Annotated in this window: 56 protein-coding genes (2 of these 56 running past the window's edge); 31 read left to right on the forward strand and 25 right to left on the reverse strand. The window is 65.6% G+C overall.

What is annotated here, in order from left to right; genetic code table 11:
* From B2585_RS15200 to B2585_RS15220, 5 genes are all read left to right on the forward strand, one after another.
* On the forward strand, window positions 1-493 hold the 3' portion of the coding sequence (locus B2585_RS15200) for a ChaN family lipoprotein (RefSeq protein ID WP_292024788.1). 287 nt of this gene lie to the left of the window's left edge; 493 of the gene's 780 nt are visible here — the last part of the coding sequence; its start codon lies beyond the left edge, outside the window; its stop codon occupies window positions 491-493.
* 48 nt (window positions 494-541) lie between these two features.
* Window positions 542-1,738, forward strand: coding sequence for a bifunctional phosphopantothenoylcysteine decarboxylase/phosphopantothenate--cysteine ligase CoaBC (gene coaBC / locus B2585_RS15205; RefSeq protein ID WP_292024789.1), 1,197 nt, complete (start codon window positions 542-544; stop codon window positions 1,736-1,738).
* The gene (gene dut / locus B2585_RS15210; RefSeq protein WP_292024791.1) at window positions 1,735-2,205 is read left to right on the forward strand and encodes a dUTP diphosphatase; all 471 of its coding nucleotides are present in this window, start codon (window positions 1,735-1,737) and stop codon (window positions 2,203-2,205) included. The genes coaBC and dut overlap by 4 nt, the downstream gene beginning before the upstream one ends.
* Window positions 2,202-3,260 carry a HesA/MoeB/ThiF family protein gene (locus B2585_RS15215; protein WP_292024792.1) on the forward strand — a complete coding sequence of 353 codons (1,059 nt, stop codon included), beginning with the start codon at window positions 2,202-2,204 and terminating at the stop codon, window positions 3,258-3,260. The genes dut and B2585_RS15215 overlap by 4 nt, the downstream gene beginning before the upstream one ends.
* A 296-nt stretch (window positions 3,261-3,556) precedes the next feature.
* Window positions 3,557-5,584: a M3 family metallopeptidase gene (locus B2585_RS15220; protein WP_292024793.1), complete on the forward strand. Its 2,028-nt coding sequence runs from the start codon at window positions 3,557-3,559 to the stop codon at window positions 5,582-5,584.
* 7 nt (window positions 5,585-5,591) lie between these two features.
* Here the strand turns inward: B2585_RS15220 and B2585_RS15225 are convergent, their stop codons facing one another.
* The 3 genes from B2585_RS15225 to B2585_RS15235 all read right to left on the reverse strand — a co-directional run bounded on the left by B2585_RS15225 (window position 5,592) and on the right by B2585_RS15235 (window position 8,066).
* Window positions 5,592-6,482: a cation diffusion facilitator family transporter gene (locus B2585_RS15225; protein ID WP_414674061.1), complete on the reverse strand. Its 891-nt coding sequence runs from the start codon at window positions 6,480-6,482 to the stop codon at window positions 5,592-5,594.
* 64 nt (window positions 6,483-6,546) lie between these two features.
* The gene (locus B2585_RS15230; RefSeq protein ID WP_292024795.1) at window positions 6,547-7,509 is read right to left on the reverse strand and encodes a hypothetical protein; all 963 of its coding nucleotides are present in this window, start codon (window positions 7,507-7,509) and stop codon (window positions 6,547-6,549) included.
* A gap of 35 nt (window positions 7,510-7,544) precedes the next feature.
* Window positions 7,545-8,066: an SH3 domain-containing protein gene (locus B2585_RS15235; RefSeq protein ID WP_292024796.1), complete on the reverse strand. Its 522-nt coding sequence runs from the start codon at window positions 8,064-8,066 to the stop codon at window positions 7,545-7,547.
* Between the two features lie 129 nt (window positions 8,067-8,195).
* Here B2585_RS15235 and B2585_RS15240 point away from each other — a divergent pair, with 129 nt between their 5' ends.
* The gene (locus B2585_RS15240) at window positions 8,196-9,182 is read left to right on the forward strand and encodes a 2-hydroxyacid dehydrogenase (protein ID WP_292024797.1); all 987 of its coding nucleotides are present in this window, start codon (window positions 8,196-8,198) and stop codon (window positions 9,180-9,182) included.
* Here the strand turns inward: B2585_RS15240 and B2585_RS15245 are convergent.
* Complete coding sequence (locus B2585_RS15245; RefSeq protein ID WP_292024798.1) at window positions 9,179-10,090, reverse strand: DMT family transporter; 912 nt, start codon at window positions 10,088-10,090, stop codon at window positions 9,179-9,181. The genes B2585_RS15240 and B2585_RS15245 overlap by 4 nt on opposite strands.
* Before the next feature lie 152 nt (window positions 10,091-10,242).
* Between B2585_RS15245 and B2585_RS15250 the strand changes: the two genes are divergently transcribed.
* From B2585_RS15250 to B2585_RS15260, 3 genes are read left to right on the forward strand one after another with little or no spacing between them, the layout of a single operon-like run.
* Window positions 10,243-10,410: a hypothetical protein gene (locus tag B2585_RS15250; protein ID WP_292024799.1), complete on the forward strand. Its 168-nt coding sequence runs from the start codon at window positions 10,243-10,245 to the stop codon at window positions 10,408-10,410.
* A complete protein-coding gene (hemP, locus tag B2585_RS15255) occupies window positions 10,407-10,568 on the forward strand; it encodes a hemin uptake protein HemP (protein WP_292024800.1) in 162 nt (53 codons plus the stop codon). Before B2585_RS15250 ends, hemP begins: the two co-directional genes overlap by 4 nt.
* Window positions 10,569-10,575: 7 nt before the next feature.
* Window positions 10,576-11,034, forward strand: a complete 459-nt coding sequence (locus tag B2585_RS15260; RefSeq protein WP_292024801.1) for a hypothetical protein — start codon at window positions 10,576-10,578, stop codon at window positions 11,032-11,034.
* Between the two features lie 7 nt (window positions 11,035-11,041).
* Here B2585_RS15260 and B2585_RS15265 read toward each other — a convergent pair whose 3' ends face one another.
* Complete coding sequence (locus B2585_RS15265; RefSeq protein ID WP_292024802.1) at window positions 11,042-11,782, reverse strand: YebC/PmpR family DNA-binding transcriptional regulator; 741 nt, start codon at window positions 11,780-11,782, stop codon at window positions 11,042-11,044.
* A gap of 236 nt (window positions 11,783-12,018) precedes the next feature.
* On the reverse strand, window positions 12,019-12,462 hold the full coding sequence (locus tag B2585_RS15270; protein WP_292024803.1) for an Lrp/AsnC family transcriptional regulator: 444 nt from the start codon (window positions 12,460-12,462) through the stop codon (window positions 12,019-12,021).
* Between the two features lie 82 nt (window positions 12,463-12,544).
* On the opposite strand from B2585_RS15270, the gene B2585_RS15275 reads away from it, so the two are divergent.
* From B2585_RS15275 to B2585_RS15290, 4 genes are read left to right on the forward strand one after another with little or no spacing between them, the layout of a single operon-like run.
* Window positions 12,545-13,138 carry a LysE family translocator gene (locus B2585_RS15275; protein ID WP_292024804.1) on the forward strand — a complete coding sequence of 198 codons (594 nt, stop codon included), beginning with the start codon at window positions 12,545-12,547 and terminating at the stop codon, window positions 13,136-13,138.
* A gap of 31 nt (window positions 13,139-13,169) precedes the next feature.
* On the forward strand, window positions 13,170-14,951 hold the full coding sequence (locus B2585_RS15280; protein ID WP_292024805.1) for an SLC13 family permease: 1,782 nt from the start codon (window positions 13,170-13,172) through the stop codon (window positions 14,949-14,951).
* A 9-nt stretch (window positions 14,952-14,960) separates the two neighbouring features.
* Complete coding sequence (locus tag B2585_RS15285; RefSeq protein ID WP_292024806.1) at window positions 14,961-16,133, forward strand: hypothetical protein; 1,173 nt, start codon at window positions 14,961-14,963, stop codon at window positions 16,131-16,133.
* A 51-nt stretch (window positions 16,134-16,184) separates the two neighbouring features.
* Entirely contained in the window at window positions 16,185-16,985 is an 801-nt protein-coding gene (locus B2585_RS15290; protein ID WP_292024807.1) for a DUF1194 domain-containing protein, read from the forward strand.
* Between the two features lie 54 nt (window positions 16,986-17,039).
* Here the strand turns inward: B2585_RS15290 and scpA are convergent, their stop codons facing one another.
* Window positions 17,040-19,166 (reverse strand): methylmalonyl-CoA mutase, encoded by a 2,127-nt coding sequence (scpA, locus tag B2585_RS15295; protein WP_292024808.1) that lies wholly within the window; start codon window positions 19,164-19,166, stop codon window positions 17,040-17,042.
* Window positions 19,167-19,250: 84 nt separating this feature from the next.
* On the opposite strand from scpA, the gene B2585_RS15300 reads away from it, so the two are divergent.
* Window positions 19,251-19,691 carry a DUF4174 domain-containing protein gene (locus B2585_RS15300; RefSeq protein ID WP_292024809.1) on the forward strand — a complete coding sequence of 147 codons (441 nt, stop codon included), beginning with the start codon at window positions 19,251-19,253 and terminating at the stop codon, window positions 19,689-19,691.
* 13 nt (window positions 19,692-19,704) lie between these two features.
* Here B2585_RS15300 and B2585_RS15305 read toward each other — a convergent pair whose 3' ends face one another.
* The 5 genes from B2585_RS15305 to B2585_RS15325 form a co-directional block, all read right to left on the reverse strand.
* A complete protein-coding gene (locus B2585_RS15305) occupies window positions 19,705-21,309 on the reverse strand; it encodes a hypothetical protein (RefSeq protein WP_292024810.1) in 1,605 nt (534 codons plus the stop codon).
* Between the two features lie 66 nt (window positions 21,310-21,375).
* On the reverse strand, window positions 21,376-23,421 hold the full coding sequence (locus tag B2585_RS15310; RefSeq protein ID WP_292024811.1) for an acetyl-CoA carboxylase biotin carboxylase subunit: 2,046 nt from the start codon (window positions 23,419-23,421) through the stop codon (window positions 21,376-21,378).
* Window positions 23,422-23,715: 294 nt separating this feature from the next.
* Window positions 23,716-24,114, reverse strand: a complete 399-nt coding sequence (locus B2585_RS15315; protein WP_292024997.1) for a hypothetical protein — start codon at window positions 24,112-24,114, stop codon at window positions 23,716-23,718.
* A 14-nt stretch (window positions 24,115-24,128) separates the two neighbouring features.
* Window positions 24,129-24,542, reverse strand: a complete 414-nt coding sequence (locus B2585_RS15320) for a DUF6497 family protein (protein ID WP_292024812.1) — start codon at window positions 24,540-24,542, stop codon at window positions 24,129-24,131.
* A 22-nt stretch (window positions 24,543-24,564) separates the two neighbouring features.
* Window positions 24,565-26,097 (reverse strand): acyl-CoA carboxylase subunit beta, encoded by a 1,533-nt coding sequence (locus tag B2585_RS15325; protein WP_292024813.1) that lies wholly within the window; start codon window positions 26,095-26,097, stop codon window positions 24,565-24,567.
* A 249-nt stretch (window positions 26,098-26,346) separates the two neighbouring features.
* On the opposite strand from B2585_RS15325, the gene B2585_RS15330 reads away from it, so the two are divergent.
* The 7 genes from B2585_RS15330 (at window position 26,347) to B2585_RS15360 (ending at window position 34,374) form a co-directional block, all read left to right on the forward strand.
* Entirely contained in the window at window positions 26,347-27,732 is a 1,386-nt protein-coding gene (locus B2585_RS15330) for a M10 family metallopeptidase C-terminal domain-containing protein (protein WP_292024814.1), read from the forward strand.
* Between the two features lie 148 nt (window positions 27,733-27,880).
* Window positions 27,881-29,323 (forward strand): M10 family metallopeptidase, encoded by a 1,443-nt coding sequence (locus B2585_RS15335; protein ID WP_292024815.1) that lies wholly within the window; start codon window positions 27,881-27,883, stop codon window positions 29,321-29,323.
* 138 nt (window positions 29,324-29,461) lie between these two features.
* Window positions 29,462-30,700 (forward strand): M10 family metallopeptidase, encoded by a 1,239-nt coding sequence (locus B2585_RS15340; RefSeq protein WP_292024816.1) that lies wholly within the window; start codon window positions 29,462-29,464, stop codon window positions 30,698-30,700.
* Between the two features lie 101 nt (window positions 30,701-30,801).
* Complete coding sequence (locus B2585_RS15345; protein WP_292024817.1) at window positions 30,802-32,022, forward strand: multidrug effflux MFS transporter; 1,221 nt, start codon at window positions 30,802-30,804, stop codon at window positions 32,020-32,022.
* A gap of 56 nt (window positions 32,023-32,078) precedes the next feature.
* Window positions 32,079-33,470, forward strand: coding sequence for a helix-turn-helix domain-containing protein (locus B2585_RS15350; protein WP_292024818.1), 1,392 nt, complete (start codon window positions 32,079-32,081; stop codon window positions 33,468-33,470).
* A 64-nt stretch (window positions 33,471-33,534) separates the two neighbouring features.
* On the forward strand, window positions 33,535-34,014 hold the full coding sequence (locus B2585_RS15355) for a CoxG family protein (protein ID WP_292024819.1): 480 nt from the start codon (window positions 33,535-33,537) through the stop codon (window positions 34,012-34,014).
* A gap of 126 nt (window positions 34,015-34,140) precedes the next feature.
* Complete coding sequence (locus B2585_RS15360) at window positions 34,141-34,374, forward strand: hypothetical protein (protein WP_292024820.1); 234 nt, start codon at window positions 34,141-34,143, stop codon at window positions 34,372-34,374.
* Window positions 34,375-34,377: 3 nt separating this feature from the next.
* On the opposite strand, the gene B2585_RS15365 is transcribed toward B2585_RS15360, so the two are convergent.
* The 6 genes from B2585_RS15365 to betI form a co-directional block, all read right to left on the reverse strand.
* Window positions 34,378-34,620: a YdcH family protein gene (locus B2585_RS15365; protein ID WP_292024821.1), complete on the reverse strand. Its 243-nt coding sequence runs from the start codon at window positions 34,618-34,620 to the stop codon at window positions 34,378-34,380.
* Between the two features lie 70 nt (window positions 34,621-34,690).
* On the reverse strand, window positions 34,691-35,260 hold the full coding sequence (locus B2585_RS15370) for a hemerythrin domain-containing protein (protein ID WP_292024822.1): 570 nt from the start codon (window positions 35,258-35,260) through the stop codon (window positions 34,691-34,693).
* A 14-nt stretch (window positions 35,261-35,274) separates the two neighbouring features.
* Window positions 35,275-36,918, reverse strand: a complete 1,644-nt coding sequence (betA, locus tag B2585_RS15375) for a choline dehydrogenase (protein WP_292024823.1) — start codon at window positions 36,916-36,918, stop codon at window positions 35,275-35,277.
* 19 nt (window positions 36,919-36,937) lie between these two features.
* Window positions 36,938-38,395, reverse strand: a complete 1,458-nt coding sequence (gene betB / locus B2585_RS15380) for a betaine-aldehyde dehydrogenase (RefSeq protein ID WP_292024824.1) — start codon at window positions 38,393-38,395, stop codon at window positions 36,938-36,940.
* Window positions 38,396-38,397: 2 nt separating this feature from the next.
* Window positions 38,398-39,906 (reverse strand): choline-sulfatase, encoded by a 1,509-nt coding sequence (betC, locus tag B2585_RS15385; protein ID WP_292024825.1) that lies wholly within the window; start codon window positions 39,904-39,906, stop codon window positions 38,398-38,400.
* Window positions 39,903-40,478, reverse strand: a complete 576-nt coding sequence (gene betI / locus B2585_RS15390) for a choline-binding transcriptional repressor BetI (RefSeq protein ID WP_292024826.1) — start codon at window positions 40,476-40,478, stop codon at window positions 39,903-39,905. The genes betC and betI overlap by 4 nt, the downstream gene beginning before the upstream one ends.
* Before the next feature lie 79 nt (window positions 40,479-40,557).
* Between betI and choX the strand changes: the two genes are divergently transcribed.
* From choX to B2585_RS15430, 8 genes are all read left to right on the forward strand, one after another.
* The gene (gene choX, locus B2585_RS15395) at window positions 40,558-41,472 is read left to right on the forward strand and encodes a choline ABC transporter substrate-binding protein (RefSeq protein ID WP_292024827.1); all 915 of its coding nucleotides are present in this window, start codon (window positions 40,558-40,560) and stop codon (window positions 41,470-41,472) included.
* 41 nt (window positions 41,473-41,513) lie between these two features.
* Window positions 41,514-42,113, forward strand: coding sequence for a hypothetical protein (locus tag B2585_RS15400; protein WP_292024828.1), 600 nt, complete (start codon window positions 41,514-41,516; stop codon window positions 42,111-42,113).
* Window positions 42,110-42,709 (forward strand): hypothetical protein, encoded by a 600-nt coding sequence (locus B2585_RS15405; RefSeq protein ID WP_292024829.1) that lies wholly within the window; start codon window positions 42,110-42,112, stop codon window positions 42,707-42,709. The genes B2585_RS15400 and B2585_RS15405 overlap by 4 nt, the downstream gene beginning before the upstream one ends.
* Before the next feature lie 7 nt (window positions 42,710-42,716).
* Window positions 42,717-43,550: a choline ABC transporter permease subunit gene (gene choW / locus B2585_RS15410; protein ID WP_292024830.1), complete on the forward strand. Its 834-nt coding sequence runs from the start codon at window positions 42,717-42,719 to the stop codon at window positions 43,548-43,550.
* A complete protein-coding gene (gene choV / locus B2585_RS15415) occupies window positions 43,547-44,572 on the forward strand; it encodes a choline ABC transporter ATP-binding protein (RefSeq protein WP_292024831.1) in 1,026 nt (341 codons plus the stop codon). Before choW ends, choV begins: the two co-directional genes overlap by 4 nt.
* Window positions 44,573-44,642: 70 nt before the next feature.
* Window positions 44,643-45,320 carry a hypothetical protein gene (locus B2585_RS15420; protein WP_292024832.1) on the forward strand — a complete coding sequence of 226 codons (678 nt, stop codon included), beginning with the start codon at window positions 44,643-44,645 and terminating at the stop codon, window positions 45,318-45,320.
* Between the two features lie 90 nt (window positions 45,321-45,410).
* On the forward strand, window positions 45,411-47,912 hold the full coding sequence (locus B2585_RS15425; RefSeq protein WP_292024833.1) for a GcvT family protein: 2,502 nt from the start codon (window positions 45,411-45,413) through the stop codon (window positions 47,910-47,912).
* A gap of 42 nt (window positions 47,913-47,954) precedes the next feature.
* Window positions 47,955-48,314, forward strand: coding sequence for a GFA family protein (locus tag B2585_RS15430; protein WP_292024834.1), 360 nt, complete (start codon window positions 47,955-47,957; stop codon window positions 48,312-48,314).
* Window positions 48,315-48,317: 3 nt separating this feature from the next.
* On the opposite strand, the gene B2585_RS15435 is transcribed toward B2585_RS15430, so the two are convergent.
* Window positions 48,318-50,102, reverse strand: coding sequence for a patatin-like phospholipase family protein (locus B2585_RS15435; RefSeq protein WP_292024835.1), 1,785 nt, complete (start codon window positions 50,100-50,102; stop codon window positions 48,318-48,320).
* 141 nt (window positions 50,103-50,243) lie between these two features.
* Here B2585_RS15435 and B2585_RS15440 point away from each other — a divergent pair, with 141 nt between their 5' ends.
* The gene (locus B2585_RS15440) at window positions 50,244-51,164 is read left to right on the forward strand and encodes an oxygenase MpaB family protein (RefSeq protein WP_292024836.1); all 921 of its coding nucleotides are present in this window, start codon (window positions 50,244-50,246) and stop codon (window positions 51,162-51,164) included.
* Here the strand turns inward: B2585_RS15440 and dtd are convergent.
* From dtd to B2585_RS15465, 5 genes are read right to left on the reverse strand one after another with little or no spacing between them, the layout of a single operon-like run.
* Entirely contained in the window at window positions 51,142-51,579 is a 438-nt protein-coding gene (gene dtd / locus B2585_RS15445) for a D-aminoacyl-tRNA deacylase (protein ID WP_292024837.1), read from the reverse strand. The genes B2585_RS15440 and dtd overlap by 23 nt on opposite strands.
* Window positions 51,576-52,478: a carbohydrate kinase family protein gene (locus B2585_RS15450; RefSeq protein ID WP_292024838.1), complete on the reverse strand. Its 903-nt coding sequence runs from the start codon at window positions 52,476-52,478 to the stop codon at window positions 51,576-51,578. The genes dtd and B2585_RS15450 overlap by 4 nt, the downstream gene beginning before the upstream one ends.
* Before the next feature lie 57 nt (window positions 52,479-52,535).
* Window positions 52,536-53,204, reverse strand: coding sequence for a nitroreductase (locus B2585_RS15455; protein ID WP_292024839.1), 669 nt, complete (start codon window positions 53,202-53,204; stop codon window positions 52,536-52,538).
* Window positions 53,205-53,226: 22 nt separating this feature from the next.
* A complete protein-coding gene (locus B2585_RS15460; protein WP_292024840.1) occupies window positions 53,227-54,348 on the reverse strand; it encodes a primosomal protein N' (replication factor Y) - superfamily II helicase in 1,122 nt (373 codons plus the stop codon).
* The gene (locus B2585_RS15465) at window positions 54,338-54,703 is read right to left on the reverse strand and encodes a hypothetical protein (RefSeq protein ID WP_292024841.1); all 366 of its coding nucleotides are present in this window, start codon (window positions 54,701-54,703) and stop codon (window positions 54,338-54,340) included. The genes B2585_RS15460 and B2585_RS15465 overlap by 11 nt, the downstream gene beginning before the upstream one ends.
* A gap of 177 nt (window positions 54,704-54,880) precedes the next feature.
* Between B2585_RS15465 and B2585_RS15470 the strand changes: the two genes are divergently transcribed.
* A complete protein-coding gene (locus B2585_RS15470) occupies window positions 54,881-55,438 on the forward strand; it encodes a hypothetical protein (protein ID WP_292024842.1) in 558 nt (185 codons plus the stop codon).
* Window positions 55,439-55,458: 20 nt separating this feature from the next.
* On the opposite strand, the gene B2585_RS15475 is transcribed toward B2585_RS15470, so the two are convergent.
* Window positions 55,459-55,729: the 3' portion of an SPFH domain-containing protein gene (locus B2585_RS15475; protein ID WP_292024843.1), read on the reverse strand. The gene runs 848 nt beyond the window's last position; only the last 271 of its 1,119 coding nucleotides appear in the window; the start codon falls outside the window, past its right edge — the gene reads right to left on this strand; the stop codon is at window positions 55,459-55,461.

The following is a 55,729-nucleotide window of genomic DNA, read 5'->3' on the forward strand; positions in this document are numbered from 1 at the left end:
CCCTATCTTCGCCGCGTCGCGCGGGGCCGACGTCTATGGCGCCGCCGTGCCGCGTGAGGAGACGCGCGAGGCGATGGACACCGGGGTCGCCGTCGCCTTTGGCGAGGGGGCCGAGGATTACGGGCTGACCGACGACCTGTCCGCCGAGGAACTGGCCGACCGGCTCAACCTTCAGATGGAGGCGCATTGCGGTGCGCTGCCCCTCGACATGCTGCCGGGGATGGTCGACCTGCAACGGCTGCGTGACGCCGTGCTGGCGCGCGCGGCGATCACGGCGCTGGAGGAAACCGGCGGGCCGGTGGCGGTGATCGCGGGCAATGGACACACACGCGAGGACTGGGGCGTTCCCGCCTATATCGCCCGCGTGCGCCCGCAGATCATCGTGGTCACGATGGGGCAGGGCGAGGATGGCGGAACGCCCGAGGGCACCTTCGACACGGTCATCGACGCGCCGGGCGTGGACCGGGGCGACCCCTGCGCGGCCTTCGAATAGTTGTGCGGATGGCGATGACGCCCTAACAAGGTCGAAAAAGAGGGCCGGATGCTCGCAGGGAAACGGATATTACTCATCATCGGCGGCGGGGTCGGCGCGTTCAAGTCGTTGACGCTCATCCGCACCCTGCGCGAACGCGGCGCGCGGGTGGTGCCGGTCATCACGAAAGCGGGGCAGGAATTCGTCACGCCCCTGTCGGCGGCGGCACTGTCGGCGGAGAAGGTCTATACCGACCTCTTCTCGCTCACCGACGAGGCCGAGATGGGTCATATCGAGCTGAGCCGGGATGCCGACCTCGTGGTCGTCGCGCCCGCCACCGCTGACTTGCTGGGCAAGATGGCGAACGGGCTGGCCGACGACCTCGCCTCCACGCTGCTGCTTGCCACCGACAAACGCGTGCTGGTCGCGCCCGCGATGAACGTGCGGATGTGGGAGCATCCGGCGGTGCAGCGCAACGTGGCCGCGCTGAGGAACGACGGCGTGCTCTTCGCGGGTCCGACCGAGGGCGCGATGGCTTGTGGCGAGTTCGGCCCCGGGCGGCTGGTGGAGCCGGACGAGATCGCCGATGCCATCGAGGCCGCGCTGAAAGGCGGGCCGCTCGCGGGCAAGCATGTTGTGGTCACCTCCGGGCCGACGCATGAGCCGATCGACCCGGTGCGCTACATCGCCAACCGATCCTCCGGCGCGCAGGGCACGGCCATCGCGCAGGCGCTGTCGGCGCTGGGGGCGAGCGTGACCTTCATCACAGGGCCCGCCGATGTGGTGCGGCCCACCGGGGTCCATGTGATCGAGGTGCAGACGGCGCAGGAGATGCTGGAGGCGGTCGAGGCCGCGCTTCCCGCCGAGGCCGCCGTCTTTGCCGCCGCTGTCGCGGACTGGCGGGTGGTGAGCGCGTCGGACCGCAAGATCAAGAAGGACGGGTCCGGGGCGCTGCCCGTGCTCGACTTTGCCGAGAACCCCGACATCCTCGCCACCGTCAGCGCGATGGGAGACGGGCGGCCACAACTGGTCGTGGGGTTCGCCGCCGAGACGCATGACGTGGTGGAGCACGCGACCGCGAAGCGCGCGCGCAAGGGCTGCGACTGGATCGTGGCCAACGACGTTTCGCCCGAGACCGGCATCATGGGCGGCTCGGAAAACGCGGTGATCCTGATTTCCGAGGGCGGAGCCGAGGACTGGCCACGCATGGGCAAGGACGAGGTCGCGCGCAAGCTTGCCGCCCGGATCGCCGAGGCGCTCGCATGAGCGCGCCGGTGATCCGCGTGCTGCGCGAGGATTGGGCGGACCCGGCGGTGGCGCTGCCCGCCTATGCCACGGGCGGGGCAGCCGGGGCGGACATCCGCGCGAACCTGCCAACTGAGGACCGCGCGGCGGGCCTGACGCTCGCCCCGATGGAGCGGCGGATCGTGCCAACCGGGCTGCGCGTCGAGATACCGGAGGGCTACGAGATGCAGATCAGGCCGCGCTCGGGCCTCGCGCTCAGGCACGGGTTGTCGCTGCCCAACACGCCGGGCACCATCGACAGCGATTATCGCGGGCCGCTGGGCGTCCTTTTGGTGAATTTCGGCGCCGAGCCTTACACCATCGGGCACGGCGACCGGATCGCGCAGGCCATCGTCGCGCCGGTGGTGCAGGCCGTCTATGAGGTGGCCGGGGCGCTGGGCGAGAGCCAGCGCGGCGCGGGTGGTTTCGGGTCCACGGGGACCAAATGATTTTCGTCCTGCTTGCGGTCGCCGCGATCTGGGGAGCTGGCTGGGCCTTCGACGTGCCACGGTCGCGGCGCTGGGTGCTCGTCGGTATCCTCCTCGCCGCCGTTTTGCTGGCCCATGCCGTTCTGCCGCCCGACCATCCCATCCCGCGCCTGTTCGGCGGCAGTTTCGCTGCCTGGGCCACGTTGGTCGGCGGGCTGATCCTGATCGCGGTCTACCGGCGCGGCCTTGCGGCCCTGCGCGCGCGGGCCGCGCCCGCCCATGCGGCGGCGGATGGCCCGTTCTCCGACACCGAGCTCGACCGTTACGCACGCCATGTCGTGTTGCGCGAGATCGGCGGGCCGGGGCAGAAGGCGTTGAAGGATGCGAAGGTGCTTGTCGTGGGCGCCGGCGGGCTTGGCTCGCCCGCGCTTCTCTACCTCGCTGCCGCCGGGGTCGGGACCATCGGGGTGATCGACGACGACACGGTCGACAACTCCAACCTCCAGCGGCAGGTCATCCACCCGGACAGTTCCATCGGCACGCCCAAGGTGTTCTCGGCCGAAGCCGCGATGCGGGCGCAGAACCCCTACGCGGTGGTGCGGCCCTACAATCGACGGCTGACCGAGGAGATCGCGACGGAGCTTTTCGGCGACTACGATCTGATCCTCGAGGGTTCGGACAATTTCGAGACCCGCTACCTCGTCAACCGCGTGGCGGCGCGGCTGGGCAAGCCGGTGATCGGGGCGGCGCTCACGCAATGGGAAGGCCAGATTTCGACCTGGGACCCGGCGCGGGGCGGGCCGTGCTATCAATGCATCTTCCCTGAAGCGCCCGCGCCGGGGCTTGCGCCGAGCTGCGCAGAGGCCGGTGTGCTCGGGCCGCTGCCGGGTGTGGTCGGGTCGATGATGGCGGTGGAAGCCGTGAAGGAGATCGCCGGGTCGGGCGAGGGGCTGCGCGGTCGGATGTTGATCTACGACGCGCTCTATGCCGACACGCGGATCATCAAGCTGAAACGTCGGGACGACTGCCCGGTCTGCGGGTCCGGGGCGGAGCCGGTGGCGAGCGGAGCGGGCTGACGCCCGCGCAGGTCTTGCGCGTCCCTGCCTGCGGCAGGCACGCGCGGTGGGCTCCCTTGCCGAAGGGGTGCGCGGTGCGGGTATGCCGGAGCGTTTGCTGGGGAAGCGCCTGAGGGGGCGGTCTGCCCCCTCAGGTCGCCATGCCGAGCGTGATGCGAGACGCGCCCGCGTCAAGGACGGGCCGCGGCAGGCCGCGGTCGCCTGCGGCGATCCTTGACCCGGTCCCGACTCGCGCGCGGGGCGCACTGGACCTTTGCCCCCGGCGTCCCTAGCTGTGTGGGAAAAGGAGATGCGCCATGACCAACCCCCTGCTTTCTGACTGGGACACGCCTTTCGCGCTGCCGCCCTTCGCGGAGATTTCGGACGAGGATTTCGAGCCTGCGATGGAGGCCGCGCTGACTGAGGCGCGCGCAAGGGTGGCGGAGATCGGGGCGCAGGACGATGCGCCGACATTCGCCAACACGATCGAGGCGCTGGAGGCTTCGGACGCGCTTCTGTCGAAGGTGCTGGGGGTGTTTTACAACCTTGCCGGTGCCGATGCGACGGAGAAGCGCGAAGAATTGCAGCGGGCGTTTTCGCCGAAGCTGGCCGCCTATGCCTCGGACATCCTGCTGGATGCGGCGCTGTTCGGGCGGATCGAGACGCTGTGGGAGGACCGCGAGGGTCTGGACCTGACGGACGAACAGGCGCGGCTCCTCTACATCACGCGGCGGCGCTTCGTGCGGGCCGGGGCGCTTCTCGAGGGTGAGGACCGGGCGCGCTACCGGGCCGTGATGGAGCGGCTTGCGGTGCTGGGCACGCAGTTCACGCAGAACCTGCTCGCCGATGAGCGCGGGTGGTTCATGGAGCTGGGCGAGGACGGCCTTGAGGGTCTGCCCGGCTACGTCGTCGATGCGGCGCGCGCCGCCGGTGCGGAGAAGGGCGTGGGCGGAGCCGTTGTGACGCTGTCGCGTTCCCTCATCACGCCGTTTCTGGCGACGTCGCCCAAGCGCGAGCTTCGGCGGCGCGCTTATGAGGCCTATACGTCGCGCGGGGCCAATGGCGGCAAGACCGACAACCGGGGCATCGCCGCCGAGATCCTCAAGCTGCGCGAGGAGCGGGCCAAGCTCCTCGGCTATGAGAGTTTCGCCGCCTACAAGCTGGAGACGGAAATGGCCGGGACGCCCGAGGCGGTCGCGGACCTGCTGACGGAGGTCTGGACCCCGGCGCGCGCGGCGGCGCTGGCCGATGCGGAGACGCTGGAGACAATGCTGCACGCGGACGGTCATGCCGGCCCGTTGGAGCCGTGGGACTGGCACTACTATGCTTCCAGGCGGCGGCAAGCCGAGCTCGACCTCGACGAGGCGGAGGTGAAGCCGTACCTGCAACTCGACCGGATGATCGAGGCGGCGTTCTCGGTCGCGAACCGGCTGTTCGGGCTGGAGTTCCGGGCGCTGGACGGGCCGTCCTATCACCCCGACGTGCGGATGTGGGAGGTGACGCGGGACGGCGAACACATGGCCGTCTTCATGGGCGATTACTTTGCGCGCGGCTCCAAGCGGTCGGGGGCGTGGTGTTCCGCCATGCGATCCCAGAGCCGGATGGAGGGCGAGGTTCGGCCCATCGTCGTGAACGTGTGCAACTTCGCGAAGCCCGAGGCTGGCAAGGCCGCGCTTCTGAGCTGGGACGATGCGCGGACGCTGTTTCATGAGTTCGGTCACGCGCTCCACCAGATGCTGTCGGACGTGACCTATGAGAGCCTGTCTGGCACCTCGGTCGCACGCGACTTCGTGGAGTTGCCGAGCCAGCTTTACGAGCATTGGCTGGAGGTGCCCGAGGTTCTGGGTGAGTTCGCGACCCATGCCGAGACGGGCGAGCCGATCCCCGCGGACATGCTGGAGCGGCTGATCGGGGCGGCAAATTTCGACGCCGGGTTCCGGACGGTCGAATATGTCGCCTCGGCAATGGTCGATCTCGAATTCCACCGGGGCGCGGCCCCTGCGGACCCGATGCAGAAACAGGCGGAAATCCTCGAGGGCCTTGGCATGCCGCGCCCGATCCGGATGCGCCATGCCACGCCGCATTTCGCGCATGTCTTCTCGGGCGACGGCTATTCCTCGGGCTATTACAGCTACATGTGGTCCGAGGTGATGGACGAGGATGCTTTCGCGGCGTTCCGTGAGGCGGGCGATGCGTTCGACGCCGAGACCGCGAAGAGCCTTGAGGCGAACATCCTGTCGCGTGGCGGCACGGTCGAGGCCGACGACCTGTATCGCGCGTTCCGGGGCAAGATGCCGGAGGTCGGGGCGCTTCTGAGGGGCCGGGGGCTGATCGCGGCGGAGTAGGCGGCGCTCAGGTCTGACGCGACGGGTCCTCGGGGTGGGGTTCCACCCCGACCGGGTCCTTGTGGATCAGGACGTCGGTGTCGGGAAACTCGTTCAGGAGCTTGCGCCGCAGGGCCGCGCCGATGGCGTGCGCCTCGTCAAGCGTCTGGTTTCCGTCGAGTTCGATGTGCAGGTTCACGAAGGTCACAGATCCGGCCATGCGCGTCTTGAGGTCGTGGAAGCCGTAAACGCCCGGAAAGTCGCGCACCACGCTTTCGATCCCCGCGATGGTGGTGTCGTCGGCGGCGCGGTCCATGAGCGCGTCCCACGCGCCCTTGAAGATGTTGATCGCGCCGACCACCAGCATGAGTGCGGCGCCGATGGCCACGATGCTGTCGATGCTGGCCAGCCCGAAGGCCGCCGAGGCCCAGAGCGAGACGATGGCGCCCAGGTTGGGAAGCAGGTCCCCCAGGTAATGCAGGCTGTCGGCGCGCACCACGCGGCTGCCGGTGCGCCGCGCGACGAAACGCTGCCAGCCGACCAGCGCGATGGTGAGCGCGATGGACACCGACATGACAACGATCCCGCGCCCTTCGTTGGCGAGCGTGACCGGATCGTCGGACAAGAGCCGCGCGACGGCAGCCCAGCCGATGACGGCGGCGGACACCATGATGAAGAGCGATTGGCCGAGCGCGGCGAGGTCTTCGGCAGAACTGTGTCCGAACGCGTGATCATCGTCGGCGGGGCGGGCGGCATAGGCGATGGCGGCGAGTCCGCCCAGCGACACCATCAGGTCCATCGCGCTGTCGGCGAGCGAGGCCGCGACGGACAGCGCCCCCGTATCACCCAGAGCCCAGACCTTCAGCCCGACGAGCGTCAGGGCCACCAACGACGAGGCGATGCCGGCGGACAGATTCATGCGGGTGTGACTGGCCATCTCGTCCCCTCAAGCCTTGGGGGGTCTGATTAGCGCAAGGTCGGGGCTACGGAAAGACCTTGTCGCTGATCCGTTCCCACGCCCGCTCGGCAAACGCGTCCTTGGAGATTTCGAGCAGGTGGCGGTGCAGGAACCAGTAGAGGAATTTCTCGAACGGAAAGCCCTTCATGCTGGTGCGGCCATAGTCCATCGCCTCGACGAGTTCCTTGGTCGTGCGCGCAGTGAGCGTGGCCTGCCAGTAATCCGTCTTGGCGCAGGTCACGACCGTCTTGCGTTGCATCAGGGCCTCGAACCCCGCACCGGAGTTCTGCGTGACCACGATGTCGGCTGCGGCGGCGAGGTCATGAACGGAAGCGTCCGTTAACACCACGTTGGGATATTCCTGTGCGACGGCCATGATGTCGCGCCGCATCGGTTTGGACTGCGCCGGATGGGGCTTGAGGTAGATCAGCCGTTCAGTCTCATGCTCGGCCACCGTGCGGATCATCTGCTCGGTGGTGAGGAAATGCTGGCGGAAGTGGTGCCGCTCGATCTCCTGGCAGAAGATGGTGGCGCGGGCGCGGTCGAGCCCGCCCTCGACGCGCGCGGCCTGCCGGATGGGGGAGACGTTGTGCTCCAGCATCCAGCTTGTCACGCCGTTGAAGAAATAGGTCGCGGGCTCGGCCTCGATCCGCTCCGGGGCGAACTGGTTGAAGCGCACGGAGCTGTTGGCACCCACGCCCACCTCGTCCAGATACCAGAACCCCGACACCGGGCCGGGTCCGACGTGGAGCGCGTCGGGGGCGTAGCGCGGCGCGTCGCCGAAGATGATGTGGATATTGCCGAGGGCGGGGTTCGAAAGCATCTCGGCGACCTTGGACTGCGCGCGCACGACGCGGGTCTGGAGGCCTTCACGCAGGGCGCGTTCGGCGAGTCTGGGAAAGAACGTGGCGCTGCCGGAGGTGACGGCGTCGAGCCTGTCACGCTCGGCATGGATCAGGATGACCCGCCGGCCCTGCTTCATCAACATGCGGGCGGAGGCCGGTGTGGCGACCTCTTCGATTCCTATTCGAACACCTCGTCCGGTCGGACGCCCCATAGTGCGGACTTCACCATCCATCCCCGATACCCCCCTGCTTTCACGCGGCACCACGCCGGGCCGCAGCGATCCAAATTGACGATCACGCCCGCTTCGAGCCGTGCCTTGACCTGTCCGTCCGGCATCGCGCGGGCGAGAACCGGCACCAGGTCGGTCTCGACGATGCCGGTGCGCGCGCCCGAGATGAGCGAGTAGTGGACCCAGCCGCCGACCCCGTCGCGGTCCTGCACCCGGCGCCAATGGCCGAATTCGCCCGTCACCTCGACCGGCATCCCGCGCCGGGTGAACACCCAGTCGATCTTGTGCGTGAGAGACGGGCCGCGGCGCACGTTGGCGACGCTTACCTTGAGCGAGACGAACCGGGGCATGGGCAGGTTTGTGACAGGGCCGCGCTCGGCCCCGCTTTCGGCCGCGCGTGCTTCGACACCCGAGACGAGGAGACCCACCACGAGAGCCGAAAACGCCAGAAATGCGCCAATCTTCGTCATTGCTCTGCCCGCGAACGCGCGTTGTCGATTATTGGCCGCGCAATTTTATTATCCTGCGCTTGTGCCTTTTTGCGTTCCCTGACACGATGCCACCGACGCGCTTGAAAAGAAAGTCCGGGGAGGCAGTGAATGGCTCGTAAGCCCTTGAGTGTTGTCGTTACGCGACGGTTGCCGGAGGCAGTCGAAACGCGGATGCGAGAGCTGTTCGACGTCGAGCTGAACGAGACCGACGTGCCGATGAGCCGCGATGCGCTCGCCGATGCGATGCGCCGTGCGGATGTGCTTGTCCCGACGCTTACGGACCAGATCGACCAAGGGTTGTTGGCCCAGGCCGGGGCGCAGCTCAAGCTCATTGCGAATTACGGTGCCGGGGTCGATCACATCGACGTCCAGACAGCCCGCCAGCGCGGCATCCTCGTCTCCAACACGCCCGGCGTCTCGGCCGACGATACTGCCGACATGGCGCTGGCACTCATCATCTCGGTCGCGCGCAAGCTGCCCGAAGGCATCCGCCAGATGGCCGCGAACGAATGGACCGGCTGGTCGCCGTCGAACATGCTGGGCACCCGGATCGCGGGCAAGCGGCTGGGCATCCTCGGCATGGGCCGGATCGGTCAGGCCGTGGCGCGGCGCGCGGCGGTCTTCGGGATGCAGGTGCATTACCACAATCGCAAGCCGCTGCACCCCGACATCGAGGCGGAACTCGGCGCGACCTACTGGGAGAGCCTCGACCAGATGGTGAGCCGCGTGGACGTGCTGTCGATCAACGCACCGCACACGCCCTCGACCTTTCACCTGATGAACGCGCGGCGGCTCAGGCTGATGAAGCCGGAAGCGGTCATCATCAACACCTCGCGGGGCGAGGTCATCGACGAGAACGCCCTCACGCGGATGCTGCGGGCTGGCGAGCTGGGCGGGGCCGGGCTCGACGTGTTCGAACATGGGCACGAGGTGAACCCGCGCCTGCGTGAACTGCCCAACGTGGTGCTGCTTCCCCACATGGGGTCCGCGACCGTCGAGGGCCGTATCGAGATGGGCGAAAAGGTCATCATCAACATCAAGACCTTCGATGATGGTCACCGGCCGCCAGATCAGGTCGTGCCGGGGATGCTCTAGGGCTTCGTTTCGTTCGCGCCCGGCGTCACGCGCCGTTTCAGAACCGCCTCGCGCCATGTGATGAAGGTCACGGCCGCGATAATAAGCGTGCCGCCAGCCACGACGAAAGGGTCGATCCCTTCCGAGAACAGCACGGCCCCCAGCAGCACCGACCACACCAGTTGCAGGAAGGTGACCGGCTGCGTGACCGTCAGCGGCGCGGCGGCGAACGCCAGTGTCATGGTGTAGTGCCCGGCGGTCGCGAAGGCGGCGATCACAAAGAGCAGCCCCAGCTCGCCAGGCGTCGGAGTCACCCAGACCGAGAGTGCGAAGGGCGTAAGTCCGATGGTGACGGTCACCGCCAGCATGGTGACGATGACGAAGGGCTCCACCCGTTTCGCGATGGGGCTGAGGATCAGGTAGGCGACCGCGAAACATGCCGCAGTGAACATCATCGCGAAGTGCCCCGGGTCGAGTTCGCGCACACCCGGACGCAGAATCACCAGAGCGCCGACGAGCGCCACACCAATGGCCGCGATCCGCCGTGCCGCGAGCTTTTCCCCCAGAAAAAGCGCCGCACCGATCGTGACGAAAACCGGGTTCAGATAGTTGATCGCGGTCACCTCGGCCAGCGGGATGCGCGACATGGCGAAGAACCATGTGATGACTCCGGCGGTATGGAACACGCCGCGCGTGACCAGCAGGCCCAGCGTCTTGCGGTCGAGCCGCATGGCAAGGATGCGGGGCAGGAACGGGACGAAGAAAACAAGGCCAAGGACGTAGCGCAGCCAGCCCAACTCGGCTGCCGGTAGCCGACCGTCCATGGATTTCACCAGGGCCGTGAAGCCTACGAACAGGAGACCCGTCACCACCATCCAGAAGATGCCGGTCATGGGGTTCGGGGTGCTGTCGGAGGTCGCTTCGGTCATGGGGCACCGTGGCCCCGGCGCGCGACTGCGTGCAACCACGAACGGTGCGTCACGGGGCGATTGACTAATCCGAGTAAATTTGTCAGTTTTAGGAAAAGGCCCCTCCAGCCAACCTGTCAGGTCCAGCCAGAGGTCAGACTGAGGACATGGATATGACGCACACACGAGAGGCGCGGCGCACCGACGCGCCGACTGAAGACTCCACTCCGAACGACCGGGGCGAGGTCATCGCGATGCTCGCCGAAGCCGGACTGGGGCAGGGACACGGGATCGAATGGCTGCTGGATCGCCTGACAACCGGCGAGGAGGCGGCACGATGAACGCGATGACCGCCCCCGAAAGCAGCCGCGAAGCCCCCTGTCCGCTGCACCGCGCCGACGAGCTCACGCTTGGCGGGCGCACGGCCAAGATCATGCTGGGCGACGCCCTCTACACCCTGCGCATCACGCGCGCGGGCAAACTCATCCTGACCAAATGAGGCTGGCATGGACGGCGGCCTGACGACCCCGCGCGGCGGCGCGGCGGTCGGCTCTCTCGACGAGCTGGACGCGGTAGAAGCAGGGGCGGTCCTGTGCCTCAGGCTGTGGTGCCAGCCTGTGGACGCGCCGGATCGCGCGGCCTTCCTCGCGGATACGGCAGGGTCCGGCGGGCGCGCGGCGCTCGGTGCGATTGGCGCGCTGTGCGAGTTATGCCTGACCTATGGCCGGCGTCCGCTCATGCGTCACGCGATGGGCTGCCGCTGTCTGGGCGCGGACGAGGCCTGCGTCGCGCGGATCGTGGAGGCGGCGCTGGCGGGGGAGCGTGATGACGCCATGCTCATGGCCGCGCTTCTGGTCCGGGCCGACATGGCACCGGCGGCCGTCGCGCTGGCCGAACAGGCGGGCGTCGCCCTCGCGCGCCTCGCCGTCACCCCGGCAGACGCCCCGCGCGGTCCGCTCCACTAGCCCGCGATCAGAGCTGGTCCATCACCTCGTCGGACGCCTCGAAGTTCGTCGTCACGCGTTGCACGTCATCGTCATCTTCGAGCGCGTCGATCAGCTTCATGAGCTTCTGCATCGACTCGAGGTCCATTTCGGTGGTCGTCGTGGGCTTCCAGATCAGCTTGGTCGACTCGGATTCACCGAGTTCGCTCTCCAGCACACCCGACACGTCGTTGAGGTCGGTGTCAGCGCAATATATCACATGCCCGTCCTCCGAGCTCTCCACATCCTCCGCGCCCGCCTCGATCGCGGCCATCATCACGGTGTCCGCATCCCCGACGGAAGCCGGATAGACGACCTCGCCCTTGCGCTCGAACATGAAGCCGACCGATCCGGTCTCGCCCAGGTTTCCGCCGTTCTTGGAAAAGGTCGAGCGCACGTTCGACGCGGTCCGGTTTCGGTTGTCGGTCATCGCCTCGACGATCACCGCAACGCCATTGGGGCCGTAGCCCTCATAGCGGATCTCCTCGAAATCCTCGCCATCGCCCGCCTGCGATTTCTTGATCGCGCGGTCGATCACGTCCTTGGGGACGGAGTTAGACTTGGCTTCCTTGACGGAAAGCCGCAGGCGCGGGTTCTTGTCCGGGTCCGGGTCGCCCATCTTGGCGGCCACGGTGATTTCCTTGGCAAGCTTCGAGAACAGCTTCGAGCGCGCGGCGTCCTGCCGTCCCTTGCGGTGCTGGATATTCGCCCATTTTGAGTGACCGGCCATGCATGCCTCCATGCGTATTCATTGCGTCGCGCCTCTATATGTCACCGCGCGGGGGGCTCGCAAGCCCGTGTCCCGGCTTCTTCGTTCCCCAAATACTTCGGGAGGTCCGGAGGGCTGGCCCTCCGGTCCCGTCCCGGCCACGCGCCCTGTCGTTGCGAATGGGGCGCGTCGATGACACGGGCCGGCCGAGCGAAGCGAGGCCCCGCCGCGACGGGGCGCAGCCCCGGCGCAAACCCTCAGCCGCGCTCGTCCTTGGGCGATCCCATGACCACATGGGTGACGATCTGGTTCACCCCGTCCACGGTGCCCAGCCGGTCGGTGTGAAAGGTCTTGTAGGCCGCGAGGTCGGCGCATTCCACCCGAAGCAGGTATTCCACCGTGCCGGTGATGTTGTGACACTCCCGCACCTCGGGGCTCGCGATCATCGCCTGTTCGAACCGGCTCTGGGCGGTCTTGGTATGCGCGGACAGACCCACGGTGAGATAGGCCACGAAGCCGGCGCCCAGCTTGGCAGGGTCGGTCACGGCGCGGTATCCCCGGATCACGCCGGCGGCTTCGAGCGCCTGCACCCGGCGCAGGCAGGCCGAGGGCGACAGCCCGACTCGCTCCGCAAGCTGCGTGTTGGCCATGCGCCCGTCCCGGCGCAGCTCTTGCAATATTCGTTGGTCAATTCTGTCCATGACCGTGAATAGCTGCACCGAAAAGCCGATCGCAACACCAATTCGCAACCAATAGCGGCGAATGGGATGAAATACTTGCGCCATGACAGCGCAACTCCTCATCGCCCTTGTGGGCTTCGCCGCCGTGTCCTCGCTCACGCCGGGACCGAACAACCTGATGCTCATGGCATCCGGCGCGAACTTCGGCTTCCGGCGCACCGTGCCGCATATGCTCGGGGTCGGCATCGGGTTCACCGTGATGATCGTGCTGGTCGGTGCCGGGCTGATGGCCGTGTTCGACCGGGTGCCCGAACTGCACACCGTGCTCAAGGTCGTCGCGGTGCTCTACCTCGGCTGGCTCGCGTGGAAGATCGCCCATGCCGCCGCCCCCGGCGCGACAGGGGCCAAGGCCGCGCCCATGACCTTCCTTCAGGCCGCCGCCTTCCAGTGGGCCAACCCGAAGGCGTGGTCGATGGCGTTGACCGCCATTGCGGCCTATGCGCCGGATCGTTCGCTCCTCGCCGTGGTGTCGGTCGCGCTGGTCTTCGGTGCGGTGAACCTGCCCTCGGTCTCGGTCTGGACGGTGCTGGGCGGGCGCGTGCGGCTTTGGCTCACGGACGCCCGGCGGCTGACCGTGTTCAACTGGACCATGGCCGGTCTTCTTGTCGCCTCGCTGATCCCCGTCGTTCTCGCGTGACCTGCCGCGCCCAAGGCGCTAAGCCTTTGGCATGACGTTGGATCAGACAATTCTGTTCGCGCTGTTCGGCGGGGTGTTCGCCCTGCTGTTGTGGGGACGGATCCGGTATGACGTGATCGCGTTCGGTGCCCTGATCCTCGGCGCCCTCATCGGCGTGGTGCCGAAGGAGGACGTGTTTTCCGGCTTCGGCCACCCGGCCACTCTGATTGTCGCGCTGGTGCTGATCGTGTCGGCGGGGCTCGTGCGTTCCGGCGCGGTGTTCCTCATCACCCGGACGCTCGTGGACAGTTCGCGCAAGCTGGGCGCGCATATCGCGATCATGGGGGCCATCGGCGGGGTCCTGTCGGCTTTCATGAACAATGTGGCCGCGCTGGCGCTGCTCATGCCCGTCGACATCCAGACCGCGCGCAAGGCCGGTCGCGCGCCGGGGCTGAGCCTCATGCCGCTCTCTTTCGCGACGATACTCGGTGGCATGGCGACGCTCATCGGCACGCCCCCCAACATCATCATCGCCTCGATCCGGGGCGAGAGCCTGGGAGAGCCGTTTCGCATGTTCGACTTCGCCCCGGTGGGCGCGCTCACCGCGCTCGTGGGCCTCGTCTTAGTGTCCTTCGTCGGGTGGCGCTTCATCCCGCGGGCCGAGGAGGGCGGGGCGGCCATCGACCCGATGGAGGATTACTCGGACTACACCGCCGAACTCGTCGTGCCGGAGGAGGCCAAGCTCGTCGGACAGCGGGTGGAAGAGATCTATGAGGCCGCCGAAAGCGCGGATGTCGTGATCCTCGGCCTGATCCGGGACGGCAAGCGCAAGTACGGCAACCAGCGCACGACGCGGATCGAGGCGGGCGATACGCTCGTTCTGGAAGCCACGCCCGAGGCGCTGGATGAATTCCGGGCTGCCCAGTCGCTGAAGTTCGCCGACACCAAGCGAGAGGAACGGCTGCGGGCGGACGGTGCGGGGCTGGCCAAGATCGAGGTGGTCGTGACAGACGACAGCCGGATCAACGGCAAGACGGCGCAGGCCATCGGCCTGAACTGGCGGCGTCAGGCGGTGCTTCTGGGCATCCGCCGGTCGGGCAAGAAATTCCGCTCCCAGATCGCCAAGACCCCGGTGAAGTCGGGTGATATCCTGCTGCTGCTCGTGCCCTCGGGGCAGGAGTCGGCGGTGACCGAATGGCTGGGCGCGCTGCCCCTCGCTCAACGGGGCCTTGCCGTCACGCAGGAGCGCAAGGTGTGGCTCGCCATCGGCCTGTTCGCGTTTGCCGTGGCGGTGGCGAGCTTTGGCTGGGTCTATCTGCCGGTCGCGCTGGGCGCGGTCGTGGCGCTTTATGTCCTCACGGGGATCGTGCCTTTGTCCGAGGTCTATGACCACGTCGAATGGCCGGTAGTCGTGCTACTGGGCTCCATGATCCCGCTGGGTGCCGCGCTGGAGACAGCCGGAGGTACGCAGCTTATCGCGGGCGGGCTTGTCTCGCTCACCGAGGGGCTGCCCGCCTGGGCGGTGCTGACCATCCTCATGGTCGTGACGATGAGCTTGTCGGATGTGCTCAACAACACCGCCACCGCCATCGTGGCCGCGCCGGTGGGCATCCAGATGGCGCAGGTCATGGACAAGAACCCGGACCCCTTCCTTATGGCCGTGGCGGTCGCGGCGTCCTGCGCCTTTCTCACCCCCATCGGGCACAAGAACAACACGCTGATCCTCGGCCCCGGCGGTTACCGGTTCGGGGATTACTGGCGCATGGGCCTGCCGCTCGAGGCGATCGTGGTGGCCGTGTCCATCCCGCTCATCCTGATCTTCTGGCCGATGTAGGGGGTGCGTATGGGCTACGCCGAGCTTGTCGATGAAATCCTGGGACGCGGCACCCTGACACTCACGCCGGAAGAAGCGAAGGTGCTGGAAACGGCGCCGAGCGACTACCTCCCCGCCCAACGCATCCTCGGGGCCCATGCCTTCAATACCGGCGATACCGCGCGGGCGGTTGAGATCACGGGGTCGGTCTACCGGCTCGACCCGAACCGTGAGAACGCGTCCAACCACATCTCGGCGCTCACCCGTGCCGGTGCGGTGGAGGAGGCGCTGGCGGTTGCGGGCGACCCCGACACGCCGATCCCCGACGTGCTCAGGGCAAGCTATTTGTCCGAGTTGAACGGGCGGCGCGGCAATATCGAGGAAAACCGGCGCTGGTCGATCCGGGCGCTGGAGCTGAAGGAGGCCGAAGCGCGCGTCCTGACCGACCGGGCCGCGCCTGTGCTGCACAGCTTCAACCCCGAGACGCCGGAGCGCAACGTGCTGTCCTATTCCCTGTGGGGGTCCGGCGCGCGTTACATCGAGGGGGCGATCCGCAACGCCATTGTCGCGCGCTATGTCTACCCGGGCTGGACGCCCCGGTTCTACATCGACGACACGGTGCCGGAGGAGGCCAAGGCCGAGCTTCGGGCGAACGGGGCGCAGCTTCGGCTCGTCCCGCAACTGCCCGCGAACCGCTATGGCCTGTTCTGGCGCTTCCTCGTGGAGGACGACAAGAACGTGGACATCTACGTCGTGCGTGACGCCGACAGCGTGCCGAGTGTGCGCGAGCGGGTGGCGGTTCAGGACTGGCTGAACTCCGGCCAGCCGTTCCATGTCATGCGCGATTTCCTGACCCATTCCGAACTGGTGCTCGCCGGTCTCTGGGGCGCGCATCGCGGCAACATTCCCCGGATGGGCAAGCGCATCCTCGACTTCGCCAAATCGCGCGAGAAGGTTCTGAACTCGCGCGTTGACGATCAGCTGTTCCTGCGGCGCGAGGTCTGGCCGTGGATGCGGGACCGGGTGTTCGTGCAGGACAGCGCCTTCGGCTACGGGGAAAGTGCGCCGTTCGATCCCGACTACACGCTGCCCGGGCGGATGCATGTGGGGCAGGACGACTTCGCCCATCGTCGGGCGCAGGCCGAGATGCGTGCTGCGCGCGCGGCGGGCTACACCGTGCGCACCAAGGGCGAGGGCGGTTGACCACCGTCTTGTGAATGGACAGCGCGGCGGGCGGGCGCACATGCTGACGGGATGAAACGCTTCCCGTTCCTCGCCGCCGCCGTCCTTTCCGCCACCACCGCGCGTGCCGAGCCGCTTCTCGTGGACCTCGAACTCGCGTTGATGGTCGATGTGTCGCGGTCGGTCAGCTATGACGAACTGGAAATCCAGCGCCGGGGCTATGCCGCCGCGCTGCGGTCCGAGGCGCTGGCCGATGCGGTCGCCTCGGGCGCGATGGGCCGCATCGCGATCACCTATGTCGAATGGGCGGGGAGCCAGCGGGTCATCGTACCGTGGCAGCTGGTCGAAACGGGCGACGACCTCGCCACCTTTGCCGACGCGCTGTCGCTGACGTTCAATCCCACGATGCGTCGCACCTCGATCTCCGAGGCGCTGGCCTTTGCCACGGCCTCGCTAAATTCCAATGACTTCGATGGTATCCGGCGGGTGATCGATGTCTCGGGCGACGGGCCGAACAATCAGGGCCGGGGCGTGGAGCGCATGCGGGACGAGACCGTGGCGCAGGGGATCGTCATCAACGGCCTGCCGCTTCTGACCGAGGACGGGCTGTGGAGCCAATGGAGCATCGACGACCTCGACGTCTACTACCGCGACTGCGTGATCGGTGGGCCGGGGGCCTTTGTCGTTCCGGTGCTCGGGTGGGAGGATTTCGCGGACGCCGTGTTGCAGAAGCTGGTGATGGAAGTGTTCATCGGGTCCGCGCCGCCCGAAGAGCAGATCATCCCGGTGCAATACGAGGCGGGCGGCAGCTACGACTGTTTCATCGGGGAAAAGATGTGGGAGCAACGTTCGCGGGACTGGAACATGCCGTAACGAGATCGGGCCGGGCGTATGCCCGGCCCGTCACAGTCGTCTCCCGGTGACGCTTTACTTGCGCGCGGCACGGATGAGTTTGAGGATATCCTTGGCCGCCTCGGGAATGTTCGTCCCCGGTCCGAAGATCGCCTTCACCCCTGCTTTCTTGAGGAACTCATAGTCCTGCTGCGGGATCACGCCGCCGCAGATCACGATGATGTCGCCCGCGTCCTGCGCCTTCAGTGCCTCGATCAGCTTGGGTGCGAGCGTCTTGTGCCCGGCCGCCTGTGACGAGATGCCGACAACGTGGACGTCATTGTCCACCGCGTCCTGCGCGGCCTCGTCTGGAGTCTGGAACAGCGGGCCAACGTCGACGTCGAAGCCGATATCGGCAAAAGCGGTCGCGATGACCTTGGCGCCCCGGTCGTGGCCGTCCTGACCCATTTTCACGACGAGCATCCGGGGGCGGCGGCCCTCTTCTTCGGCGAAGGCTTCCACGTCTTTCTGGATCGCAGCGAAACCCTCGTCGCCCTCGTAGGCGGCACCATAGACACCGGCGAGCGTTTTGACTTCCGCGCGGTGGCGGCCGAATTCCTTTTCCATCGCCATGGAGATTTCTCCGACTGTGGCCCGGGCCCGGGCGGCTTCCACCGCGGCTTCGAGCAGGTTGCCGCCTTGCGTCGTGCGGCGGGTGAGTTCGTCCAGCGCCGCGTCGCAGGCGGCCTGATCGCGGCTCGCGCGGATGCGTTCCAGCGCCTTCACCTGACCGTCGCGCACGCGCACGTTGTCGACGTCCAGAATGTCGATCGGGTCCTCGTGGTCCTTGCGGTACTTGTTGACCCCGACGATGACCTCGTCGCCCCGGTCGATGTCGGCTTGGCGCCGCGCCGCAGTTTCCTCGATCCGAAGCTTGGGCATGCCGGAAGCCACGGCCTTGGTCATGCCGCCCATCTCGTCGATCTCTCGGATGAGGTCCCAGGCTTTTTCGGCCAGCTCATGTGTGAGGCTTTCGACGTAGTAGGAGCCAGCCAGCGGGTCCACCACGTTGGTGATTCCGGTCTCTTCCTGAAGGATGAGCTGCGTGTTGCGCGCGATCCGGGCCGAGAACTCGGTGGGCAGCGCGATGGCTTCGTCAAGCGCGTTGGTGTGCAGGCTCTGCGTGCCGCCGAGTGCTGCCGACATGGCCTCATATGCTGTGCGCACCACGTTGTTGTAAGGGTCCTGCTCTTGCAGAGACACGCCCGAGGTCTGGCAGTGGGTGCGCAGCATCTTGGAGCGTTCCTGCTTGGCCCCGACCTCTTCCATGATGCGATACCACAGGAGCCGGGCGGCGCGCAGCTTGGCGGCCTCCATGAAGAAGTTCATGCCGATGGCGAAGAAGAACGACAGGCGACCGGCAAAACGGTCCACGTCCATGCCCGCGTCCATTGCCGCTTTGACGTATTCCTTGCCGTCCGCCAGCGTGAAGGCCAGCTCCTGCACGAGGTTCGCGCCGGCCTCCTGCATGTGGTAGCCGGAGATCGAGATCGAGTTGAAGCGCGGCATCTCGTTCGAGGTGAATTCGATGATGTCCGAGATGATCCGCATCGAGGGCTCGGGCGGATAGATATAAGTGTTGCGGACCATGAACTCTTTCAGAATGTCGTTCTGAATGGTCCCCGAAAGAACCGCGCGGTCGTGCCCCTGTTCCTCGCCGGTCACGATGAAATTGGCGAGGATCGGGATCACGGCGCCGTTCATCGTCATGGACACGGAGACTTGATCCAGTGGGATACCGTCGAACAGGATCTTCATGTCCTCGACCGAGTCAATCGCCACGCCCGCCTTGCCGACGTCGCCCTCGACCCGCTCATGGTCCGAATCGTAGCCCCGGTGGGTGGCGAGGTCGAAGGCCACCGAGACGCCCTGTTGGCCCGCAGCCAGCGCCTTGCGGTAGAACTGGTTCGACTCTTCGGCAGTCGAGAAACCCGCGTATTGGCGGATGGTCCAGGGCCGTCCCGCATACATCGTGGCCTTCACGCCGCGCGTGAACGGGCCGAAGCCGGGCAGGCTGCCCATGTGGGGCAGATCGCTCGTGTCGTTCTCGGTATAGACGGGTTTGACCGTGATCCCCTCGAGCGTTTCCCAGTTCAAATCGTCGAGAGCGCGTCCGCGCAATTCCTTTTCGGCCAGCGCCTTCCAGTCGTTCTGGTCGCTCATAGGCTAACTCCTTCATCCGCGCCGAAAATCCGGCTCTTTGTTCGGGTGTCTCCTGCACCTATATTGAGAGGCGAAGGAGACGAGATGTTCAAAACCGCAGCCTTGGCCGGGATCATGATTTTGGCCGCCCCACTTGTCATGGCCGCCGAGGAGGCGCCGGAATTGCAGATCGTGGAGGCGGGGGACCTCGAGTTGTCCGATTTCCTGTGGGAAGCGCGGCCGCTCGTCGTCTTTGCAGACAGCGCGAACGACCCGCGATACCTTGAGCAGCTCGCTTTCATCACGGACCGGCCCGAGGATCTGATCGACCGCGACGTGTTGGTCATCACCGACACCGACCCCGATACGCTGTCACCGATTCGCACAGAACTGCGCCCGCGCGGCTTCATGATCGTGCTCATCGGCAAGGACGGACAGAAATATCTGCGCAAGCCGTTCCCGTGGAGCGTGCGCGAGATCACGCGCTCGATCGACAAGATGCCGTTGCGCCTACAGGAAATGCAGGACGAGCGGCTGGCGCGCTGAGGGCTGACCCGGCTCATGGTGCCATGCCCTCGGCCCAGTTGAATTCGGTGCCCGGCAAAAGCGTGGGGGTCCAGCCCGCCACGGCGCTGCGCAGGTCGTCCACGGCTGCCGGATCGGTCGCGTAAAAGGCCACCTTGTGCCCGCCGAGGAACCCGCCGGGCACGGTGAGGTCCAGGGAGCCGAGTTTGACCCAGTCGTCTCCCAGCCCGTCGCCGAACCAGTGGTCATAGACCATTGCGACCGGCACGTCGTACTTGTCGGTCAGGTCGCCCGCCCAGCCGGGTGTCGCGTTGGTCAGCCGGATCTCGCGCGCCTCGGATGAGGCGAGGCCCCAGAGGTCGAGGACATAGGCGTCGTTCTGCCAGCTCACGAGGCCGAGGTCGTTGACCGCCACCGGCCCTTGCCAATGGTCCTTCACGAATGTGGACATCTGGCCCTGTTGCAGGTGGATGGCCCGCGCGGCAGGGGGCAGGAGGTGGAACAGGAGCGGGATGCGGTAGGTGATGAACCCGCCCAGCACCACGAGCGCCACGGCCCCGGTCGCGATCCACCCCGGCCCCGGTGCGCCGAACGCCTTGGGCAGCATGGCGAGAAGCCCGGCGGCGGTGGCGACGAGGATGTAATGCTCATAGCGGTTGAGCCAGCCGATCTGACCGGCGGCGAGGTGCGCGGCGGCGGCCAGCACCACGACGGCGGCAAAAGCGCTCCACCGGCCCGACCTGATCGTGGGCGCGGCGCGCCAGACGATCAACGCCGCGATGGCGAGGATCAGCACGAATTTGCCCGCTGCCGGGACGAGGTTGTTGGCGACCACCGACAGGCGGCGCGCGAGGAAACCGGGCGCGTCGGAGGTGCCATGGGCGAGCTTGGATTGCACCGACGAGGGCAGGGGGTCGAGCCCGAGGGAGACGAGCAGCCCGGCAAACAGGACAAGCGGCAGCAGCCCAAGTGCGGCGACGGTGACGCCCGCGCGCCGCTCGCCGGTGAAAAACAGCGCCCCGGCGGCCAGCAGCGCGAGTGCGGCGCCTTCGATCCGAAGCGCCGTGCCGAGGAACGCCCCGGCACAGATCAGGACAAGCCCGCTGCGCCCGTCGAAATGGCGATAGAGCCCGAGGATCACGGCCATCGCGGCGGCGGCGTGAAGCGTGTGCTCCATCCCGACATAGCCGACCATCGGGATCATGACGGCGATGGGTCCGAGCAACGCGGCGGCCAATCCCAGCCAGTGCCAGCCCGCCTGACGGTATCCCGCCTCGGCCAGAAGCCGGCCCCAAAGCCACGCGGTCGCCCCCATGCCGACCACGTTCCACAAGAGCGGCAGGTAGCGGTGAAGCTCCGTCCCCGAGAACGGCACGAGCAGGAGCGGGAAGAGCGCGGATGAGCCGGGTGAAGACACGTCGCCCAGATTCACACCGTAGCCGCCGCGCGCGATGGTCTCGGCCAGCGCGAGGTGGATGTAGGGATCGTCCAGCGGATACTCGAAAACCCCGCCGGTGATGCGCAGGACCAGCGCCTGCAACACCGCGAAAACGATCAGGGCGCTGGCCACGGACAGCAGGGGAAAGGTCAGCCGACCGACCGTGACGCTTTGTCCTGTCTGCGAAAGCGACATGGTCATGCGTCAGGCCCCCGCACGCGGCGCGGGCCGGGTCTGTCCGTCCTGTCGCCGCGCCGGATCATCGCTCTATTCGAACTCCATGATGATCTCGTCCACGGCGAGGCTGTCGCCGGCCACCGCGTTGATCTTGGTCACGACGCCTTTCTTCTCGGCGCGCAGGATGTTTTCCATCTTCATCGCCTCGATGGTGCACAGCGGCTGCCCCTCGTGGATCTCCTGCCCCTCTTCCACATCGACCTTCACGACGAGGCCCGGCATTGGGCAGAGCAGCATCTTGGAGGTGTCGGGCGCGACCTTTTCCGGCATGAGCGCGGCGAGTTCGGCGGCGCGCGGTGTGCGCACGTTGACCCGCATGTCCGCGCCGCGTGTGCGCAGGCGGAAACCGCTGGTGATCTTGCCGACCTTGAGGACGAGCGGGTCGCCGTCCACGTCCATATGGGCGAGCTGGTCGCCCGGCTTCCAGGCGGAGGCCACGCGCATGGTCTTGCCATCCGCGAAGGTGACCGAGGAGCCGCCTTTGTCCGCAGCGATCGTGACCGGGAACGTCTTGCCCTGCACGGTGACGACCCAGTCGGTGCCGATGACACGTTCGTGGTTGTCCATCCGGCCGGAGATGCGGGTGCGCCGGATTTCGGTGACCCGGTACATCGCGGCGGCGGCAGCCGCGACGCGTTCCAGCTGTCCCTGCTCAAGCGTTACGCCCTCGAATCCTTCCGGGTATTCCTCGGCTATGAAAGCCGTGGTCATGTCGCCCGACACGAAGATCGGGTGGTCCATGACGGCGGACAGGAAGGGCAGGTTGTGTCCGATCCCCTCGACCTCGAAACTGTCGAGCGCGATGCGCATGGCCTCGATCGCCTCCGCCCGCGTCGGCGCCCATGTGCAGAGCTTCGCGATCATCGGGTCGTAATACATGCTGATCTCGCCGCCCTCAAAGACGCCGGTATCGTTGCGCACGGCAACTTCGCCTTCGGCGGCATCGCCCTGCCATTTGCCGTTGGTGACGAGCGGCCCGGCTGCTGTTTCCTCGGGCGGGCGGTAGCGGGTGAGTCGACCGATGGAGGGCAGGAACCCGCGATAGGGGTCCTCGGCGTAGAGCCGGTTCTCGATGGCCCAGCCGGTGAGGGTCACGTCGTCCTGCGTGATCGACAGAGCCTCGCCATTGGCCACGCGGATCATCTGTTCGACCAGATCGACGCCGGTGATGAGCTCGGTCACCGGGTGTTCCACCTGCAGGCGGGTGTTCATTTCAAGGAAGTAGAAATTCTTGTCGCCGTCGACGATGAATTCCACCGTGCCGGCGCTGGCGTAATCCACGGCCTTGGCCAGTGCCACGGCCTGTTCGCCCATCGCGCGTCGGGTCTCCTCATCGAGGAAGGGCGAGGGGGCTTCTTCCACGACCTTCTGGTTGCGGCGCTGGATCGAACATTCCCGCTCGCCCAGATAGATGCCGTTCCCGTGCCCGTCGCAGAGCACCTGAATCTCGATGTGACGCGGCTGGGTGACGAACTTCTCGATGAAGATACGGTCGTCGCCAAAGCTGTTGGCGGCTTCGTTCTTGGATGACTGGAAGCCCTCACGCGCCTCCTGGTCGTCCCACGCGATCCGCATCCCTTTGCCGCCGCCACCGGCAGAGGCCTTGATCATCACCGGGTAGCCGATCTCGTTCGAGATCTTCACGGCTTCCTCGGCATCCTCGATCAGACCCATGTAGCCCGGCACGGTCGACACGTCGGCTTCCTGCGCGAGCTTCTTGGAGGTGATCTTGTCCCCCATCGCCTCGATCGCGCCCTTGGGAGGTCCAATGAAGGCGACGCCGGCGGCCTCGAGCGCTTCGGCGAACTTGGCGTTCTCGGAGAGGAAGCCGTAGCCCGGATGCACCGCTTGCGCGCCGGATGCCTTCACCGCTTCCATCACCTTGTCGATGACGATGTAGGACTGGTTCGCGGGGGGCGGGCCGATGTGGATCGCCTCGTCGGCCATCTGGACATGGAGCGCATGGCGGTCCGCGTCGGAGTAGATGGCGACCGTCTTGATCCCCATCTTTTTCGCCGTCTTCATGACGCGGCACGCGATCTCGCCACGGTTCGCAATCAGGATCTTCTCGAACATGTCCTGTCCCTCTTCGTTACGTCTGGTTGGCGGCGGAGCCGCAGGTGTGGGGGAGTGGTCGCTCAACGCCAAGTGGCGGAGCGGCAAAGAAAATCCCGGGTTGGCCGGGGGAGGCCAACCCGGGCAGAAGGGGAAGGGTAACGGTTTGACTAAACCAGGCGGGACACCGGGATAGAGCGCCCGCCATGTGTGTCACGCTGTCAAAGAGTGCGCCCCGCGAACAGTGCGAAAAACCGGCGCGCGGGCAATGCGCCAATCCTTGCGCAAAACTGCGGATGGCTAGCAAAAAGTTGCTCATTCGTCGTCCCAGCCGTCGTCATCGAACCCGTCAAAGCCGAAATCCGTATCGCCGCCGAAGATGTCGGGAAAGCTCGCCTCGGCGACGCGGCGGTCGATCCGGAGCATCGCCTCATAGCTGGCCGGGTCGAACGGGTCCTCGGCGGGCACGACTTCGCGCCCGAACAGCCAGGACAGGCGGCCCGCGTCGAGGTTGCCGCGTTCGAACGGCTCCTCGCCGAAATAGTCCCACAGCGCGGCCATGAAGCCCATGTCCGCGCGCTTGTCGGCGGGGCGGCGGTCGGCATACCGCTCGCGCCGGGTGATCGCGGTCGCACCCTTCTTGTTGGCGCGGCGCACCGTGAACTGGAAATCCGTGCCGGGCAGGCGGCCGGGAAAACCGCGGTGCTTCGTCATGTAGGGAAGCGCCATCAGAACATCTCCCAGATACAGGTGCCGTCGCGAAAGGCGTAGGCTTCGAAGATCTGCGTCACGTCGGGGTCCGGTTCGCCGAAGGCCACGGGCCGGTCCGAGATCGAGATGACGATCTGCTGCGGCTGCGGTCCGTTCTCGGTGATCCGTTCCAGCGCATAGAATTCGCACAGGTATTCGGTGTCTTCGGTGGCGATGATGATCCCATCCTCATCCGCCCGCTCGGCCAGGGCCGGGTCGAGAAAGCGAAACCGGATCGTAAGCCCGGACGGGCCCGGCTGGCCCCAGATCACGTCGTTGAAGCTGACGCTGTGGCCGGAGGGAAGCGGGATCTCCTCCGCGCCCACGGCAGGCAATGCCAGCGCGGCCAGGCTGGTGGCCAGCAGGCTGAACAAAACCGTCCGGTGACGCATCACGCTTCCCTCCTGACATCCCTCACAGGGGGATGTTGTCGTGTTTCTTCCACGGGTTCGCGAGCTTCTTGTTGCGCAGCGACGCGAAGGCGCGGCTGACCCGTTTGCGGGTCGAGTGCGGCATGACCACCTCGTCGATGAAGCCCTTTTCGGCAGCGACGAAGGGATTGGCGAAGCGGTCTTCGTAGTCCTGCGTGCGGTGCGCGATCTTTTCCGGGTCGCCCAGTTCGGAGCGATAGAGGATCTCGGTCGCGCCCTTGGCCCCCATCACCGCGATCTCGGCGGTGGGCCAGGCGTAGTTGAAGTCGCCCCGCAGGTGCTTGGACGCCATGACGTCATAGGCACCGCCATAGGCCTTGCGGGTGATGACCGTGACCTTCGGCACCGTCGCCTCGCCATAGGCGAACAGGAGCTTCGCGCCGTGCTTGATGACGCCGCCGTATTCCTGCCCGGTGCCGGGGAGGAAGCCGGGAACGTCGACGAAGGTCAGGATCGGGATTTCGAAGGCGTCGCAGAAGCGCACGAAACGCGCGGCCTTGCGCGAGCTGTCGATGTCGAGGCAGCCCGCCAGCACCATCGGCTGGTTGGCCACGACGCCCACGGTGCGCCCTTCGAGCCGGATGAAACCGGTGATCATGTTCTTGGCGAAGTCTTCTTGGATCTCGTAGAAATCGCCCTCGTCCGCGACCTTCAGGATCAGTTCCTTCATGTCGTAAGGTGCGTTCGGGTTGTCCGGGATCAGGGTGTCGAGCGAATGGTCGAGCCGCTCGGGCTCGTCGAAGAACGGTCGCACGGGCGCCTTGTCGCGGTTGTTGAGCGGCAGGAAATCGACGAGACGGCGCACTTCGGTCAGCGCCTCAACGTCGTTTTCGAATGCGCCGTCGGCGACCGAGGACTTTTTCGTATGGGTCGAGGCGCCGCCGAGTTCTTCGGCCGTCACCACCTCGTTCGTTACGGTCTTCACCACGTCGGGGCCGGTGACGAACATGTAGGACGTGTCCTTCACCATGAAGATGAAGTCGGTCATGGCGGGGGAGTAGACCGCGCCGCCCGCGCAAGGCCCCATGATGACCGATATCTGCGGCACGACGCCGGAGGCCATGATGTTGCGCTGGAACACCTCGGCGTAGCCCGCGAGCGAGGCCACACCTTCCTGGATGCGTGCGCCGCCCGAGTCGTTGAGGCCGATGACCGGCGCGCCGTTCTGCATCGCCATGTCCATGATCTTGCAGATCTTCTCGGCATGGGTTTCGGAGAGCGAGCCGCCGAAGACGGTGAAATCCTGCGAGAAGACATAGACAAGGCGGCCGTTGATCGTGCCCCAGCCGGTGATGACGCCGTCGCCGGGATACTGCTGCTCTTCCATCCCGAAGTCGGTGCAGCGGTGGGCCTTGAAGGTGTCGAATTCTTCGAAGCTGTCTTCGTCGAGCAGAAGCTCCACCCGTTCGCGTGCGGTCAGCTTGCCTTTGCCGTGCTGGCTGTCGATCCGCTTCTGTCCGCCGCCCAGCCGGGCGACCTCGCGCCGGGATTCGAGCTGTTGCAGGATATCTTTCATCGGACGGCCCTCCTTGATTTCCGCGCAAACTAGCCGCAACCTGCGTCAGACCCAAACGGTTTCCGGCGAATTTGCAAAGGTTTTGTGCGGGTCGATCTGCGAAATGAATAATTGCAAACTCTTCGGCGCGCCCCGGGCGGATTTTCGCCAGCGCGGCGGCTTGCGCCATTTGTGATCCGCGCGAGTCTGGGGCCGGCCTGCGAAATGTCCTAAACGGGACTTCGCAATCGGCAATACGGGGTCGGGTCGATGCCCACGCGAAATGATGTCATCCAGTCGCTCCAGTTTCCGGGGATCTATGCGCTCGCGCCGATCAACACGAGCGGCGACGGGCGCTACAGGATCACCTATGAGTTCGAGACGGCACAGCCGGGCGACCTTTGGTACAGCTTCACGGGCTGGACTGCGTTCGGCGGGGCCGAGAAGGCCGCCGTGCGGGCCGCGCTTGCCACGGTCGAGCAGTTCCTCAACGTCGATTTCGTGGAGGTGTCGGGCGCATCGGACCCTGACCTGAACTTCGGCAAGGTGACGACAGGATTCGGCATCGCCGGGTTGGGCGGGCCGCAGTACTCGAGCCTCAACGTCCGCATCACCCGCTACGACGGTTTCGCCGTTTTCGACCGGACCATCGGCCTTGCCTCGGGCCAGCAGGGATTGATCCTGCATGAAGTCGGCCATGCGCTGGGCCTTGACCATACCTTCGAGGGCGTGCCGCTCGATCCGGCCTTCGATACCAACCATTACAGCCTCATGTCCTATACGGACGACCCGACGCCGGGCATCACCGACACGACGCGGATGATGGTCTACGACCTCGTGGCGCTTCAGGACATCTGGGGTGCTGCGGATTTCAACGGGGGCGATACCGCCTATCTCGGCCCGCGTGTGGCCGGCATCGACGTCGTGTGGGACTCCGGCGGCACGGACAGCCTCGACGCGCGGGGTTGGGGCCGGGGGGTGGAGCTTGATCTGCGGGGCGGGGCGTTTTCCGAGTGGGCCGGGCGCGAGGACATGGCGATCGCCTTCGACGCCGATATCGAGAGCGCCTATGGCAGCGCTTATGGTGACACGCTTATCGGCAACGCGCTCGCCAACATTCTCAGGGGTGGAGCGAGTGGCGACCTGTTGCGCGGCACCACGGGGGACGACCGGCTGGAGGGTCAGACCGGCAACGACACACTGCGCGGCGGTCGCGGCGCGGATGTGGTCGACGGCGGGGAAGGCAACGATACGGTCAAAGGCACGCGCGGGCGTGACACGGTGCGGGGCGGGGAGGGCGACGACCTCGTCAAAGGCGGCGGCGGGCGCGATACGCTTTTCGGTGACGCGGGAGATGACGACCTGCGTGGCTGGCGCGCGATGGACCGGCTTGATGGCGGGACCGGTGACGACAGCCTGCGGGGAGGGCCCGGCCCCGACACCTTCGTCTTTCGCCCGGGCTACGACACCGACACGATCACCGATTTCGGCAATGGCAACGACAGCCTTGCGGTCACGGGCTTCGGTGATGCCGAGGCCGTGATGGGTTTCGCACGCGAGGCCGGGTCCGACGTCATATTCGACTTCGGCGCGGGCGACAGGCTCATTATCGAAGACACGACGCTCACCGCTGTCGAGGACGCGCTCACGACCTGAGCGTCGCCTGAACAATTCCGCCGATCAGCCCAGACCTTTGCCCATTTGGGACACAATCCACCGTTAACGATTTCTTCAAGATGTGCCGCATGTGCCTGCGGCGGCACGTCCGTTCGAAGGGTGGGGACCTGACGAATGGGAGCGGTCCGTGACGAGTACGACCTCGATTCTGAGTGCGATGCAGTATGAGGTGTTCAACCGGCTGAATCCGGTGAACCGAACCGGGCAGTCCCGATACGAAATTACCTATCAATTCGCGACCACGAGCCAGCCGAACGACCTGCCCGTCACGGGGAGCTATCTTGGCTGGACGGCCTGGACGCTGGCGGAACGGCAAAGGTTCCGGGAGGCGCTCGACCATATCGAGAGCTTCCTCAACGTCCGGTTTGCCGAGGTCACGGGACAGGCGGACCCCGACCTCAACGTGGGCCAGGTGTCGCTGCCGGGCGAGATCGTGGGAAACGGGGGCTATCAGGTTTCGTGGTGGGACGAAGACATTACCGCGTGGGACGGGTTCACCGTTTTCGACAGTGAATACGACCTCGTGAACGGCTCGCTCGGGATCATCCTCCATGAACTGGGGCACACGCTGGGACTGCAACATTCCCACGACGCCGATCACATGGACGAGGCGTTCGAGAACAACAAATACACTGTCATGTCCTACCACGCGAACCCGGACACCGGGGTGGTGGGGGACGAGATGATGATCTTCGACGTCCTCGCGCTTCAGGATATCTGGGGCAGCGTGGCGGGCGAACCCGGCCACACGCGATACACGGGTCCGGACGGGGTCGAGGTCGACATGATCTGGGACACCGGCGGCACCGACGTCTTCGATGCACGGGACGCGGACTGGTCCGTGCGGCTCGATTTGCGCGAAGGGGCGTTTTCGCGCTTCGGAACCCATGACGACGTGACGATCGCGTTCGGCTCAGTGATCGAAAACGCGCTGGGCGGCGATTTCGGCGACCGGATCACCGGCAACCAGGCGGCAAACCGGATCGAGGGCGGCGGTGGGGACGACACGCTGTTCAGCCTCGGCGGTGACGATTCGGTTTTCGGTGACGCAGGCGCAGACCAGATCCGGGCGAGCACCGGTGCCGATGAGGTCGAGGGCGGCGACGGGGCCGATACGATCCGTGGCGGGCGTGGGGCCGATGTGATCCACGGCGGCAACGGCGATGACGAGTTGCGCGGGACGCATGGGCGAGACCGGGTCGACGGGCAGAACGGAGACGATGTCGTATACGGTGGCGGCGGACGCGATATCGTGTTGGGCGGCGCAGGAAACGACCGGCTGTTCGGCGGGCGCGGGGCGGACCGACTCGACGGCGGGACAGGCGATGACATCCTGACCGGCGGGGCAGGGGCGGATACCTTCGTGTTCCGCGCAGGCTACGGCACTGACCGGATTACGGACTTCGGGACCGGGACCGACGCGCTCTGGTTCGAGGGCTTCGGAACTGCCGAACAGATCCTGTCCCAGGCGCACGAGACCGGTGGTCGCGTCATTATTGACTTCGGCGGTGACACCCTCACGCTTTCGGGCGTCACGCTCGACCAGCTCGACGACGCGCTCACCGCGTAAACCCTTCGTAAACCTTAAATTTTTAACGATTTCCTGTTCCCGCGTTAAGCGGGCGCTGACTCTCATCTCATAGGACCTTCGCCATCGCCCGGCCGCTCACACGCGGACCGCGAGCGCTGGAACGAAGGAAGAAATCCTATGGCGATACCGTCGCGATCCACGATTCTGTCCGCTCTGCATTTCCCGCTGTTCCGCTCGAGCGCGGCGATAAATGGCGACGCGCCGGAGGCACGGCACCTGATCAGCTACGCCTTCAACGATCGGGCCGCGACGTTCGAGTTCTCGGGTTCCGCGTCGTTCTCCGGCTTTGCGTCATGGCAATCGGGGGAGGTCTTTGCGGTCCGCCGCGCCCTTGCCCATATTGAAACCTTCCTGAATGTCGATTTCGTGGAAGTGTCGGCGACCACGAACCCAGACATGGATTTCGCATTTGCGGCCCTGGACGACGGTATCGCCGGTCAAGGCGGGTGGAAGGCCGAAACCTCCGGCAGTCGAATAGAGGCCGTCGACAGCTTCGCCGTTTTCGATCGCGATTTCGATATCGTGTCGGACCGCCACGCGGTGGTCCTGCACGAGATCGGCCATGCGCTGGGTCTGCGCCATTCTTTCGACAGTGACCTTCTTCCGGACCGGTTCGACACGAACAAGTGGACAACGATGGCTTATGATCCGCATCCCGGCTCCGGCGCAGGCTCGGACGCGATGGCGGTGTTCGACGTGCTGGCGCTTCAGGAAATCTGGGGGGCGGCCAGCCACAACGGCGGCAATACGACCTACACGGGGCCGCGCACGGCCACGACCGACACGATCTGGGACACGGGCGGATGGGACCTCTTCGATGCGAGCGCGCGCCCTCACCGGGTCAAACTGGATTTGCGCGAGGGTGAGTATTCCCGCTTCGGTGCGCATTATGAAGACGTTGCGGTCGCCTTCGGCACGGTGATCGAGGCATCGGCGGGCGGCAGCGGCAATGACCGGCTGGCAGGGAACCCGGCTGACAATACCATCCGGGGAAACGCGGGCGACGACATGCTCAACGGAAAACAGGGCAACGACACGTTGCTTGCAGGCGCCGGTGACGACCGGGTTCGTGGCGGGTACGGGCAGGATACGATCAACGGCGGGCCGGGCGACGACATCCTGCGCGGCGGCGGCGGGGCCGATACCTTTATCTTCACGAGCGGACATGACGACATCCGCGACTTCGAGACCGACCGCGACCGTATCCGCGTCGAAGGTCACGGCACACTCGAAGCTGTTCTGGCACGTTCCGAGCAGCGCGGAGACGATATCTGGTTCGATTTCGGCGGTGGCGACGTGCTTGTCGTGCATGACACGACGCGCGCCGATCTCGCCGACGGAGACCTGTTCGTTTGAGCCATGTTCTGTGCGGCAGCGCAGAAAAGTCCCGTACAACTCTGCGCCACCGCTCCCGAAACAACCTCGACAGGGGCATCACACGGGACTAACCCTCTCGCATGAGTGAATTTCCTCCCGCGCGGCTCCTCGATCGCACGACGCCGCCGCATGTATTGACGCTTATCATGATTACCGGCGTGGCAGCGCTTTCCATGAGCGTTTTCCTGCCCGCCCTGCCGGTGATGGCGGACGATCTTGGTACCAGCTACCAGATCATGCAGCTGTCGGTGGCGATCTATCTCGCTGTGAATGCGGCGCTTCAGGTGATCCTCGGGCCGATTTCCGACCGCTTCGGTCGGCGTCCCGTCCTGATCGTAAGCTTCGCGATCTACGTTCTGGCGAGCCTCGGATGCATGTTGTCCACCAACGTCGTCATGTTCCTGATCTTCCGGATGTTGCAGGCCTTCGTGGTCACCGGCCTCGTCCTCAGCCGCGCCGTGATCCGCGATATGCTCCCACCCGAACGCTCCGCGTCCATGATCGCCTATGTCACGATGGGCATGTCGATCGTGCCGATGGCCGCGCCCGCCGTGGGCGGTTTCCTGTCCGATCAGTTCGGCTGGCAATCCACGTTCCTGCTCCAGATCCTTCTCGGCGTCGCGGTGCTCGTCCTGATCCTGCGCGACCTGGGCGAAACCCATCCGCGCGGAGAGGGGAGCTTGATGGACCAGTTGCGTGCCTATCCGGAACTCCTGCGCTCCCCGCGGTTCTGGGGCTACAGCCTTGCCGCCATGTTCTGTTCCGGCGGTTTCTTTGCCTATCTCGGCGGTGCGCCTTTCGTCGGGAGCGAAATCTTCCACATCTCGCCCTCGCTCCTCGGCGTGCTGCTGGGCGCCCCGGCTGTCGGGTATCTGTTCGGCAATTTCATCGCTGGGCGGTATTCGGTGCGCACCGGGATCAATGTGATGATTCTGATGGGTGCCGGTATCTTCCTCGGCGGCTTGCTTCTGTCGATCTCGCTTCACCTCGCGGGTCTGAGCAATGCCTACATTTTCTTCGGCCTGATGGGCTTCGTGGGCCTCGGCAACGGCATGGCCCTTCCGAATGCAAACGCGGGCCTTCTGTCCGTGCGTCCGAACCTCGCCGGAAGCGCGTCCGGCCTCGGCGGGGCTCTGATGATCGGTGGCGGTGCCGCGATCTCGGCTTTCGTGGGCTCGCGTCTCACGACCGAGAGCGGCCCCGATCCGCTCCTGTGGCTGATGCTCGCCTCTGCTGTGATGGCTGTCCTGTCGATCCTTATCGTGATCCGACGCGAAAACCGGCTGGCCGCTCTGGCCTGAAGCTTGCCGCACTCTTTTGCAAAGACTACAGATCGTTTTTGCAAAGGGAGGGCCGCATGGCGACACAGAAACTCTATGCAGGCGTCAAGCTGCGCGAGACGCGCACCCGGCTGGGCCTGACGCAGAAGGCCTTTGCCGAGAAGCTGGGCGTGAGTCTGCCCTACCTCAACCAGATGGAAAACAACAACCGCCCGGTCTCGACCGGCGTGGTGCTGGCGTTGGCGCAGGAATTCGGCTTCGACGTGGCGGAGTTGTCCACCGGCGATGCCGAAAGGCTGGTCTCGGATATGCGCGAGGCGCTGGCGGACCCGGTGTTTGCCGACACGGCCCCGCCGGTGGCCGATCTGCGTCTTGTCGCCTCCAATGCCCCTGCGCTCGCGCGTGCCTTTCTCGAGGTGCATCGCGCCTATCGCCAAGGCCATGAGCGGCTCGCCTCGCTCGACGAGGCGCTCGGGCGCGAAGGCGGGACCGTTCAGGAAAGCCCGTGGGAAGAGGTTCGCGACTTTTTTCATTACTGCGACAACTACATCGACGCGGTGGACCGCGCCGCCGAGCATTTCGTCCGTGACGCCACGCCCGAAGCGGCGGCGGAGACCTATCTCACCCGCCGCGGGATCGAGGTTGTGCTGTCAGATACCAGTGCGTTGCGCGGCTACGACGCGGAGGCCGGGCGCATCACGCTCTCGGCGCTGTCCGCCCCGGCAACGCGGCGTTTTCAACTTCTTCACCAGGTCGCGCTTATCGCCCAGAATGACCTTCTTGAGGCGACGCTCGACCTTGCCCGGTTCCAGTCCGACGAGGCGCGCGCCATCGCCAAGATCGGGCTGGCCAATTATTTCGCGGGCGCCGCGCTCCTGCCTTATGCCCGGTTTCTCGCCGCCGCCGAGGAGACGCGCCACGACCTCGAACGGCTCGCGGACCTCTTCGGGGCCTCGGTGGAGCAGGTGGCCCACCGCCTTTCCACCCTCCAGCGGCCGGGCGCCAAGGGTATCCCGTTCTTCTTCGTCCGGGTCGATCAGGCCGGCACGATTACCAAGCGCCACTCAGCCACGCGGCTTCAGTTCGCCCGCTTCGGCGGAGCCTGCCCGCTGTGGAACGTCCACCGCGCCTTCGAGACGCCGGGGCAATTCCTGCGCCAGCTCGCCCAGACGCCCGATGGTGTGCGCTACATCTCGCTCGCCCGCGACGTGTCCAAAACCGGCGGCAGCTTCAAGGCACCGATCCGCCGCTACGCCATTGCGCTGGGCTGTGAGGTGAAACATGCGGGCTCGCTCGTCTATGCCGACGATCTGGACGTCACGAATGCTGCGGCCTTCGAGCCCATCGGCATTTCCTGCCGCATCTGCGAACGCCACGACTGCCACCAGCGTTCGGTTCCCCCGCTGGAGCGGAAACTGCGTGTCGATCCCGACCGACGCGGGCTGCTCCCATACGATATCGCGCGGTGACGCGGGCGCTTTACCGCCGCGAACCCCGCGTCTAGGATCGGTCCGGTGAACAGGGAGGTGCCCCATGGAAATGTCTGGAAGCCGGACGATCGCGGCTGATCGTGAGACGGTCTGGAACCATCTGAACGACGCGGACACGCTGCGCGCGTGCATTCCGGGGTGCGAAGAACTCGAAGGGTCCCCGGACGAAGGGTTCCAAGCGGTTGTGAAGCAGAAGGTGGGGCCGGTGAAGGCAACCTTCAAAGGCTCCGTCACGCTCGAGGACATCAACGCGCCCGAAAGCTACCGAATCGTCGGTGAGGGAAAGGGGGGCGTTGCGGGCTTCGCCAAGGGCGGCGCGGACGTCTCGCTAAAGGACGTCGAGGGCGGTACAGAACTGTCCTACGAGGTCGACGCCAAGGTCGGCGGCAAACTGGCCCAGTTGGGCAGCCGGGTCGTCAACGGCTTCGCCAAGAAGATGGTCGACAGCTTTTTCGAGCGTTTCGAGCAGGTTGTGGAGGAGGGACGCGACCCGGAGGAGGTCGCTGACGAAGGCACGGCCTGACCTCGCGATAAAGTTCCCTTTGAAATGCAAGAAAGCGTTGGTCGGGTAGCGGAAACTCAGTTACGGTAGGTGAGACTAGCGATACTGAATGTGAGCCACTGCACCCTGACCTGAAAGTCCTGCCTATTGTCCGATGCGACCATCCAAGAGCGCGACGAATTCGAAGAATTCGCCAAAGCTGCGACCGAAGTGATTTCGGCCGATCTGGGCCTGATGCAGGAAACCCAGCGTGTGGAGGCGAAACTCGTTTCGCGCACCGAGCCGCCGCACTGGGCGATGGACGACAGTATCATGGCCCGGCGCAAGCCGCTGGTCGCGCGGCTGGCCGAACGTATCGGGCTCGGCCAGCGCGAGCGTTGAGGCTCAGGCCTCGGCCGTCAAAAGCTTGTAAAGCTCATCCTTCAGCTTCGCGCGATCCTTGCGCAGCTTTTCCTCGGTGAACTGATCCGTCGGCTCGACGTTGGTTTCGGCGCGGTGCACCGCGCGGTTCACCTCGTGATATTCCTCGTAGAGACGGGCGAAGTGGCTGTCCTCGGTCTTGAGCGCTGTCATGCGATCGGCGAGATCGGGGAATTCTTCGTGAAGTTCGTGGGGCGTATGTGCCATCTGTGTCTCCTGTCAGCGTGTGGACCGAGACTAGGAGCCTGAGCGCGCGCTCACTTTGACGCGGATCAAGTCAGTGGAAATTCTCGCCATGAGCGAGGATCAGCGGCACAACCACGTCTTCCTCATCCGTCAGATGCCGGTCGAGGAACCGCTGAAAATCACTTTGGACGCCGTGCAGCTTGCCCGCCGGATCGCGCACGTCCTTGCCGTCCTGGAGCGGTCTGAGCACCGCGTTCGTGGCATCCGCAAGCGCGTTCATGTGGTGGGACAGGGCCTGATGGTCTGCGTCGAGCAGATCGAACGCCCGCTCGGCCCGACCGTCCAACTGCATCATCTGCGGAAAATAATGGTGGTCCTCGATGTTGTGGTGACCGTGCAGGCCTTCCAGAAAGAACCCGGTGTAGCGCGAGGTCATCGCGCCGTAGCGCATCGGTTCGGCCTTGCCGTCGAGGTAGTCCTGCGAGAGGCGCAAGAGCTCGGTCTGCACCGACCGGAACTTGCCGTGCATTTGCAACCAGAACGCGGTCAGGCCCGAGAAGTTCGGGTGTCCCTCCCACATGTCGCGTGGGTATTCCTCCACGAGCACACGCATCTCGGCGGGGAGGCCCTCACGGGCGTCGAGTGTCAGATCATCAGCCATGACCCTGATCTATGTCACCGCTGCGCGGTCTGCCAGTCCGGGTTGAGCCAAGGCCCCCGGTTGTCGCGCGCAAGGGGCGTGCGCCCAAGCACATGATCGGCCGCCTTTTCGCCCACGAGGATCGAGGGCGCGTTGGTGTTGCCGTTGGTGATGCGCGGGAAGATCGAACTGTCGGCGACGCGCAGCCCCTCGACCCCGATCACGCGGCACTCCGGATCGACCACGGCATTGGGGTCGTCCTTCGCCCCCATCCGGGCCGTCCCGCAGGGGTGATAGGCGCTTTCGGCATGTTCACGCACAAAGGCGTCGATCTCGGCGTCCGTGTCGCCGCCGCCGGGCTGGATCTCGTGTTTGACGAATTCACCCATCGCCGGCTGGCGGAAGATTTCGCGCGTGAGGCGGACGGCGCGGCGCCAGTCCTGCCAGTCCTCGTCGTGGCTCATGTAGTTGAACGTGATTTTGGGCGCGTCTGCGGGGTCGGTCGAGGCGAGCGTCACGGCGCCGCGCGATTTCGACCGCATCGGACCGACGTGCGCCTGAAAACCGTGTCCCTCGGCGCTTGCCGTTCCGTCATAGCGCACGGCGATGGGCAGGAAGTGGAACTGGATGTCGGGGTAGTCGACGCCGGCATGAGACCGGATGAAGGCGCAGCTTTCAAACTGGTTCGACGCGCCGTGCCCGGTCCGGGTAAAGAGCCATTGCGCCCCGACCCAGGCTTTGCCGAGCAGGTTCCAATAGCGGTAGAGCGTGATCGGCTTTTTCGATGCGTATTGCATATAGACTTCGAGATGGTCCTGGAGGTTCTGCCCGACTCCGGGCCGATCCGCGCGCACTGCGATCCCGTGCTTTTGCAACTCGGCCCCCGGACCGATCCCCGACAGCATGAGGAGCTTTGGCGTGTTGATCGACGACGCGGCAAGGATCACCTCGCGGTTGGCGCGAATGGTCTCGTCCACGCGCCGCGTGACTTCGACCCCGACGGCGCGATGATCTTCGAACACCACACGCTTGGCGAGGCCGCGCACGATCTTCACGTCCCACTTGGCCATCGCGGGCTTGAGGTATGCGTTTGCGGCCGACCAGCGCTGACCGTTCCAGACCGTCATGTCGAAAGCGCCAAAGCCTTCTTGCTGATGACCGTTGTAGTCTTCGGTGACAGGATAGCCGGCCTCACGTCCGGCCTCGACGAAGGCGTGGAAGAGCGGGTTCCACTGGCGGGCCTGCTGGACATGAAGTGGCCCATCCGTGCCGCGCCAGTCGCTGTCACCCTTGCCGTGCCACGTCTCCATCCGCCGGAAATAGGGGAGCACGTCGGCGTAGCCCCACCCCGTTGCCCCCGACTCGGCCCAATGGTCGTAATCCTTGGCGTGGCCGCGCACATAGACCATTCCGTTGACCGAGGACGAGCCGCCGATGACCTTGCCGCGCGGAACGGCCATATCGCGGTTGTTCAGGTTCGGCTCGGGCTGCGAGCGAAAGCCCCAGTCGTAGCGCGACATGTTCATGGGGTAGGACAACGCACCCGGCATCTGGATGAACGGCCCGGCGTCCGACCCGCCGTGCTCGATCACGATGACCGAATGCCCGGCCTCGCCCAGCCGATAGGCCATGGCACAGCCGGCGGAACCGGCCCCGACGATCACATAGTCCGCTTGCATCTTTCAGGCCTTTCGATGCCTAGAACGGCGCTTCCACGTCGCCCATCCGCACATAAACCGACTTCATCTCGGAATAGTGGTTGATGGCTTCCTTGGAGTTCTCGCGCCCGACGCCCGAGGATTTGACGCCCCCGAAGGGCGCCTCGACCGGCGCGTCGTTATAGGTGTTGATGTAACAGGTGCCCGCCTCGAACGCGGCGGCCACGCGGTGCGCGCGGGCGAGATCGCGGGTGAACACCCCTGCGGCCAGCCCGTATTCCGTGGCGTTCGCGCGGGTCATGACCTCGGCCTCGTCTGTGAAGTCGAGCACACACATGACGGGGCCGAAAATCTCCTCACGCGCGATGGTCATGTCGTCGGTGACATCCGCAAAGACGGTGGGTTCCAGATACCAGCCGTCACGCTCCACACGCCTGCCGCCCGCGACCAGTCGCGCACCTTCTTCAAGGCCCTTGGCGATGTAGTTCTGCGCGATGGTCATCTGGCCATCGCTCACCATCGGGCCGAAGTTCGTGGCCTCGTCCATCGGGTCGCCCATGACGGCGGTGCCCATGCGCTCGGCCAGACGGGTCAGGAAGGCGTCCTTGATGTCGCGATGCACGAAGACGCGGGTTCCGTTGGAGCAGATCTGACCGGAGGAATAGAAGTTGCCCAGAATCGCGCCCGAAATGGCGTTCTCGACATCCGCATCCTCGAACACGATCATCGGGGATTTTCCGCCCAGTTCCATCGTGACGTGCTTCATGCCCGCAGCGGCGGCTTGGTAGACCTTCTTGCCGGTAGGCACCGATCCGGTGATCGAGACCTTGGCGACCCGGTCGTCCGCGACCAGCGCACCGCCCACGTCTCCCGCGCCGTTCACGACATTGAAAACGCCGTCGGGCAGACCCGCCTCTTTCAGGATTTCGGCCACCTTGAGCGCGCAGAGCGGCGTCGTCTCGGAGGGTTTGAACACCATCGCGTTGCCGCAGGCGAGCGCTGGCGCAGCCTTCCAGCAGGCGATCTGGGTCGGATAATTCCACGCGCCGATGCCCACGCAGACCCCCAGCGCCTCGCGCCGGGTGTAGACGAAATCGCCATCTGCGAGCTGGATGTGTTCGCCGGTCAGCGTCGCCGCGATTCCGCCGAAATACTCCAGCGCATCCGCGCCCGAGGTCGCGTCGGCCACCAGCGTTTCCTGCAAGGGCTTGCCGGTATCGAATGTCTCAAGTTCCGACAGCTCCCGGTTGCGCTCGCGCATGATGTCGGCGGCGCGGCGCAGAATACGCCCCCGCTCGGTCCCGGTCATCGCGGCCCATGCGGGCAGCGCGCGCTTCGCGGCGGCGATCGCGCGGTCGACGAGGGCGGGGGTGGCGGCATGGATGCGGGCGATCTCTTCGCCCGTCGCGGCATAGATCACCGGGATCGGCGCGCCATTGTCGTCCTCGGCATAGGCGCCGTCGATGAAATGGCTGGCGGTCGGTTTCGGGTCGATCATCGTCATTCTCCTCGCGGAAAGCGCTGGCTTTCCTCGACATCGTTCAGGTCCATGTGATTGCGCATGTAGCGTTCGGACGCTTTCTGAAGCGGCTGGTAATCCCAAGGGTAGTAGGAGCCGTTGCGCAGCGCCTCATAGACGACCCAGCGCCGCGCCTGCGAGGCGCGCACGTCGGCATCGAAGCGCGCCATGTCCCAGCGGCGCGCGACGTCTTCCGCGAACATGCGTGCCGCAGTCTCATGGGCCGGGTCGTTCGCGAGGTTCACCCGTTCATGCGGGTCCGAGGCGAGGTCAAAAAGCTGCGGCGGGTCCAACTCGCAATGCACATATTTGTAGGGGCCGGAGCGCAGGCAGACGAGCGGGGCGTAAGAGGCCTCGGCAGCATATTCCGCCAGCACCGGCGTTTCGCGCGGGATGCCGTCGCACAGTGGCACGAGGCTTTCACCATCGGTCCAGGGCGCGATGTCGGCCATCGGCACCTGCGCCAGGTCGCCCAGCGTCGGCGTCACGTCGAGTGTCGAGACCGGCGTGGTTTCCAGCCGGGGTTCCAGCCCCGGCGCCGAGATCATGAGCGGGACACGCGCCGAGCCCTCGTAAAAGCTCATCTTGAACCACAATCCACGCTCGCCGAGCATGTCGCCGTGGTCCGAGACGAACAGAATGATCGCCTCCTGCCGCGTGGTCTCCAGCGCTTCGAGAATTTCCCCGATCTTGTCGTCGAGGTAGGAGATATTGGCGAAATAAGCGCGGCGGGACCGCCGGATATCCTCGTTCGAGATGTCGTAATTGCGCCAGTCGTTCGCGTCGAAAATGCGCTGCGAATGGGGATCGTGATCGGAATAGTCCAAGGCGGGCACCTCGGGCAGCAGATGCTCGCAATCCTCGTAGAGGTCCCAGTACTTCTTGCGCGCCACATAGGGGTCGTGCGGATGCGTGAAGCTGGCGGTCAGGCACCACGGCCGCTCGTCCTTGCCGCGTGCGAGGTCATAGACCTTCATCTTGGCGAAATGCGCGACCTCGTCGTCGTATTCCATCTGGTTGGAAATTTCGGCGACGCCCGAACCGGTCACCGACCCCATGTTGTGATACCACCAGTCGATCCGCTCACCGGGCTTGCGATAATCCGGCGTCCAGCCGAAGTCGGCCGGGTAGATGTCGGTCGTCAGACGCTCCTCGAACCCATGCAACTGGTCGGGGCCGACGAAATGCATCTTGCCGGACAGGGCGGTGTAGTAGCCCGCGCGGCGCAGGTGGTGTGCATAGGTGGGAATGTCCGACCGGAATTCGGCGGCGTTGTCATAGACGCCGTTCCGGCTGGGAAGCTGCCCCGACATGAACGCGGCGCGCCCCGGCGCGCAGAGCGGCGAGCCGGTATAGGCGTTCTGGAACCGGACGGATTTCGCCGCGAGCCGTTTCAGGTTCGGGGCGTGCAGCCAGTCGGCCGGACCATCGGGAAACAGCGTCCCGTTCAACTGGTCCACCATCAGGATCAGGATGTTCGGTTTGGTCATGTAGCCTCCAACAATCGGTCGAGCACGTCAGTGACGCGGGCGGTGGCGGAAACACCGTCGGGCGGCGTGCCCAGGGCGTGGCGGATGTAGACACCGTCGATCAGGGCGGCGAGTGTCTCGGCGATGTCCTCGGCGCGGGCCCCGACGAGGGGGCGCAGGTCGTGAAGCAGGTTGGCGCGCAGCCGGGCATGATAGATTCGCAAAAGTCGTGCGCCGCCCGGATCGCCCTGAGCATGGACATAGAAATTGAGCCAGGCCGCGATGACGGCGGGCTCGAAGTTGCCCGCTTCGAACGAGGCCCGGATGATGGCATCGAGCCGGGCGCGGGGCGTCATCGCCTGCGCCAGTTCTCGTCGCACCCAGTGGCCGTAGACCGACAGGATGTGCTGCATCGCGGCCAGAAGAATGCGATCCTTGGAGCCGAAATAATGATGCGCGAGGGCAGGCGACATGCCTGCACGCTTGGCGATTCGGCTGACGGTCACCTCCAACGATCCAATTGCGCCGATCTCAGCAATCGTCGCTTTCACTAACGCCTCTCGGCGAATAGGCTCCATTCCAACCTTTGGCATATGACACCCTTGTAACGCGGGCGCTAAAGTGTTCTTCTTTGATTGACGCGTCAATCAATAAAAAAACAGGGAGATTACGATGACAATGAAAACGACCATCTCGGCGCTTGCCGTACTCGCGGCCGCGGGTCCGGCTTTTGCTCAGTGCGACAGCGTGTCGATGTCCGATGTCGGCTGGACGGATATCACGACCACGACGAGCGCCGCCAAGCATGTGCTGGAAGCGCTTGGATACGAAGTTGACGTTAAGGTCCTGTCGGTACCGGTGACATTCGCATCGCTCGACAGCGACGACGTGGATGTGTTCCTTGGCAACTGGATGCCCGCGCAGACCAGCGCCATCACGCCCTATCTCGAATCGGGTGAGATCGAGCAGATCAACGTGAACCTCGAAGGCACCAAGTACACGCTCGCGACGCCGACCTATGCCTATGAGGCCGGGCTTCAGTCCTATGACGATATCGCGGAATTCGGCGAAGAGCTGGACTACAAGATTTACGGAATCGAGCCGGGCAACGAAGGCAACGCCTATCTCGTGAGCCTGACCGAAGAGAACGCACACGGGCTCGAGGATTTCAAGATCGTCGAAAGCTCGGAGCAGGGGATGCTGTCCGAGGTGCGCCGCGCCTATGAGGACGAAAAACCCGTCGTCTTCCTCGGCTGGGAGCCGCACCCGATGAACGCCAACTTTTCGCTCGAGTACCTGACGGGCGGCGAAGACTTCTTTGGTGGTGAAGGTGTCGTCCACACCGTGACGCGCAAGGGCTTCTCGGAAGAATGCCCGAACCTTGGCCAGCTGTTCGCCAACATGGATTTCACGCTCGAGATGGAAAACTCGATCATGGGCCAGATCCTCGACGATGGCGAAGAGGCGGATGACGCGACCGAGGCATGGCTGAAAGCGAATCCGGACGCGTGGAAGAGCTGGCTCGACGGCGTGACCACCGTGGACGGCGGTGATGCGGTCGAAGCCGTTTCGGCGGCGCTGGAATAATCCCGGACAGGCGGCGGAGGACATTCCGCCGCCTTTTCTCCATGCGGCTGATCGCACTCGCATTCCTGTTCGCCGGCCCCGCGCTGGCCGACTGCCCGGTCCGGGCACAGCTCGACTCGGGCGTGACGCTCGTGCGCGACGACCCGTTCTTCGGCGTGTCCTATCTCCACGACGACGGGGTGCTCACCGAGACCCGCCGGATGTCGCGCGGCGGGACTGAAGTGCGCCGGTCCTCGACCTACGAAAACGCGCTCGCCGTGCGCGCTCAGGACAGCGAAAACGGCACGGTTGCTTTCGAATACCTCGACGACATGGACAGGGCACTCGACGTCAACGAAACCGGTGATTTCGCCACGACGTTTCGCCTGATTGTCGACGGCGCCCGCTATTCATCCGGAGAATACCACCTGTATTACGAAGGCGAAGGCCGGGTTCAGATCGGCGAGTGCGCCTATGACACCTGGGTTCTGCGCAACGAATCCGAGATCGAAGGGATGGAGCCGATCCTGTTCTTGTGGGACTACGCGCCCGATCTGGGCATCGTGATACGCACGGAACAGATCGACCCGGCGGGGGGTACGCTTGGTGTTGTGGCGTATGACCGTATTCTGGAGGGCACCATGGACGAGTTGATCCCATGAAGCTCGCGCTCCTTGCCTGCCTCGTGGCCAGCCCTGCGCTCGCGACCTGTCCGACACGGGCGGACCTGACCGAAGGCGTCATCCTCGTCCAGAACGAACCCAGCTTTCTGCGCAGCGATATCGAGATACGGGGGGCCGGGCTATTCGAGGTCCGCCTCATGCGTGATGCCGACGAAAACGCCTCGGCCATGACTCTGGCTTATGCCCACGCTCTCGCACCGGAAGCGATCAACGACGCGGGCGCCCTGCGCCTGAGGGCGTACGACCCGGCGGTCACAACGCTCGACCGCCTCGACGAAGCGGGGGATCTGACCTTCGACCTGATCGAACGGGACGAGGCCGGGGAAGAGACGTCCGCGCGCCTGTTGTTCAATCATCTGGGCACCCGGACGCGCGAAATCCTCGATTGCAGTTACGAGGTCTGGACCGTGCGCGAAATGACCGCGCGGCCGGGCGGCGAAATTACGACGCGGGAGCTGGAATATGCTCCCGACCTGGGCGTGCTTCTGGCCGCCCACGAGATAGACGCCGCGGGGCAACGCCGGGCGATTTACGAATACACTTGGATCGGTACGGCTGCGGACGTGGCCAGATAGGGGACACATGGACTGGCTCGAAGACATGAAAATCCCGGTCGGAAAGGTCGCGCGCGACGTTTTCGACTGGTTGCAGGACGTGGGCGGCCCGGTCTTCGACTGGATCTCGCTGATGGGCGAGGTGATGATCGAGGCCTTCCTCTGGGTGCTTCAGACGCCGCACCCGCTGATCATCGTGGCCGTCTTCGGCATCCTGACATGGTTCCTCCAGAAGAACTGGAAGATTGTCCTCTTTGTCGTGCTCGGGTTCCTGTTCATCCTGAACCAGGGATACTGGGAGGAAACGACCGAGAGCCTCACGCTCGTCCTGTCGGCCTGTATCGTGTGCATGGCCATCGGAGTTCCCATCGGGATCGCGACGGCGCACCGCCCCAGACTGTATGCCACGATCCGTCCGGTGCTCGACCTGATGCAGACGCTGCCGACCTTCGTCTATCTCATCCCGGCCATCGTCTTTTTCGGAATCGGCATGGTGCCGGGCCTGCTGGCCACCGTCATCTTCGTTCTGCCTGCGCCAATCCGGCTGACGCATCTGGGCATATCCTCGACACCGATGGCGCTGAAAGAGGCGGGGCAGGCTTTTGGCGCGACCGGGCGGCAGCTCCTGTGGAAAGTCGAGCTGCCCTATGCGCTGCCGCAGATCATGGCGGGCCTCAACCAGACGATCATGCTCTCGCTGTCCATGGTGGTCATCGCGGCGCTCGTGGGCGCTGACGGGCTGGGCGTGCCGGTGGTGCGTGCTCTCAACCAAGTCAACACGGCCCTTGGTTTCGAATCCGGCTTCGTCATCGTCGTCGTCGCCATCATCCTGGACCGCATGCTGAGGATCGAACGCAAATGAGCAACGCTGTAGAATTCGACAATGTCTCGATCGTCTTCGGCGACGATCCCCTGGACGCGCTGCCGCTGATGGACAAGGGGCAGGAACGGAGCGAGGTGCAGGAGGCGACCGGGCAGGTTCTGGGTGTTCATGATTGCGCGCTCAACGTGGCCGAAGGGGAAATCCTCGTCCTGATGGGCCTGTCCGGCTCTGGAAAATCCACGCTCCTGCGCGCCGTGAACGGGCTGAACCCGGTCGTGCGCGGATCGGTGCGGGTGTCCGACGGTGAGCAGATGGTCGACGTCACCAACGCGGATTCTGCGACCCTGCGCCACATCCGGCTCAACAAGGTGTCGATGGTGTTTCAGCAGTTCGGCCTGCTGCCGTGGCGCACAGTGCGCGACAACGTGGGTCTCGGGTTGGAACTGGGCGGTCAGTCCAAGGCGGACCGCACCGCCAAGGTAGACGAGCAGCTTGAAATCGTCGGGCTGACCGATTGGGCCGACCGGATGGTGGGCGAATTGTCGGGCGGCATGCAGCAGCGCGTGGGGCTGGCGCGCGCGTTCTGCACCGGCGCGCCGATCTTGTTGATGGATGAGCCCTATTCCGCGCTCGACCCGCTGATCCGCACCCGGCTTCAGGACGAGCTTCTCGATCTGCAAGCCCGGTTCAAATGCACGATCATCTTCGTGAGCCACGACCTCGACGAAGCATTCAAGATCGGCGACCGCATCGCGATCATGGAGGGCGGGCGGATCGTCCAGTGCGGAACCCCGCGTGAGATCTTCACCGCCCCCGCCAACGACTACGTCGCCGATTTCGTCGCCCAGATGAACCCGCTCGGCGTGCTCACCGCCCGCGATGTGATGGAGCCCGGCAGCGGCGAGGGCGAGATCGACGCCGGGACCAAGGTGCAGGAGGTCATGGAGCGGCTGGGGCAGGGGGGGCCGCTTTCCGTGGTCGAGAATGGCGCCCCAATCGGTCGCGTTTCATCGGCAAGCGTCATGGCGAAACTGATCGACCCGCGCAGCGCCCCGGTCTGACGGGCTTGTGGGCTTTCATCCGGCGGGGAATCGTCTACCTTCGCCGGACGAGCAGCAATCGAGGTTCCGCGTGCGCCTGTCCCATGTCTTCGTTCTCGCAGCCCTTGCGCTGACTTCTGCCTGCGCGCGGCCTCTCACGCAGAACGAAACGGTCTTCGCCAAGGACCTGTTCGGCGACACCATCGAGATTGAGGGGATCGAAGTGCTCGCGGGGGCAGGGCTCACGCCGCTTCCCCGCGACTATCCGGCGCTCAGGGAGCCGGACGAAGCGCCGCCGCCCGCTCCGGCCGTGCGCAAGGCGCCCGAGGATTTGTGTGTGCGCAAGCCCAGCCCGCGCCGTTACTGGGACTGGCCGGCGGCCTTCGTGCTCGACGACAACATCTACTTCTCCTACCGCTGGTATCCCGAGGACGCCTACAAAGGCCTGCCCGAAAGCGCGCTCTATCCCCATTCACTCCTGATGACCCATGAACTCGTGCATGTCTGGCAATGGCAGAACCGTGCCCGGACGAACTATTCCCCCCTCGTCTCGGCGGGCGAGAGCGTACAGTCCAAAGACCCCTATTTCTGGGTCTCTGAAGAGGGCCGTGAATTCCTGTCCTACGGGTATGAGCAACAGGCCGCGATCATCGAGGATTTCGTCTGTTTCGCGCTCTTCGATCCCGAGGACGAAACGCTCGACGAACTGGCCGGCATCCTGCGCCCGATCCTTCCCGTCGACCGCTTCCTTGCCCGTCACGCCCGCTAGGTCGTTTTCGCACCGCGAAGCGTCGGGGCAAATTGCCCGCGTTTCTCTGAATTCGCCATGGTGAGCGCGGATGAATCGAGGAGTCGCGGTATGGCGAAACATGTGAAAGCGCTGATTGTCGGGGGCGGTGCGGTCGGCACCTCGATTGCCTACCACCTGGCGAAGGCGGGCTGGACGGACGTGACGCTTCTGGAGCGCGACGAGCTGACCTCCGGCTCGACCTGGCACGCGGCGGGTCTGCTGCCGTTGTTCAACATGAGCTACGCGACGAGCCACATCCACGACTACTCGGTGAGATACTACAAGACACTGGAAGAAGAGACCGGGCTCGACGCCGGGTTCTTCGTCGTGGGCAACCTGCGCATGGCCCAGACGCAGGAGCGGATGGACGAATACGCGCTCTACGCCTCGACCGCCGAGACTGTTGGCGTGCCCTACGAATGGATGACGCCCGCCGAGATCAAGGAACGCTGGCCGCTGGTCCATACCGACGACCTCAAGGGCGCGATCTTCCACCCGACCGACGGCTACATCAACCCGGCCGACGTGACGATGGCGATGGCCAAGGGCGCGCGTCAGCGGGGCGTCGAGATCCTGCGCAAGCGGCAGGTGGACAGCTATGAATGGGCGGGCGAGCACTGGATCGTCAAGGGCCGCATCATGGGCGAGAAGGGCGGCAACCTGATCGGCACCGAAGAAGAATTCGAGATTCACGCCGAGCATGTCGTCACCGCCACCGGCAACCACGCGCAGCGCACGGCGAAACTGCTCGGCATCAAGATGCCCGCGATCCCGGTCGAGCACCAGTTCATCGTGACCGAACCGGACCCGGCGCTCGTCGAATACCGCAAGTCGCACGAACAGCACCCGGTTCTGCGCGATGCCGACGCCAAGTGGTATGTGCGCGAGGAACGCGGCGGCTGGATCCTCGGCCCCTACGAAGAGGGCGCACCGGCCCGCTTCGAGCATGGCGTGCCCGACAGCTTCCGCGCCGACCTGTTCCCGCTCGACCTCGACCGGATCGAGGAGGAGTACATGTCGATGATCCACCGGATTCCATCCTCGGAAACCGTGGGTCTGAAAGACGACTACAACGGCCCCATCTGCTACACGCCCGACGGCAATCCGCTCGTCGGTCCCGCGCCGGGCCTGCGCAACATGTGGCTGGCCGAGGGCTTTTCCTTCGGGATCACGGCGGCGGGCGGCACCGGCTACTACCTCGCGCAGATGATGGTCGAGGGCGAGGCCGAGATTGACATGGCTAGCCTCGATCCCAAGCGGTTCGGGCAGGACTGGATGACAACCGAATACGGCGCGCGCAAGAACGAAGAGGCTTACGACCACGTCTATGTCCTGCACCACCCGGACGAAGAGCGCCCCGCCTGCCGTCCGCTGCGCACCGCGCCCGCATATGACCGGCAAAAGGCGCTGGGCGCGCAGTTCGGCGTCGTGAACGGCTTCGAGCGCCCGAACTACTACGGCCCGCTCGACGCGCCCGAGAGCTTCGATCACGACGCGCGCTCGTTCCGCCGTGGCGGCTGGTGGGAATACGCCAAGGCCGAAGCGCAGGCGATCCGCGATACCGCCGGGCTGATCGACGCCTCGGCCTTTGCCAAGCACCGCGTGTCGGGGCCGGGCGCGACCGCCTTCCTCGACTGGTTCACCACCAACAAGCTGCCCAAGGTGGGCCGCATCAACCTGACTTACGCGCTGACGGATGCGGGCACGACGCGCACGGAATACACGATCGTGCGGGAGGGCGAGGACAGCTACTACCTCGTCTCCGCGGGCGGCCTGCATGCCTATGACGAGGATTTTCTGCTGAAGGCTGTCGAGGACAAGGAGGACGAATTCGGCCGGATCAACGTCGAGGACGTGACCACCCGCTACGGCGTCTTTGCGCTGGCCGGCCCGAATGCCCGCGACATCCTCAAGGAGCTGATCGTGGACGCCGACCCGGAAACGGCGCTGTCCAACAAACGGTTCCCGTGGCTGTCCATGCGCAACATCGAGCTCAAGATGTGCCCGGTCATGGCGATCCGCGTGGCCTATACCGGCGAGCTTGGCTGGGAGCTGCACCACCCGATCGAGATGCAGAACTACCTGTGGGACCGGCTGATGGAGGCGGGTGAGAAACACGGCATGAAACTGGCCGGCGTGCGTGCGCAGAACTGGCTCCGGCAGGAGAAGAGCTACCGCGCCTTCGGAACCGAACTGGGCCGGGACGCGACCCCGCTCGAAGCAGGGCTGGACCGTTTCGTGGACCTGGACAAGGACTTCCACGGCAAAGGCGCGATGGAGGACACCGGCATCCGCGTCAAATGCGTGACGCTCCTGATCGACGGGCCGGAGGATGCCGATCCCTGGGGGCGCGAGGCGCTTTATGACGGCGAGACCCGCGTCGGGCGCCTGACCTCGGGCGGCTATTCGGTCGTCTTCGGCAAGTCCATCGGCATGGGCTATGTTACCCCCGAATTCGCCGAGGTGGGCACGAAGCTCAAGGTCCGGATGCAGACCGGGCTGTGGGACTGCGAAGTGGTCGAGGACAGCCCCCACGACCCGACCAACGCGCGCATCCGCGTGGATGGCTGACGCGGTTCATGGTAGCCTCCGGGTCAACACCCGGAGGCCGCCATGTCCGACATCATTTCCTGCACCTGCCTGTGTGGCGCGGTCCGGTTCGAGATCGCGCGGCCGGAAAAGCTGAACGACTGTAATTGTTCGGCTTGTAGAAGGTATTCGCCCCTCTGGGGCTATTCTCCGCCAGCCGAGGCGCGATTTCTGCAAGGCGAGGGGACGACCATCGGCTATGCGCGCGGAGAAAAATCGCTCGCTTTCCATCATTGCCCGACTTGTGGGTGCCTCACGCATTGGCAAGGCCTGACCGATGGCAACCGCGCCTTCAACTTGCGGCTCGCGGACAATCCCGCGGACATCGAAGGCATCCGTATCCGGCGTTTCGACGGGGCCGACAGTTGGACCTTCCTCGACTGAGCGTCAGCCCTCAGCCAGCGCGGCGGCGAAAGCCGCGGGCACCGTCGTTCCGTCATCAAGGATCGCGCCCATCTCGTCGCGTGCGCCTTCATACAATTCGTGGTGTTTTTTCCAGTCCATGAACCCGGTCCCCTTGGGCACCGTGGGCCGATGGAGCCAATCCTCGGCCCGGATGTCGAGCGGCTGTGCGGCCTGCCGGGCCAGAAGCGTGCGCATGGCGACGGGGACGATCCCCGGCACGCGGGGCGGTCTTTTGCCAAACGGAAAGAACAGGCGACGCAGGAGCGGGCGACGGCCCGGAATCTTGTCATAGGCCACGTCGAACGGTTGCCGCCCTTCGCGCGCAAAGCTGATGAGCAGGTTCGGTCCGTTCTTGAGCTCATGCATCGTGCGGAAAGGCAGATTGTCCATCGCCCCGCCATCGGCAAGCATCGATCCTGTGCCGTCAAAGAACGGCGGCAGCGCCCCCGGAATGGCGGCGGACGCGCGGATCGACCGCCACACGGACCCGCGCCGGATCACCTTTTGCGAGTTGTCAGACAGGTCCGTGGAGACTGCGAAATAGGGATACCACAGGTCCTCGATCAGCCCGTCGGTGTAGTGCTTGCGCAGGTGGTGGTCGAAAACGGTATGGTCGAGCAGGCTGTAGCGCGGCACCGTCAGCGTCGACAATGCCCGACCCGCCACGAAGATCTCGCCCGTGCGCCGGTCGATTTCATCCCCGGTCAACCCCATCGCGAAGGCCGCGCACATGGCTGCGCCAACGCTGGTGCCACCATAGATGTCGAATTGCATGTCACGCTGGCGGAAGGCCTCGTAGGTGCCGGTATGGAGCGGGCCCAACGCCCCGCCGCCCGCCGCGACCAATCCCCGCGCGGTCCCCGACAGGAACCGGGCGAGCCGGGCGATATCCTCGGTCCGCCCCGCCGCGACGTGGTGGTGCATGAACACCGGGCGGCTGTCGAGCCAGTCGGTCGTCCCGCTCACCCAGTCGCGGTGCTCGGGATGCACGATCACCAGCCGCCGGTGCGACTCCTCCACCACGTCGGCGGCGGCCCGTTCCAGCGCAGAGAGCGGTGGCACCGGCCCGGCCTTCGCCACGGTCAGCACCTGATCCGCCTGCCGCAGGACGCGCAGGCCCCAGTCGTCCTCCCCCGGTGCGACGACGAACATGACGAGCCGTCCGTCCTGTTCGAGGTTGTTGAACCAAGCGGTCGCGGCCGGGTCGTCGAGGTCGTCGCCAATGGCGGTTCGCGCGTCGCTCAGGCTGACCTTAAGCCCCTCCGATTGCGCGATCATGGCCTCGACGAAGCCATTCGGCAAAGGCGCGTCTCCGGCGGGCAGCACCGCGATGGTGCGCGCAAGCGGCGGCACCGCTTCGGCCCGAACCCGCGCGCTGGTGGCCGCGAGGCGGGTGGCGAGGAATCTGGCGATGGCGGGCTGAAGCCCCGTATGGCGCGCGCACATCGCAACGTATTCGTCCTGCGTGATCCGGAGCGCCACCGTGTCGCGTGCGGCGATCACGTCGGCGGTGCGCGGTTCGCCGGTAAAGAACGAAATTTCGCCAACGGGCGATCCGGCCCCGATTTCGGCGAGTTCGACGCCGTCGCGCCGGACCTTCAACCGGCCTGTTTCGATAAGATAGAGCGCCTCGGATGCGGACCCCTGCGCCATGAGCATGTCGCCCCGGTTGAGGTGAACACGCGCGATGTTGGACAAGGAGTCGCCGTGATTCTCGATGACCGAAAATAGTCCCTCCGAACGCGGAGGCGCAAAACCGCTTTCCATGAAACCTCTTTAGAATTCTGCCGTAATTCCGGCAACAACCGATACCCCTGCTCCCATACCACAGCGCTGTGCGGGCGTCATTTGTCTCGGATATTGACGTGGGGTCATGCCGCGTGCCGTGCAGCCCTTGCTGACGAAGGTATGAGCCGCGATACTGCCTGCGAACAGACGGGCGAGAACATGGATCAGGGCGAACCGATCACCGAAACGAGCGGCCTCGGGCGCGATCCGGACATGGAATACGAAGCCATCGCACGTTGGCTCGGCGCGATCGAATTCGGCTGGGATATCGAGCGCGCGCTGGAGTTCGCGCTGTTTCGCACCTATGCCGTGCCGTCCATCTCGGGCCTGCTCGCACGGACCGGAAAATTCGAGGCCGAGCCGCGCCGGCGCTACGACGACACCGAGCTGCTCCTGTCCGAGCCGATGGAGCACGGCATCGACTCGCCACGCGGGGCCGAGGCGGTGGCGCGGATAAATGCGATCCACGGGCGGTTCCGCATCTCGAACGACGACATGCTTTATGTGCTCTCCACCTTCGTGTGTGAGCCGGTGCGGTGGTGCGGGCGTTACGCCAAACGTCCGTTCACGGATGATGAGACGCGGGCCTGGACGAATTACTACCGCCACCTCGGGGCCCGTATGGGGATTGCCGGGATTCCGGAGAGCTTTGAGGCTTTCGACCGGCTCAACCGCGCCTACGAGGACGCGCATTTCCGGTTCGCGGCGAGTAACAAGCGCATTGCCGTGGCCTCCCTCGACCTGCTCCTCGGTTTCTACCTGCCGCGCCCGCTCTTCGGTCTCGGGCGTCCCGTCGCGCTGTCGCTGATGGACACGCCGCTGCTGCTCGCCATGGGATTCGAGCCGCCGCCGCCGGGTACGCAAAGATTGGTGAAACGGGCGATGACGCTGCGAAAATGGGTGCTCGCGCGGCTGCCGCGCCGCAAGACGCCGCGCCTCATCACGGCGCGCAAACGGCCCAGCTATCCGGGCGGTTACGCGATTTCAGAGCTTGGCGGGGTGCCGCGGCAGGGCGCGGTCAGAACTCCATCCAGATCGTGACCGGCCCGTCGTTGAGGAGCGAGACCTTCATGTCCGCCCCGAAGCGCCCCTGCGCCACCTCGATCCCCTGCGCGCGGAGTTGGTCTGCGAAGTATTCGTAGAGCCGCTCGCCTTCCTCGGGCCGGGCTGCGGTGGAGAAGCCGGGGCGGTTCCCGCGCGACGTATCGGCGGCCAGCGTGAACTGGCTTACGACGAGGGCGCCCCCACCGGTGTCGAGAAGCGAGCGGTTCATCTTCCCCGCATCGTCCTTGAAGATGCGCAGTTTCGCGACCTTGGCGGCGAGCGTGTCGGCATTGGCCTCGCCATCGCCGTCCATCGCGCAAACGAGGATGAGCAGGCCGGGGCCGATCTCGCCCAGAACCTCGCCATCCACCCGCACGGCTGCCTCGCTCACCCGCTGGATCAACGCCCTCACAGCTCATGCTCCCACGGAGGATTGGCCCCGGCGCGCGACACCGTGACGGCGGCGGCGGCGTTGCCAAGGGCGAGCGCCGGGGCGATCGTCTCCGCGTCCAGTGCATCGAGCGCGGCGCGGTTGAGCAGACCATCCCGGGCGAGACCGGCGAGCAGGCCGGCGTTGAATGTGTCGCCCGCGCCGACCGTGTCCACGACCGCGACCCGCTGCGCCCCGGCGCGGCAAGACCCGCCCGACCAGTGAGCTGTGACACCTTTGGCGCCCTCGGTCAGGCAGACGAGCGCGGTGCCGCCCGCGAGGATTTCCTCGATTCCAAGCCCGAGCCAGTCGAGATCTTCGTCCGAGATCTTGACGATGTCGGCGGCGGCCAGCATCCGGCCGATCCGGTCGCGGTAGCGCACCTCGTCGGTGATGAAGCCGGGGCGTATGTTGGGGTCGATCATGACGACCCGCCGCCCCGCCTCACGCAGCGCCAGCGCCTCATAGGCAGCACCGCAGGGCTCCACCACGAGGGAGATGCCGCCGAAGAACAGCGCCTCGGCCTCTTCCGGCATTCCCGGCAGGTCAGCATCGGAGAGCATCCGCCCCGCCGTGTTCTCGTCGTAGAAGGCATAGGACGCCTGACCGCCCGCCAGCGTGACGAAGGCCAGCGTGGTGGGCCGGTCTGATCGCGCCGCCCGCGTTGCATCCACGTTGGACGCGGCGAGCGAGGCGGCGAGCATCTGGCCGAACAGGTCCGTAGACAGCCCAGTAAAAAGCCCCGTCTCCACGCCGAGACGCCCCAAGGCGATGGCGGTGTTGAACACCGCGCCACCGGGGTAGGGGGCAAAGGCCGGCTCGCCCGCCGCACTCTCGCGCGGCAGCATGTCGATCAGGGCCTCGCCGCAGCACAGGATCATCTTGGTCGCTCCGATGTTAGCGGTATCATCCCTAGCGGACCGGCGAGGGTCGCGCAATCACTCCTGCCAGTCGACCCATTCGTCGAGCGGCGCGCGGGCGGTGCGGAAGCTGTTGGCGGGGTGGTCGGTGTCCGAATACCCGAACGAGATCATACAGAGCGCCAGCCGGTCCTCGCCCAGCCCGAAGAAGTCGTGGAGCGCCGGCGAGAAGGCGGCAGGCGCGGCCTGTGCCACCGTCGCGATCCCGCGCGCTTGCGCGGCGAGCGTGAAGGCGGTGACGAACCCGCCGCAGTCGATGGCGCCATAGGTGCCCAACTCGCGCCCGGACGAGATCATGGCGACATGCGGCGCGCCGAAGAAGTCGTAGTTCTTCATCATCTCGCGGGCCGACCCCTCACGGTCGCCCTTCTCGACGCCCACGGCTTCGTAAAGCTGCCAGCCGCAGGCGCGGCGCCGGTTGCGGTGATGGCCGGTATAGCCCTCGGGAAACGGAATGTCCGGGGATGCTCCGGCCGCGAAGGCGTCCTGAAGCGCGGTGCGCAGCGCATCGGTGCGCTCAGGCGACGTGATCCCCACCTGCCACGGCTGCGCGTTGCACCAACTCGGCACGCGCTGTGCCGCGCGCAGCACCGCCTCCACATCCGCGCGCGGCACCGGGTCGGGCCGGAAGGCGCGGCAGGAATGGCGTGCGGTCAGAATGTCGGTGAGCGTGTCGAATTGCGTCATGGGGCCTCTTGTCCGGCGGGTGTTATTGCGACTGGCTCGCGATGAAACCGATGATTCCGGCGAGGATGAGGCCCGCGAGCACCGCGAGCGTGATCTTCAGCCACGACCACGGCCGTTCCCCCTGCACCTTGCCGGAGCGTCCGTTCACCACGAAGCGATAGGTCTTGCCGCGATACTTGTAAGCGGCGAGCCATACCGGCAGCAGGATATGCTTGAAGGTCACGTCTGCCACGGACGTGTCGACCGAATGAACGCGCTGCCGGTCGCCGCCGATGTCGAACTTCACGTCGCGCAGGATCACCCGGTCCATATAGTCCCGCGCCTCGTCATAGCCTTCGGGCAACTCGACGGTATAGCCCTCGGCCCGGTAGCCTGCGAGGTATTCGGGACGGTAAGGTTCCAGCCCCGACAGGTCCCAGGGGGCGAGGTTGTCGGTGAAGCTCTTGGGCAGCGAGCGGGAGGCCAGCACCAGCACGTCATCGAAGAACCGCGCGACCCGGCCCGAGGCGGGACGCCAGCGCACCCGCTGCTCGCGCACCTGCTCCTGCTTGCCGTTGCGCGTGACCGTCTTGGTCACATAGTAAACGGTCCCGTGTTCGCCGGTGTAGCGTGAGTTGGTGTCGGCATCGAAGGTCCAGTAGGGCACATAAATTCCCGACATGCGCCGCCCTTTGCGCGCGTATTGCTTGAGCCCGTTGGGCGCGAACCAGAGGCGACCGAGCCATTTGTTCATGGCAGCATGGGCGTCGCGTTCCTCGACGGCGAAAGGCAGGAGCCCCTTGGGTTTGATATGCCGGTGCGTGCCGGTGTCGGTGACGACGGGCGTGGCGCAGAACGGACATTCCCTGGCATGGGTGTTCGCGTCGAATTCCACCTGCGCCCCGCAGTTGGGGCAGGAGGCGACGCGCGTGTCCTCGATCTCCGCCTCGGGGAGCTTGGCGTCCAGTGCCGCGCGGAAGTCCAATTCACGGATCGCGGCGACCGTGCCTCCGTGCCCCTCGATCGGGCGGGTGTTGCCGCAGTGGTCGCACTTCAGCTCTCCCGCCTGCGCGTCGAAGCGCATGTCCGAGCCGCACTGGTCACAGGGGAAGCGGTGCTCTTCCTCCGGGCGGGTCACGTCGAGGGGATTTGTCTCATCCTGCATGATCGAAACTCACGATTTGGGCGATGGTCGCGGCCGAGGCCGAGGTGAAGCGAATGACGTGGCAGAAGATGCGCGGGGCCTCGCCGTCCCGTTGCAACCGGCCCGAGACCGAGCCCGCCTTGCCGTGGGTGACGACCTCGGAAATCTCGATCCACTCGTGCCGGGGCACCTCGAGCGTGGCAGCCGTGATCGCCGCGCGCCCGGTGATTCCGGCGCCGAACCTGTCCCACGCGGCCCCCTCGGCCAGAACCGATGCGTCCAGATCACCCACGCCCATGAGCGCGAGCGCGATGTCCTCGGCCCGCGCGGCTTTTGGGCTGTTGGCGCAGTCCGGCGACCGGGCCACCCGGGTCATGGCCGCACCTTCCGGGCGAGGCGTAAATGTAAGACGGAACGGGGCATCGACAGGGGTCGCAAGACGGTGGATCGGCGAGGTTCGCATGAGACCTAGCACGCGGCCCGTCCCGCGCAAACCGGCGATCCGTCGCGCGGGGTGGTTGCATCGTCCGGCAGGCCCCCTATCGTCGGGCGCATGACCTGTCATGTCCTGCGTTTCGCCACCGCCTGCATCGCTTTCGCCGCCACCTTCTCCGCTCCGGCGCAGGGTCAGGACGTGGCCTACAGCTTCACCTGGGAAGGTGCGGGCGGCTACGTCATGCAGGGCGGGATCGCCTTCGACAGCGACCGTCCCGGGGGCCGGCTGGTGCGCGAGAACGACGTGCAGTGCTTCGTAATCGAGGGGTTCCGGAACGGCGAGCCCATCGGCCGCTGGGCCTTGGGCCAGTTGACGGAAGAGACGACCTGGACGCTCACGTTCTCGCCGGCGCAATCCGCCTTTGTGGTCTATGGCCCCATGGCCGACATGCCGCAGGCGTGGAACATGAACGGTTTTGGCGAGAATTGCGGCGACCCCGGTTTTGGCTTCAACATCGGAAACTTCGCGCAGGATCTCTGCGTCGATGGCGAACTGGCCCGTGACAGCCAGATCGCCCCCGCGCGCCCCTTTCCGGCGACGCGCGACGACGGTTATGTCTTTCCCTCCGACGGTTGCCGCAGCGCCCTCATGCTCAGCCATCTCGACAACGGCTGACACGGGGGCTTGCGCGCGTCTCAGACGCCCGGCGGGGGCGGAGGTGGCATCACCGTGAACAACGTGGCGAGGTCCGCGACGTCCTCGGCCTTCATCCAGCCATCCTGACCGGCGGTCCAGACCATCGTTTCGCGCGTGATCTGCCCGGTCCCGGCCTTCTGTCCCATCGTGGCGCGGCTGAACGGCCCCTGCGTTTCGCCGTTCGTGGCGATGTGCCAGACCTTCTCGGCTGGAGGCGGCGGCGGGGGCGCGGCCTGTGCGGCCGCCTGTGCCGGGGCAGCGCCCCACGGG

The sequence above is a fragment of the Maritimibacter sp. UBA3975 genome, assembly GCF_002384975.1.
In the GTDB taxonomy this organism is placed as follows: Bacteria; Pseudomonadota; Alphaproteobacteria; order Rhodobacterales; family Rhodobacteraceae; genus Maritimibacter.

Excerpts from the sequence above, each read along its gene's own strand:
- B2585_RS15430 (WP_292024834.1), top strand. The coding sequence starts at position 47,955 with ATGTCCGACATCATTTCCTGCACCTGCCTGTGTGGCGCGGTCCGGTTC.
- B2585_RS15245 (WP_292024798.1), bottom strand. The coding sequence starts at position 10,090 with ATGACCGAAGCGACCTCCGACAGCACCCCGAACCCCATGACCGGCATC.
- B2585_RS15470 (WP_292024842.1), top strand. The coding sequence starts at position 54,881 with ATGACCTGTCATGTCCTGCGTTTCGCCACCGCCTGCATCGCTTTCGCC.
- B2585_RS15265 (WP_292024802.1), bottom strand. The coding sequence starts at position 11,782 with ATGGCCGGTCACTCAAAATGGGCGAATATCCAGCACCGCAAGGGACGG.
- B2585_RS15235 (WP_292024796.1), bottom strand. The coding sequence starts at position 8,066 with ATGACGAAGATTGGCGCATTTCTGGCGTTTTCGGCTCTCGTGGTGGGT.
- betC (WP_292024825.1), bottom strand. The coding sequence starts at position 39,906 with ATGACCAAACCGAACATCCTGATCCTGATGGTGGACCAGTTGAACGGG.
- B2585_RS15425 (WP_292024833.1), top strand. The coding sequence starts at position 45,411 with ATGGCGAAACATGTGAAAGCGCTGATTGTCGGGGGCGGTGCGGTCGGC.
- B2585_RS15215 (WP_292024792.1), top strand. The coding sequence starts at position 2,202 with ATGATTTTCGTCCTGCTTGCGGTCGCCGCGATCTGGGGAGCTGGCTGG.
- B2585_RS15315 (WP_292024997.1), bottom strand. The coding sequence starts at position 24,114 with ATGACGAAGCACCGCGGTTTTCCCGGCCGCCTGCCCGGCACGGATTTC.
- B2585_RS15300 (WP_292024809.1), top strand. The coding sequence starts at position 19,251 with ATGTTCAAAACCGCAGCCTTGGCCGGGATCATGATTTTGGCCGCCCCA.
- coaBC (WP_292024789.1), top strand. The coding sequence starts at position 542 with ATGCTCGCAGGGAAACGGATATTACTCATCATCGGCGGCGGGGTCGGC.
- B2585_RS15290 (WP_292024807.1), top strand. The coding sequence starts at position 16,185 with ATGAAACGCTTCCCGTTCCTCGCCGCCGCCGTCCTTTCCGCCACCACC.
- B2585_RS15270 (WP_292024803.1), bottom strand. The coding sequence starts at position 12,462 with ATGGACAGAATTGACCAACGAATATTGCAAGAGCTGCGCCGGGACGGG.
- B2585_RS15285 (WP_292024806.1), top strand. The coding sequence starts at position 14,961 with ATGGGCTACGCCGAGCTTGTCGATGAAATCCTGGGACGCGGCACCCTG.
- B2585_RS15275 (WP_292024804.1), top strand. The coding sequence starts at position 12,545 with ATGACAGCGCAACTCCTCATCGCCCTTGTGGGCTTCGCCGCCGTGTCC.
- B2585_RS15340 (WP_292024816.1), top strand. The coding sequence starts at position 29,462 with ATGGCGATACCGTCGCGATCCACGATTCTGTCCGCTCTGCATTTCCCG.
- B2585_RS15465 (WP_292024841.1), bottom strand. The coding sequence starts at position 54,703 with ATGACCCGGGTGGCCCGGTCGCCGGACTGCGCCAACAGCCCAAAAGCC.
- B2585_RS15260 (WP_292024801.1), top strand. The coding sequence starts at position 10,576 with ATGGACGGCGGCCTGACGACCCCGCGCGGCGGCGCGGCGGTCGGCTCT.
- B2585_RS15435 (WP_292024835.1), bottom strand. The coding sequence starts at position 50,102 with ATGGAAAGCGGTTTTGCGCCTCCGCGTTCGGAGGGACTATTTTCGGTC.
- choX (WP_292024827.1), top strand. The coding sequence starts at position 40,558 with ATGACAATGAAAACGACCATCTCGGCGCTTGCCGTACTCGCGGCCGCG.
- B2585_RS15225 (WP_414674061.1), bottom strand. The coding sequence starts at position 6,482 with ATGAATCTGTCCGCCGGCATCGCCTCGTCGTTGGTGGCCCTGACGCTC.
- scpA (WP_292024808.1), bottom strand. The coding sequence starts at position 19,166 with ATGAGCGACCAGAACGACTGGAAGGCGCTGGCCGAAAAGGAATTGCGC.
- B2585_RS15355 (WP_292024819.1), top strand. The coding sequence starts at position 33,535 with ATGGAAATGTCTGGAAGCCGGACGATCGCGGCTGATCGTGAGACGGTC.
- B2585_RS15400 (WP_292024828.1), top strand. The coding sequence starts at position 41,514 with ATGCGGCTGATCGCACTCGCATTCCTGTTCGCCGGCCCCGCGCTGGCC.
- B2585_RS15220 (WP_292024793.1), top strand. The coding sequence starts at position 3,557 with ATGACCAACCCCCTGCTTTCTGACTGGGACACGCCTTTCGCGCTGCCG.
- B2585_RS15345 (WP_292024817.1), top strand. The coding sequence starts at position 30,802 with ATGAGTGAATTTCCTCCCGCGCGGCTCCTCGATCGCACGACGCCGCCG.
- B2585_RS15240 (WP_292024797.1), top strand. The coding sequence starts at position 8,196 with ATGGCTCGTAAGCCCTTGAGTGTTGTCGTTACGCGACGGTTGCCGGAG.
- dut (WP_292024791.1), top strand. The coding sequence starts at position 1,735 with ATGAGCGCGCCGGTGATCCGCGTGCTGCGCGAGGATTGGGCGGACCCG.
- B2585_RS15230 (WP_292024795.1), bottom strand. The coding sequence starts at position 7,509 with ATGTTGATGAAGCAGGGCCGGCGGGTCATCCTGATCCATGCCGAGCGT.
- B2585_RS15325 (WP_292024813.1), bottom strand. The coding sequence starts at position 26,097 with ATGAAAGATATCCTGCAACAGCTCGAATCCCGGCGCGAGGTCGCCCGG.
- B2585_RS15305 (WP_292024810.1), bottom strand. The coding sequence starts at position 21,309 with ATGACCATGTCGCTTTCGCAGACAGGACAAAGCGTCACGGTCGGTCGG.
- B2585_RS15405 (WP_292024829.1), top strand. The coding sequence starts at position 42,110 with ATGAAGCTCGCGCTCCTTGCCTGCCTCGTGGCCAGCCCTGCGCTCGCG.
- B2585_RS15310 (WP_292024811.1), bottom strand. The coding sequence starts at position 23,421 with ATGTTCGAGAAGATCCTGATTGCGAACCGTGGCGAGATCGCGTGCCGC.
- betB (WP_292024824.1), bottom strand. The coding sequence starts at position 38,395 with ATGATCGACCCGAAACCGACCGCCAGCCATTTCATCGACGGCGCCTAT.
- betA (WP_292024823.1), bottom strand. The coding sequence starts at position 36,918 with ATGCAAGCGGACTATGTGATCGTCGGGGCCGGTTCCGCCGGCTGTGCC.
- choV (WP_292024831.1), top strand. The coding sequence starts at position 43,547 with ATGAGCAACGCTGTAGAATTCGACAATGTCTCGATCGTCTTCGGCGAC.
- B2585_RS15370 (WP_292024822.1), bottom strand. The coding sequence starts at position 35,260 with ATGGCTGATGATCTGACACTCGACGCCCGTGAGGGCCTCCCCGCCGAG.
- choW (WP_292024830.1), top strand. The coding sequence starts at position 42,717 with ATGGACTGGCTCGAAGACATGAAAATCCCGGTCGGAAAGGTCGCGCGC.
- B2585_RS15330 (WP_292024814.1), top strand. The coding sequence starts at position 26,347 with ATGCCCACGCGAAATGATGTCATCCAGTCGCTCCAGTTTCCGGGGATC.
- betI (WP_292024826.1), bottom strand. The coding sequence starts at position 40,478 with ATGCCAAAGGTTGGAATGGAGCCTATTCGCCGAGAGGCGTTAGTGAAA.
- B2585_RS15250 (WP_292024799.1), top strand. The coding sequence starts at position 10,243 with ATGACGCACACACGAGAGGCGCGGCGCACCGACGCGCCGACTGAAGAC.
- B2585_RS15365 (WP_292024821.1), bottom strand. The coding sequence starts at position 34,620 with ATGGCACATACGCCCCACGAACTTCACGAAGAATTCCCCGATCTCGCC.
- B2585_RS15460 (WP_292024840.1), bottom strand. The coding sequence starts at position 54,348 with ATGCAGGATGAGACAAATCCCCTCGACGTGACCCGCCCGGAGGAAGAG.
- B2585_RS15455 (WP_292024839.1), bottom strand. The coding sequence starts at position 53,204 with ATGACGCAATTCGACACGCTCACCGACATTCTGACCGCACGCCATTCC.
- B2585_RS15280 (WP_292024805.1), top strand. The coding sequence starts at position 13,170 with ATGACGTTGGATCAGACAATTCTGTTCGCGCTGTTCGGCGGGGTGTTC.
- hemP (WP_292024800.1), top strand. The coding sequence starts at position 10,407 with ATGAACGCGATGACCGCCCCCGAAAGCAGCCGCGAAGCCCCCTGTCCG.
- B2585_RS15440 (WP_292024836.1), top strand. The coding sequence starts at position 50,244 with ATGAGCCGCGATACTGCCTGCGAACAGACGGGCGAGAACATGGATCAG.
- B2585_RS15320 (WP_292024812.1), bottom strand. The coding sequence starts at position 24,542 with ATGCGTCACCGGACGGTTTTGTTCAGCCTGCTGGCCACCAGCCTGGCC.
- B2585_RS15350 (WP_292024818.1), top strand. The coding sequence starts at position 32,079 with ATGGCGACACAGAAACTCTATGCAGGCGTCAAGCTGCGCGAGACGCGC.
- B2585_RS15450 (WP_292024838.1), bottom strand. The coding sequence starts at position 52,478 with ATGATCCTGTGCTGCGGCGAGGCCCTGATCGACATGCTGCCGCGCGAG.